This window comes from Pseudoalteromonas sp. SR41-7, assembly GCF_014163935.1.
Taxonomy (GTDB): Bacteria; Pseudomonadota; Gammaproteobacteria; order Enterobacterales; family Alteromonadaceae; genus Pseudoalteromonas; species Pseudoalteromonas distincta.
The window spans coordinates 1-55,378 of the sequence record NZ_JACJEF010000021.1 but is presented as its reverse complement, the minus strand read 5'-3'; the positions used below and the strand labels follow the sequence as shown (position 1 = coordinate 55,378).

General features: G+C 39.9%; 51 protein-coding genes. 22 read left to right on the top strand and 29 right to left on the bottom strand.

Features of this window, described 5'->3' with window-relative positions; translation table 11 throughout:
• Positions 1-393 precede the first annotated feature (393 nt).
• Positions 394-2,178 (bottom strand): choice-of-anchor I family protein, encoded by a 1,785-nt coding sequence (locus H5092_RS19495; RefSeq protein ID WP_182734737.1) that lies wholly within the window; start codon positions 2,176-2,178, stop codon positions 394-396.
• Positions 2,179-2,261: 83 nt separating this feature from the next.
• The gene (locus H5092_RS19490; protein WP_182734725.1) at positions 2,262-3,491 is read right to left on the bottom strand and encodes an acyltransferase family protein; all 1,230 of its coding nucleotides are present in this window, start codon (positions 3,489-3,491) and stop codon (positions 2,262-2,264) included.
• A 144-nt stretch (positions 3,492-3,635) separates the two neighbouring features.
• Between H5092_RS19490 and H5092_RS19485 the strand changes: the two genes are divergently transcribed.
• Entirely contained in the window at positions 3,636-4,478 is an 843-nt protein-coding gene (locus H5092_RS19485) for a LytTR family DNA-binding domain-containing protein (RefSeq protein ID WP_182696217.1), read from the top strand.
• A 28-nt stretch (positions 4,479-4,506) separates the two neighbouring features.
• Here the strand turns inward: H5092_RS19485 and glmU are convergent, their stop codons facing one another.
• From glmU to rpmH, 20 genes are all read right to left on the bottom strand, one after another.
• The gene (gene glmU, locus H5092_RS19480) at positions 4,507-5,865 is read right to left on the bottom strand and encodes a bifunctional UDP-N-acetylglucosamine diphosphorylase/glucosamine-1-phosphate N-acetyltransferase GlmU (protein WP_182734721.1); all 1,359 of its coding nucleotides are present in this window, start codon (positions 5,863-5,865) and stop codon (positions 4,507-4,509) included.
• Positions 5,866-6,169: 304 nt separating this feature from the next.
• Entirely contained in the window at positions 6,170-6,592 is a 423-nt protein-coding gene (locus tag H5092_RS19475; RefSeq protein ID WP_004335277.1) for a F0F1 ATP synthase subunit epsilon, read from the bottom strand.
• A 13-nt stretch (positions 6,593-6,605) separates the two neighbouring features.
• The gene (atpD, locus tag H5092_RS19470; protein WP_004335274.1) at positions 6,606-7,991 is read right to left on the bottom strand and encodes a F0F1 ATP synthase subunit beta; all 1,386 of its coding nucleotides are present in this window, start codon (positions 7,989-7,991) and stop codon (positions 6,606-6,608) included.
• 33 nt (positions 7,992-8,024) lie between these two features.
• Positions 8,025-8,885, bottom strand: a complete 861-nt coding sequence (gene atpG, locus H5092_RS19465) for a F0F1 ATP synthase subunit gamma (protein ID WP_024597176.1) — start codon at positions 8,883-8,885, stop codon at positions 8,025-8,027.
• 60 nt (positions 8,886-8,945) lie between these two features.
• A complete protein-coding gene (gene atpA, locus H5092_RS19460) occupies positions 8,946-10,487 on the bottom strand; it encodes a F0F1 ATP synthase subunit alpha (RefSeq protein WP_004335270.1) in 1,542 nt (513 codons plus the stop codon).
• Positions 10,488-10,501: 14 nt separating this feature from the next.
• Positions 10,502-11,035, bottom strand: a complete 534-nt coding sequence (gene atpH / locus H5092_RS19455) for a F0F1 ATP synthase subunit delta (protein WP_004335267.1) — start codon at positions 11,033-11,035, stop codon at positions 10,502-10,504.
• A gap of 16 nt (positions 11,036-11,051) precedes the next feature.
• Complete coding sequence (gene atpF, locus H5092_RS19450) at positions 11,052-11,522, bottom strand: F0F1 ATP synthase subunit B (RefSeq protein ID WP_004335264.1); 471 nt, start codon at positions 11,520-11,522, stop codon at positions 11,052-11,054.
• Positions 11,523-11,563: 41 nt separating this feature from the next.
• Positions 11,564-11,806, bottom strand: coding sequence for a F0F1 ATP synthase subunit C (gene atpE / locus H5092_RS19445; protein WP_007585980.1), 243 nt, complete (start codon positions 11,804-11,806; stop codon positions 11,564-11,566).
• A gap of 61 nt (positions 11,807-11,867) precedes the next feature.
• Positions 11,868-12,725: a F0F1 ATP synthase subunit A gene (gene atpB / locus H5092_RS19440; RefSeq protein ID WP_024597178.1), complete on the bottom strand. Its 858-nt coding sequence runs from the start codon at positions 12,723-12,725 to the stop codon at positions 11,868-11,870.
• A gap of 14 nt (positions 12,726-12,739) precedes the next feature.
• A complete protein-coding gene (locus H5092_RS19435) occupies positions 12,740-13,120 on the bottom strand; it encodes an ATP synthase subunit I (protein WP_004335240.1) in 381 nt (126 codons plus the stop codon).
• Positions 13,121-13,262: 142 nt separating this feature from the next.
• A complete protein-coding gene (locus H5092_RS19430; protein WP_039488567.1) occupies positions 13,263-14,189 on the bottom strand; it encodes a ParB/RepB/Spo0J family partition protein in 927 nt (308 codons plus the stop codon).
• 20 nt (positions 14,190-14,209) lie between these two features.
• A complete protein-coding gene (locus H5092_RS19425; RefSeq protein ID WP_004335235.1) occupies positions 14,210-14,995 on the bottom strand; it encodes a ParA family protein in 786 nt (261 codons plus the stop codon).
• Between the two features lie 14 nt (positions 14,996-15,009).
• The gene (gene rsmG / locus H5092_RS19420) at positions 15,010-15,630 is read right to left on the bottom strand and encodes a 16S rRNA (guanine(527)-N(7))-methyltransferase RsmG (RefSeq protein ID WP_004335232.1); all 621 of its coding nucleotides are present in this window, start codon (positions 15,628-15,630) and stop codon (positions 15,010-15,012) included.
• A 15-nt stretch (positions 15,631-15,645) separates the two neighbouring features.
• Positions 15,646-17,535 carry a tRNA uridine-5-carboxymethylaminomethyl(34) synthesis enzyme MnmG gene (gene mnmG / locus H5092_RS19415; RefSeq protein ID WP_004335230.1) on the bottom strand — a complete coding sequence of 630 codons (1,890 nt, stop codon included), beginning with the start codon at positions 17,533-17,535 and terminating at the stop codon, positions 15,646-15,648.
• Between the two features lie 428 nt (positions 17,536-17,963).
• Positions 17,964-18,413: an FMN-binding protein MioC gene (gene mioC, locus H5092_RS19410; RefSeq protein ID WP_182734719.1), complete on the bottom strand. Its 450-nt coding sequence runs from the start codon at positions 18,411-18,413 to the stop codon at positions 17,964-17,966.
• Positions 18,414-19,474: 1,061 nt separating this feature from the next.
• Positions 19,475-20,839, bottom strand: coding sequence for a tRNA uridine-5-carboxymethylaminomethyl(34) synthesis GTPase MnmE (gene mnmE / locus H5092_RS19405; protein ID WP_007584209.1), 1,365 nt, complete (start codon positions 20,837-20,839; stop codon positions 19,475-19,477).
• A 134-nt stretch (positions 20,840-20,973) separates the two neighbouring features.
• Positions 20,974-22,611, bottom strand: a complete 1,638-nt coding sequence (gene yidC, locus H5092_RS19400) for a membrane protein insertase YidC (protein WP_024597181.1) — start codon at positions 22,609-22,611, stop codon at positions 20,974-20,976.
• An 8-nt stretch (positions 22,612-22,619) separates the two neighbouring features.
• A complete protein-coding gene (gene yidD / locus H5092_RS19395) occupies positions 22,620-22,895 on the bottom strand; it encodes a membrane protein insertion efficiency factor YidD (RefSeq protein WP_004335219.1) in 276 nt (91 codons plus the stop codon).
• 129 nt (positions 22,896-23,024) lie between these two features.
• A complete protein-coding gene (gene rnpA / locus H5092_RS19390; RefSeq protein ID WP_004335217.1) occupies positions 23,025-23,447 on the bottom strand; it encodes a ribonuclease P protein component in 423 nt (140 codons plus the stop codon).
• Positions 23,448-23,454: 7 nt separating this feature from the next.
• Positions 23,455-23,589 (bottom strand): 50S ribosomal protein L34, encoded by a 135-nt coding sequence (gene rpmH, locus H5092_RS19385; protein ID WP_004335215.1) that lies wholly within the window; start codon positions 23,587-23,589, stop codon positions 23,455-23,457.
• Between the two features lie 518 nt (positions 23,590-24,107).
• Between rpmH and dnaA the strand changes: the two genes are divergently transcribed.
• From dnaA to H5092_RS19350, 7 genes are all read left to right on the top strand, one after another.
• Positions 24,108-25,490: a chromosomal replication initiator protein DnaA gene (gene dnaA, locus H5092_RS19380; RefSeq protein WP_182734717.1), complete on the top strand. Its 1,383-nt coding sequence runs from the start codon at positions 24,108-24,110 to the stop codon at positions 25,488-25,490.
• A gap of 13 nt (positions 25,491-25,503) precedes the next feature.
• Positions 25,504-26,607 (top strand): DNA polymerase III subunit beta, encoded by a 1,104-nt coding sequence (gene dnaN / locus H5092_RS19375; protein WP_004335206.1) that lies wholly within the window; start codon positions 25,504-25,506, stop codon positions 26,605-26,607.
• Positions 26,608-26,622: 15 nt separating this feature from the next.
• Positions 26,623-27,717 carry a DNA replication/repair protein RecF gene (gene recF, locus H5092_RS19370; protein ID WP_024597182.1) on the top strand — a complete coding sequence of 365 codons (1,095 nt, stop codon included), beginning with the start codon at positions 26,623-26,625 and terminating at the stop codon, positions 27,715-27,717.
• A gap of 12 nt (positions 27,718-27,729) precedes the next feature.
• A complete protein-coding gene (gyrB, locus tag H5092_RS19365; protein ID WP_024597183.1) occupies positions 27,730-30,156 on the top strand; it encodes a DNA topoisomerase (ATP-hydrolyzing) subunit B in 2,427 nt (808 codons plus the stop codon).
• 140 nt (positions 30,157-30,296) lie between these two features.
• Entirely contained in the window at positions 30,297-31,199 is a 903-nt protein-coding gene (glyQ, locus tag H5092_RS19360; protein WP_182734705.1) for a glycine--tRNA ligase subunit alpha, read from the top strand.
• 1 nt (position 31,200) lies between these two features.
• Positions 31,201-33,270: a glycine--tRNA ligase subunit beta gene (gene glyS / locus H5092_RS19355; protein ID WP_182734692.1), complete on the top strand. Its 2,070-nt coding sequence runs from the start codon at positions 31,201-31,203 to the stop codon at positions 33,268-33,270.
• A 74-nt stretch (positions 33,271-33,344) separates the two neighbouring features.
• Positions 33,345-33,794, top strand: coding sequence for a hypothetical protein (locus tag H5092_RS19350; RefSeq protein WP_182734681.1), 450 nt, complete (start codon positions 33,345-33,347; stop codon positions 33,792-33,794).
• A 197-nt stretch (positions 33,795-33,991) separates the two neighbouring features.
• Here H5092_RS19350 and tusA read toward each other — a convergent pair whose 3' ends face one another.
• The 3 genes from tusA to fadB form a co-directional block, all read right to left on the bottom strand.
• Positions 33,992-34,231 (bottom strand): sulfurtransferase TusA, encoded by a 240-nt coding sequence (gene tusA, locus H5092_RS19345; RefSeq protein ID WP_004335190.1) that lies wholly within the window; start codon positions 34,229-34,231, stop codon positions 33,992-33,994.
• A 292-nt stretch (positions 34,232-34,523) separates the two neighbouring features.
• Positions 34,524-35,693 (bottom strand): acetyl-CoA C-acyltransferase FadA, encoded by a 1,170-nt coding sequence (gene fadA / locus H5092_RS19340; protein ID WP_182734677.1) that lies wholly within the window; start codon positions 35,691-35,693, stop codon positions 34,524-34,526.
• Positions 35,694-35,697: 4 nt separating this feature from the next.
• Positions 35,698-37,857 (bottom strand): fatty acid oxidation complex subunit alpha FadB, encoded by a 2,160-nt coding sequence (gene fadB / locus H5092_RS19335; protein ID WP_182734666.1) that lies wholly within the window; start codon positions 37,855-37,857, stop codon positions 35,698-35,700.
• 192 nt (positions 37,858-38,049) lie between these two features.
• Between fadB and H5092_RS19330 the strand changes: the two genes are divergently transcribed.
• The 8 genes from H5092_RS19330 to H5092_RS19295 all read left to right on the top strand — a co-directional run bounded on the left by H5092_RS19330 (position 38,050) and on the right by H5092_RS19295 (position 45,833).
• The gene (locus H5092_RS19330; RefSeq protein WP_182734654.1) at positions 38,050-39,936 is read left to right on the top strand and encodes a transglycosylase SLT domain-containing protein; all 1,887 of its coding nucleotides are present in this window, start codon (positions 38,050-38,052) and stop codon (positions 39,934-39,936) included.
• A 310-nt stretch (positions 39,937-40,246) separates the two neighbouring features.
• The gene (gene pepQ / locus H5092_RS19325; protein ID WP_024597188.1) at positions 40,247-41,569 is read left to right on the top strand and encodes a Xaa-Pro dipeptidase; all 1,323 of its coding nucleotides are present in this window, start codon (positions 40,247-40,249) and stop codon (positions 41,567-41,569) included.
• A gap of 86 nt (positions 41,570-41,655) precedes the next feature.
• Positions 41,656-42,270, top strand: coding sequence for a YigZ family protein (locus H5092_RS19320; protein ID WP_182734642.1), 615 nt, complete (start codon positions 41,656-41,658; stop codon positions 42,268-42,270).
• A gap of 96 nt (positions 42,271-42,366) precedes the next feature.
• The gene (locus tag H5092_RS19315; protein ID WP_004335179.1) at positions 42,367-43,818 is read left to right on the top strand and encodes a TrkH family potassium uptake protein; all 1,452 of its coding nucleotides are present in this window, start codon (positions 42,367-42,369) and stop codon (positions 43,816-43,818) included.
• A gap of 45 nt (positions 43,819-43,863) precedes the next feature.
• Positions 43,864-44,523 (top strand): flagellar brake protein, encoded by a 660-nt coding sequence (locus H5092_RS19310; protein WP_024597190.1) that lies wholly within the window; start codon positions 43,864-43,866, stop codon positions 44,521-44,523.
• A gap of 465 nt (positions 44,524-44,988) precedes the next feature.
• On the top strand, positions 44,989-45,201 hold the full coding sequence (locus H5092_RS19305; protein ID WP_004335175.1) for an EF-hand domain-containing protein: 213 nt from the start codon (positions 44,989-44,991) through the stop codon (positions 45,199-45,201).
• Between the two features lie 140 nt (positions 45,202-45,341).
• Entirely contained in the window at positions 45,342-45,554 is a 213-nt protein-coding gene (locus tag H5092_RS19300; RefSeq protein ID WP_004335174.1) for a calmodulin, read from the top strand.
• Positions 45,555-45,617: 63 nt separating this feature from the next.
• Positions 45,618-45,833, top strand: coding sequence for an EF-hand domain-containing protein (locus H5092_RS19295; RefSeq protein ID WP_182694279.1), 216 nt, complete (start codon positions 45,618-45,620; stop codon positions 45,831-45,833).
• 81 nt (positions 45,834-45,914) lie between these two features.
• On the opposite strand, the gene trkA is transcribed toward H5092_RS19295, so the two are convergent.
• From trkA to def, 4 genes are all read right to left on the bottom strand, one after another.
• Positions 45,915-47,291 (bottom strand): Trk system potassium transporter TrkA, encoded by a 1,377-nt coding sequence (trkA, locus tag H5092_RS19290; protein WP_154904167.1) that lies wholly within the window; start codon positions 47,289-47,291, stop codon positions 45,915-45,917.
• Positions 47,292-47,377: 86 nt separating this feature from the next.
• The gene (gene rsmB, locus H5092_RS19285; protein ID WP_182734631.1) at positions 47,378-48,673 is read right to left on the bottom strand and encodes a 16S rRNA (cytosine(967)-C(5))-methyltransferase RsmB; all 1,296 of its coding nucleotides are present in this window, start codon (positions 48,671-48,673) and stop codon (positions 47,378-47,380) included.
• Positions 48,666-49,619, bottom strand: coding sequence for a methionyl-tRNA formyltransferase (fmt, locus tag H5092_RS19280; RefSeq protein WP_182734627.1), 954 nt, complete (start codon positions 49,617-49,619; stop codon positions 48,666-48,668). Before fmt ends, rsmB begins: the two co-directional genes overlap by 8 nt.
• 21 nt (positions 49,620-49,640) lie before the next feature.
• Positions 49,641-50,147 carry a peptide deformylase gene (gene def, locus H5092_RS19275; RefSeq protein WP_004335162.1) on the bottom strand — a complete coding sequence of 169 codons (507 nt, stop codon included), beginning with the start codon at positions 50,145-50,147 and terminating at the stop codon, positions 49,641-49,643.
• A gap of 118 nt (positions 50,148-50,265) precedes the next feature.
• Between def and H5092_RS19270 the strand changes: the two genes are divergently transcribed.
• The 6 genes from H5092_RS19270 (at position 50,266) to hemF (ending at position 55,213) form a co-directional block, all read left to right on the top strand.
• A complete protein-coding gene (locus H5092_RS19270) occupies positions 50,266-51,384 on the top strand; it encodes a LysM peptidoglycan-binding domain-containing protein (RefSeq protein ID WP_182734625.1) in 1,119 nt (372 codons plus the stop codon).
• Positions 51,385-51,415: 31 nt separating this feature from the next.
• Positions 51,416-52,507, top strand: a complete 1,092-nt coding sequence (dprA, locus tag H5092_RS19265; RefSeq protein WP_182734621.1) for a DNA-processing protein DprA — start codon at positions 51,416-51,418, stop codon at positions 52,505-52,507.
• Between the two features lies 1 nt (position 52,508).
• Positions 52,509-52,982 carry a DUF494 family protein gene (locus tag H5092_RS19260; RefSeq protein ID WP_182734617.1) on the top strand — a complete coding sequence of 158 codons (474 nt, stop codon included), beginning with the start codon at positions 52,509-52,511 and terminating at the stop codon, positions 52,980-52,982.
• 114 nt (positions 52,983-53,096) lie between these two features.
• Positions 53,097-53,672 (top strand): type I DNA topoisomerase, encoded by a 576-nt coding sequence (locus H5092_RS19255; RefSeq protein WP_004335155.1) that lies wholly within the window; start codon positions 53,097-53,099, stop codon positions 53,670-53,672.
• 25 nt (positions 53,673-53,697) lie between these two features.
• Complete coding sequence (locus tag H5092_RS19250) at positions 53,698-54,261, top strand: L-threonylcarbamoyladenylate synthase (RefSeq protein WP_004335153.1); 564 nt, start codon at positions 53,698-53,700, stop codon at positions 54,259-54,261.
• Between the two features lies 1 nt (position 54,262).
• On the top strand, positions 54,263-55,213 hold the full coding sequence (hemF, locus tag H5092_RS19245) for an oxygen-dependent coproporphyrinogen oxidase (protein WP_024594982.1): 951 nt from the start codon (positions 54,263-54,265) through the stop codon (positions 55,211-55,213).
• Positions 55,214-55,378 lie beyond the last annotated feature (165 nt).

Here is a 55,378-nt window from a genome sequence, read left to right as displayed (position 1 = left end):
AAAGAACGTTTGAGTCGCTTTAGCGTCTCAAGGGATGCGAATAATACACCCTTTATTTTTCGAGTCAACACTTTGTTTTAAACTTTCTTTTTAGAAGATTTAAAACCGAAGTTTTATTTAACTCTGTGAGTAGTTCGTGCCTCGCTATGCTTCGGCGTTTCCCGTCTCAGTGGGGTCGCATTATAGGGAGATTCGAGCGGGGGTCAATGTTTTATTTCAGCTTTTTGACAATTAAATGAATTTAGTATGAAAGCTATACAAATAAAGGGCTACAGGATACTTTTAGTTTAAAAAACACGCACAATATAAGTATCTATTGATGAGGTATTAGTAAGGTTTAAACTAAGCTGTATGTTAAACAAACAACACACAGCTTTATTTTAAATTAAAGGTTTATTTAGATGCTATTTCCCATACGGCAATGGAGCCTGATATTTCATTTCCAACGATTAATAGTGGGTTTCCTGTAGCACTTTGCTCAGCTGGAACGAATTCCATTCCTTCAGGCGCTAAATCGCCTGTAATATTAGCGTCTTTAATTAAGCCTCTATTATAGAAGTAGTCTTCAAACTGCACATTATATGGATTGGTAATATCATAAACCATAATCCCACCCATACGCTCGAGCCCTATAAAAGCAAATGTACGATCGTCAATTTTACCAATAGTCAGCGCTTCTGGCTCTGCGCCTTTATCATCTGAACGTGAGTCACCTTTGTTTTCATCTTCATTGTTGTTAAATGCTTCACCATGAACCGATGCAGTAATACGACCTATATCATCGCCTGAATCAAACACCACCAGCCCATTGCTGTCCAAAATGGTAAACGAACGTGCACCATAAGCATAAAGCGATTCGTATTGACCATCATTATTAGTATCGCCTTTTATTGTTGTTACTTTTAAGCGACCAATATCGTTATCGTCGTTATTTAAGTAATCAAAATTAGCTGCAAGCGTTAAGTCTTCAACGCGGCTCTCATCTATATAAGCTAAGCAGCCGTCGTCTTTATCGTAATCAAGTCCCCCCTTTGCTATACAGTCTGCTTCATCCGTTGTATCAAAAAAGTATTCTCTTGCGTCACCTTCGTTGGCAGTGACTATAAAGTTAGCGCCTTTCCAACTAAAGCTTGAGATAGTATCGGGCTGGTACATACCATAGAGCCCTGGGTATGATTTAAAATTAACGCCGCCATCTTTATCTGAGGCATCAAGTTGTAAGCTTGACCAATCTTTAAAGCCTAAGCCCTTTAGCTCAAGGCTGTTGTCTTGTAGGTTAACTATTGCAAGTGCATTGTTTTCTTGAATAGATACATAAGCGTATTTGTTATCTTTAGAAATGCTAACGTACTCGGGCTCTAAATCCATAGCTACTGTGGTATTTATCAGATTACCGTTAATAGTACGACCATTTGGGTTTGCAAAAACTACCCCTTGCGCTTCTAGTTCGGTTTGTTTGTTGTTATAGGCTTTAAAATCAATATTTATTGCTGTATCGGCTATTACATTATTTGTTATATCGATAATACTAATAGAACCTTCAGGGTCTACGCTGTAGTCGCCGCTTGGTTCACCTTCGTTAGCAACCACTGCCTTTGCGCCATTATGGGTGAACGTCACCATGTCTGGTAAAAATCCGACCGTTACGTTTTTAATAAATACAGGTGAGTCGCCGCTTATATCGTAAAAAGCAATTTGACCTGCATCACCCGTGCTTTTAGCAGCCATTGCGACCGCTAGTAAATTATTATTTTCATCAATAGCAATGCTGTTTGCATCGCCTTGGGTATGCTCGTTTAAAGACAACGTAATAACGGACGTTAAATTTGTGGCGCTGATAACCCCTTCGTTATCTTTAACGAGTGCGGCAGTATCAAAGGTATCGGCGGGTAAAATATTAATAACAGCGTCATCGCCTGAACTGTTAATAGCGTAAATCCATTTTTTAGATGCTTGGTAAGCAACTATTTCAGCGGCACCTTCTGGACTTTGTGCATTTAATACTCCTCTTCCTACGAGGCTAATATTTAATACTGAATTAGCATTTACACCATTTATCCCATTTGCGCCTTGTTCTCCCTGTAATCCTTGAGAGCCGTTTTGGCCATCGTCACCATCAAGTGAGCAACCAGTAAGAACAGATATAAGTGACAGCGCAATAATTGATTTTTTAAACATGTGATTTTCCTTAGTATTGTATTTGCTAAATATCAACACACAGGCATGACAAGATTATGGCAATTTTAATACAGCCCCTTAGCCTAAGTAATTAGCTTATACGCTAGCGGAGTTATTAAAATTAAAGCAGCCGTATAGCCAAGTATTTTTACAGTCGGGGAATAATCTCGTTTAATTGCAACCCCTAGCAAAGGTCTAAGTACATCAATACGTGTAATACCCCATGTAATAACACCGCAAAAAGACCAAGTCCCTATAATAATGATGAATGGTTCAGCACCAGGCCCTAAACTTAAAGGCTGTAGTAAAAAACACAAAATAATCAAAATGCTTTGATGCAATAAATAAAAGGGAAACACCCATACATTGAGCTGTTTTAAATAGTAAGTATTAAAATTTAAGAATCGGTGAGCGAGCGCAAGTACAAAAAATACACCTACAACACGTTGAATATTGTAGCTAGCGCTTAAAATAAAATGAGGAAGAGTAAACACCTTCTGATAACTTAATATTATAAGTACAAACAAAACCGCAAAACTCAAAGCTAGTAATACTAATTTTTTATTTAAGCAGTTCCAAAAGTAAGTGTTTTTGGCAAGTATGTATCCTGTGAGTAGCAGTATTAAGCCGTTAGTCTCTCTAATTGAATCGCCAGTTAAGTAATGGCTTGTAAATAGTACGGCAATAGTGAGCAAGGTAATTAAAAGCCCAAATGACATATCCCCTTTAACAAAGGTTTTTAAAGGCGTAATAAAAGGCAAGCGTGCAAAAAGAGTTAAAACAATAATGATCAGCATAAATTGCCACAACGAGCGCAAATACCATAAGTGATTTACATCCACATTCGGCCACACTCCAGACTGATAATTAATAAAAAGCGTATTGTTAGTCTCTATAAAAGCTAAATAAAATTGCCAATAGCTAATATCAATAACACCTTGCTGTGACATTTCTGCAAACAGCTGTAAAGGCACTATTAACCATAACCCCACCAGCAAGGGTAACAGTAAAAAAATAGAGCGGTATAAGGTGAAATGTAACCAAGACTTAAAGCTGCGTACTTTATCAATCATAAAACGCAGTGCTACGCCCGATATAAACCAAATGAGCAACATGCGCCAAGGTGAAAACACCAACATTAAATATTCAACATACTGTGATGTATAATTACTTTTAAAATGAAATCCCCAGTTTTCACTATACAACATGCCAATGTGATAAAAAATTAGCGACGCAAATGCGATTATCCTAAGCCAATCAAGATAATATTTACGCGAATTAACTAATGAAGGTTGTTGTACTTGAGTGCTCATGCTTTTACTACTTTATGTATGTTATGCGTTATTCATACCTAAAGCTCTCGCTAAAACTATCTATAAGTGCTTATATTACAAGCAATAGTGATAAAAGGTGGTATACAGGGATAAGCGTGCCACGTCAGCAATAAGCATATATTTATGAACCTACAGCACTTTCAACGTTTTCAAAGCATTTACGCATCAGTATTACTGTGTGCTTACGTATTAATTAATAATACAGTAAACGCTACAACCCAAATAATGGAAGCCCAAAGAGAGGGAGCTTTAACTTTTTTAATGTGGGAGCCATTTATTTGGGAGTATTCAAGTGCCTTGAGTACTTTGCTTATATTCCCTATTTTAATTTGGTTTTTAAGACACTTATCTTTTAATTGGCAAAATATTACGGCCTCATTAGGTATGTACTTTGCTGCCTCTATTATATTTAGCGTGTTACACGTTGGTATTATGGTAGGGGTTCGTAAATTCATATATTTGTTGAATGATGGGTCTTACAACTTTGGACTTAGCTGGTTTGAGCTTATTTATGAATACCAGAAAGACGCTATAAGCTTTGTGTTTTTCATCGTACTTATCAAAGTATATCAATATGTGGTGCAGCAGTTACTAGGTGAAGCCTCTTCAATTGAAGAAAGTGAGCAGCAAACAACATCGACCATAAACCGCCTATTAGTTAAAAAGCTCGGAAAAGAATTCATTATAAAAATAGAGGATGTTGATTGGCTTGAATCGTCGGGTAATTATGTAAACCTACATATAGGCTCACGTATATATCCGTTAAGGGCAACGCTTACAGCATTAAGTAAACAACTTGAAGTGCAGGGGTTTTGTAGAATTCACCGCAGCCATGGCGTAAAACTCGATAAAGTGGAGTCTATTACACCACTATCCAGTGGCGACAGTGAAATAAAATTAACTACAGGTAAAGTACTAAACCTATCTAGACGCTATAAAGAGCAATTTAAACTTCAACTAAAATAAAAAAGGCTACCTAAGTAGCCTCTAATTGTTATTTTTTAACTGGGCGTTTCCAACCCGTTAAATTACGCTGTTTAGAGCGTGCTATTGCTAATTGGTCATCTTCAACGGTACTGGTGATCACAGAGCCTGCACCAATTGTTGCAGTTGCGCCTATATTTACTGGGGCAACGAGTGATGAATTAGAGCCAATAAAAGCATTATCGCCAATAATAGTTTTTGATTTATTAACACCATCGTAGTTGCAGGTAATAGTACCAGCGCCAATATTCACTTTTTCGCCAATTTCAGCATCACCTAAATAACTTAAGTGGTTGGCTTTTGAGCCTTTGCCTAAACGTGTTTTTTTCATCTCAACAAAGTTACCAATGTGTGAGTCTTCTTCCATTACAGCGCCTGGGCGAAGGCGAGCATAAGGGCCCAGCGTACATTTAGCAGCTACGCTTGCATCTTCAATTAAGGTATTCGCCTTTATTACCACGTTATCGCCTATGGTACAGTTTTTAAGTACACAGTTAGGGCCAATTTGTACATTGTTACCAAGGGTCACATTACCTTCAAAGATAACGTTTATATCAACTAATACGTCTTCGCCTGTTTTAACATTGCCACGCACATCTATACGGGCAGGGTCGGCGAGTGTTGCGCCATTTAACATTAACTCTTCTGCTTGCCATGCTTGGTAAGCGCGCTCTAAGCCTGCAAGTTGTATACGGTTATTTGCGCCTTCAACTTCCATTGCATGATCTGGTTGCGCTGAAGTGATCTCTACGCCTTCACTGTGAGCCATTGCAACGATATCTGTTAAGTAGTACTCGCCTTGTGCATTATTGTTAGATAAGTTACCTAACCAAGTTTTTAATAGCTTACCGTTAACAGCCATAATGCCTGTATTTACTTCGTTAATAAGTAACTGCTCTGAGCTTGCATCTTTTTGCTCAACAATACCGACTAACTTACCACCAACACGAAGCATGCGACCATAGCCATTTGGGTTTACCAAATTTACCGTTAATACCGCTAAACCATTTTTAGGTGTTGCAGCTAATAAACGCTCTAGAGTTGATTGTTTTGTTAGCGGTACATCGCCGTATAAAATTAATACTGTGTCTTCATCGTTAATATGAGAGTTGGCTTGCGCTACTGCGTGGCCAGTACCGAGTTGTTCTGCTTGAAGTACCCAATTTACATCGTTATCGGCAAGTTGTTGTTGTAATAGATCGCCGCCGTGTCCGTAAACTAAGTTTGTAGTCGTTGCACCTAATGCCATCGCATTATCAATAACGTGCTGTACCATTGGTTTACCTGCAACATTGTGCAAAACTTTAGGTAGAGCAGAGCGCATACGAGTACCTTTACCCGCAGCAAGAATAACAGTTGTTAGAGCCATTAAAACAATTTCCTTTTTCCGTTGTTTTAGCTAAATAAGTATTATGTTTGTGCAGAAGATTACGTAAATCACTTCTTGTGCAGATACTCAGTAGGTTAGTTTATTCGTACTGAATCTTGACTGAAAAACACACTTAATTGGATGACGTTATTGTAGCGAGGATTGGTGAAGGATATAAGTGATAAAGCACAGATAATAGTCTGATAGACCTGTTATTTAACAATTATAAATAAGCGATACACCATGTTTAAATTACAGACACAAAAAAGCCCACATAAAGTGGGCTTTTCAAAACCGGATAGGCTTACTTGTGACGTAATTGCTGAATTACGCGTAACTGAGCAACTGCTTCTGCCAGTCGCGTAGCCGCTTGTTGATAATCAAACTCAACAGCTGACGAATTCGCCATATGTTCTTCAGCTTCACGTTTAGCTTTTTGTACAGAATCTTCATCTAAATCTTCACCACGAACCGCAGTATCTGCAAGAATCGTGATGTGATTTGGTTGAACTTCTAATGTACCGCCAGCAACATATAACACATCTTCGTGACCATATTGCTTAACTAAACGTACCATACCAGGTTTAAGGGCAGTTAGTAGTGGAGCATGACCTAGGTTTACACCCAGCTCGCCTTCACTACCAGATACTTGAATCGATTCAACAAGACCAGAGAACAAGCTCTGCTCTGCGCTTACTACGTCAAGATGTACAGTCATAGCTGTCATACTACCCTCCTAGTTACATGCCTTTGGCTTTTTCTTGAGCTTCTTCGATAGAGCCAACCATGTAAAACGCTTGCTCTGGAAGCTCATCAAACTCGCCGTTTAAAATGCCTTTGAAGCCAGCAATTGTATCTTTCAGTGATACGTATTTACCAGACGCGCCTGTAAACACCTCTGCCACGAAGAATGGCTGAGATAGGAAACGTTGGATTTTACGTGCACGAGATACAAGTTGCTTATCTTCGTCAGAAAGCTCGTCCATACCTAGGATTGCAATGATGTCTTTAAGTTCTTTGTAACGCTGAAGAACTGTTTGAACGCCACGTGCTGTATCGTAGTGCTCTTGACCAATTACTTGTGGGTCAAGTTGACGCGAAGATGAATCAAGTGGATCTACCGCTGGGTAGATACCAAGTGATGCGATATCACGTGAAAGTACTACTGTTGCGTCTAAGTGAGCAAAGGTAGTTGCTGGAGATGGATCCGTTAAATCATCCGCTGGTACGTATACCGCTTGGATTGATGTAATTGAACCAGTCTTAGTTGAAGCGATACGCTCTTGAAGCACACCCATTTCTTCAGCAAGTGTAGGCTGGTAACCTACCGCTGACGGCATACGACCAAGAAGTGCAGATACTTCAGTACCAGCAAGTGTATAACGGTAGATATTATCTACGAAGAAAAGTACATCGCGACCTTCATCACGGAACTTTTCAGCCATAGTAAGGCCTGTTAACGCTACGCGTAAACGGTTACCTGGAGGCTCGTTCATCTGACCGTATACAAGCGATACTTTATCAAGTACGTTTGAATCGTTCATCTCATGGTAGAAATCGTTACCCTCACGTGTACGCTCACCAACACCTGCGAATACTGAGTAGCCGCTGTGCTCGATTGCGATGTTACGGATAAGTTCCATCATGTTTACAGTTTTACCAACACCGGCACCACCGAATAAACCAACTTTACCACCTTTAGCAAACGGACATACAAGGTCGATAACCTTGATACCAGTTTCTAAAAGCTCAACTGAACTTGATTGCTCTTCGTATGAAGGCGCTGCACGGTGAATAGACATACGGTCTTCTTCGCCGATTGGACCCGCTTCATCGATTGGCTCACCAAGTACGTTCATGATACGACCAAGTGTTGCTTTACCAACTGGAACTTGAATCGATTCACCTGTATTCATAACTAAAGCACTACGACGTAAACCATCAGTAGTACCCATAGCGATAGTACGCACTACACCGCCACCTAGCTGTTGTTGAACTTCTAAAGTCAAACCAGCTAAATCGCCATCTGTTACTCTTAGTGCGTGGTATACCGCTGGCACGCTATCTTGTGGAAATTCAATATCCACAACGGCGCCGATAATTTGGACGACCTTACCTAAACTCATGTCTATTCCTCTCGTTAATCTTTACCCGAAGCATTAAACTGCTGCTGAGCCAGAACAAATCTCACTAATTTCTTGTGTGATTGCTGCTTGGCGAGCCTTGTTATAAACAAGCTGTAGCTCGTCCATAAGGTCACCTGCGTTATCAGTTGCAGCTTTCATTGCAACCATACGAGCAGCCTGTTCTGAGGCAGCATTTTCTACCACACCTTGGTATGCTTGAGACTCAATAAAGCGTACTAACAAAGACTCTAAAATAGCCTCTGGGTTTGGCTCGTATAAGTAATCCCATGTGTGAGCAGATACTTCTTCTTCAGCTTTTGGCAAAGGGAGTAACTGATCTATAATTGGCTCTTGCTTCATGGTATTAACGAATTTGTTATATACCAAGAATAAACGGTCTATTTTGCCTTCAGAAAATGCATCAAGCATAATTTTTACAGGACCAATAACGTCTTGTACTGAAGGTTTATCTCCTAGGCCCGCTTTTTTAGCGAGTAGTTGACCACCAAAACGTTGAAAGAAGCCTGCTGCCTTACTACCTAAAGTAGCAAATTCAGCATCAACACCTTTCTCTTTCCACGCTTTAACATCAAGTGCAACTTTCTTAAACTCGTTTGAGTTCAAACCGCCACACAGACCACGGTCTGTAGAGATAACAATATAACCAACTCGTTTCACTTCACGTTCTTTTAAGAACGGGTGAGTAAAATCAAGATTTGCTTGAGCAACACGACCAATTACTTCACGTAATTTATTAGCGTATGGACGGCTTGAAGCAACGCGTTCTTGCGCCCTTTTCATTTTAGACGCAGCAACCATTTCCATTGCGCTAGTGATCTTTTGAGTATTTTTAATACTCCCGATCTTGCTTTTAATCTCTTTTCCGCTGGCCATGACTCTCTCTCCGAATCAAGGTGTGCTTTAGTTTCCTAAAGCGCACCATTAATAACTAAATTACCAAGTTTGCGTAGACTTGAACTTCGTAAGAAGTTCTTTAAGCTGCGCTTCGATCTCGGCATTCAAGTTACCAGTTTCATTGATTTGAGCCACAAGCTCTGCGTATGTGCTAGTTGCATAAGAAAGTAAAGCTGCTTCAAAGTCACCGATTTTCGCGATTTCGATGTCTTGAAGGAAGCCTTTTTCAGCAGCAAATAACGACAAAGACATTTCAGCAACAGACATTGGCGCGTACTGTTTCTGCTTCATTAGCTCTGTTACACGCTCACCATGCTCAAGTTGAGCACGAGTTGCATCATCAAGGTCAGACGCGAACTGCGAGAACGCAGCTAATTCACGGTACTGAGCTAGGGCTAGACGAATACCGCCACCTAGTTTCTTAACGATTTTAGTTTGTGCAGCACCACCAACACGCGATACCGAGATACCAGCATTTACTGCCGGACGGATACCTGAGTTGAATAAGTCAGTTTCTAAGAAGATCTGACCATCGGTGATAGAGATAACGTTAGTCGGTACGAACGCAGAAACGTCGCCGCCTTGAGTTTCAATGATTGGCAATGCCGTCAATGAACCAGTTTTACCTTTCACTTCACCATTAGTGAACTTTTCAACGTAATCTGCGTTTACACGCGATGCACGCTCTAAAAGACGAGAGTGAAGGTAGAATACGTCACCTGGGTATGCTTCACGGCCTGGTGGACGCTTAAGTAGTAATGAAATTTGACGGTAAGCAACTGCTTGCTTAGACAAATCATCATATACGATTAATGCGTTTTCACCACGGTCACGGAAGTATTCACCCATAGTACAGCCCGCGAACGGTGCTAAGTACTGAAGTGCCGCAGATTCAGAAGCAGATGCAACAACTACGATAGTATTTGCTAGTGCACCATGCTCTTCTAATTTACGAACTACGTTTGCAATAGTAGATGCTTTTTGACCAATCGCAACGTACACACACTTAACGCCTGTGTCTTTTTGATTGATGATTGCATCGATTGCTAGTGCAGTTTTACCTGTTTGACGGTCACCTATGATAAGTTCACGTTGACCACGACCAACTGGAATCATCGCATCGATAGATTTATAACCAGTTTGAACTGGCTCATCTACTGATTTACGCTCGATTACACCTGGTGCAATTTTTTCTACAGGTTCAAACCCGTCGTTATCTAAAGCGCCTTTACCATCGATTGGAGCACCTAGTGTGTTTACAACACGACCAAGTAGACCAGGACCAACAGGAACTTCTAAAATACGACCAGTTGTATATACTTTTACGCCTTCAGTAAGGTCAGCGTACGGACCCATTACTACTGCACCAATTGAGTCGCGCTCAAGGTTTAGTGCGATAGCATAACGGCTGCCAGGAAGCTCAATCATTTCACCTTGCATACAGTCAGCAAGACCGTGGATGCGGATGATACCGTCAGTAACAGATACAATAGTACCTTCGTTACGAGCTTCACTTACAACTTCGAACTTCTCAATACGTTGTTTGATCAGATCTGAAATTTCAGTGGAATTAAGTTGCATGCTCTTTTTCCCAATTACGATTGTAGTGTTGTAGCTAAGCGGCTTAATTTACCGCGAATAGTACCGTCGATTACAGTGTCGCCAGACCTAATAATAAGTCCACCAACCACTGACGCGTCTTCACTACAATTCAGCTTAACTTTGCGTGCGAAACGTTTTTCAAGTGCCGCTACCAATGACTCTTGTTGCGCAGCAACAAGAGGAGTTGCAGAAATCACATCTACTTCGATTTCTTTATCGTATTCTGCTTTAAATTCAGCAAATAACTCAGCAACGTCAGGTAGAGCTGTCAAACGTCCATTTTCAGCCATCACCTTAACTAGGTTCTGACCTTGTTCGTTGAGCTGCTCAGCACAAAGTTGAATAAATAATTCAGCTTGTGCAGTAGCTGTAGGCATACCTGCTAAAGCAGATGATGCTTGTTCATTGCTGGCTACGTGGCCTGCAAAGAACAACATATCATTCCAGCTTTCTAGAGTGCCTTTCTCAACGGCAAGTTCAAAAGCCGCTTTAGCGTATGGGCGAGCGATAGTAGTCAAATTAGACATGCTCATACCCTCCTAATTACAGCTCAGCGACAAGTTTTTCAACGATGTCACTATGTGCGGCTTGATTAATTTCACGCTCTAAAATACGTTCTGCACCAATCACTGCCAGAGTTGCTACTTGCTTACGTAGCTCTTCTGTTATGCGATTACGTTCAGACTCAACTTCAGAGTGCCCTTGAGCAATGATACTTTCACGCTCTTGCTGACCACGAAGTGTTTCTTCGTCAACAATTAGCACTGCACGCTTTTTAGCTTGATCAATGATATCAGCCGCTTGAGCTTTTGCATCTTTAAGCTGTTCAGCAGCTTTCTTTTGCGCAAGTTCTAAGTCTTTTTCGGCTCTATCAGAGGCAGCTAAACCATCTTCGATTTTTTTCTGGCGAGCTTCAATTGCACCGTTTAGTGGTGGCCATACGTATTTCATACAAAATAATACGAACACCGTAAACGCAATCAATTCACCGATAAGAGTGGCGTTTAAATTCACAACCGCTCCTCCTTAAATAGTAAGCTGTTCAAAAAATAAAATTAAAGTACGAACAACAATACCATAGCGATACCAACACCAATCATTGCTACAGCATCGATTAGACCAGCAAGAATAAACATCTTAACTTGTAGCGAAGGTGCAAGCTCAGGTTGACGCGCACATGCTTCAAGGAATTTACCGCCCATGTTACCAAAACCGATTGCAGTGCCGATCGCACCAAAACCGATTAGTAAAGCTACTGCGATGTATTTTAAGCCTGTTAATAATTCTAAAGCTTCCATTTATTTCTCCAAAGTTTCAATTGTAAAGTTAAAAGTAAAAGTAAAATTGTAAATCTAAAAATTAGTGATTATCTGAACTTGCCATGCTTAGGTATACAATCGTAAGCATCATAAATACGAATGCTTGCAATACAATTACTAAGATGTGGAATACAGCCCAAACAAAATGCAATGGTAATTGCATAAATCCGATAGCGCCGATCAAGATGAAAATCAATTCACCTGCATATAAGTTACCAAACAGACGTAGCGCTAATGAAAACGGTTTAGAAACCAGCGCAATCAGTTCAAGTAATAAGTTAAACGGGATTAAAAGGATTTGTAGTGCAGTATTATTTGAACTAAACGGGTGAAGTGTTAGTTCTTTAATAAAACCACCGATTCCTTTTATTTTAATTGAGTAGCCTATCATTAAAATAAATACACCCAGCGCTAGCGCTGCAGTCATATTAATGTCAGTCGTTGGTACAATTTTCATGTACACATCGTGTGAATCCATACCAAACGCAGTCTCACCAACAAAACCAGCTAATGCAGGTAAAAAGTCAACCGGTATTAAATCCATTAAGTTCATTAAAAATATCCAAACGAATATTGTTAATGCTAATGGTGCAATAAGCTTGCTTTTACCATGGAAAGTATCACGTACGTTGTCACCAACAAACTCTACTACCATTTCAATGAAACATTGAAATTTTCCAGGTACACCTAGTGTTGATTTTTTAGCGGCACTACGAAAGATCCATAAAAATATAAGACCTAAACCGATAGACCATGCGAGGGTATCTATATGCCATGTCCAGAAACCACTATCCGTACATGCTTTATTGAAGGCGAGACCTGTATCGGTCGAACACATCTTAGCATTGGTCAAATGGTGCTGGATATGGCCAGATAGAGTAACTTCTTCTGCTGCCATGTTATATCCCAAAGTTAATGTTTAAAAAAAACGGGTGCGAACAATCCAGTAAAGAGCGCCAGTATATAAGTACTAAAAAAGGGTAATAAAATTACCGGAAAATGCTTCAGTACTAGCGCAAACAATACAATTGTTAGCATAAATTTTAATCCGTTGCCGCGTTTCAACGAGGCATACGCTTGATTTGCTCGACTTGCACCCATATGTCGGAATGCATAAAGACCAAATACAAAGTGCGGAAGTACTGCGACAACTCCACCAGCGAGTGATGAAAGCGCTGCATTGACTCCCGAACTAAAACAAATAATTACAGCAGCAACTAATGCTACAACACCCTGAAGGCAAATTAACTTTAATACGGCAAGTCGATATGGACTCGCTAACTTATCAGTCACGTTTAGTTAACCTTTATTGCGTTCTAATTGTTAGGGTGTGAAAACTGGCGAAATTATACTTAATCCTGCCAGTTTTGCAACTTGAGTAGACGCTTTGTAACACGAAATAGCTACAAATGTCCCTTTTTAGACATGTAGAAAACTAATGGTGGGTATTGTCTTGATTAATGCGATTTAAAATGCCGTCAAGTTCGTCCAAATTAGTATAAGAAATAACAAGCTTACCTTTGCCTTTTTTGTTGTAATTTATTTCTACTTTGGCACCTAGGTTTTCAGCTAGTTGTTGCTCTAACTGTTTAACATCTGGATCTTTTTCAGCTATTTCTTTAGCTGGCACGGGTTCTAAAATTGAACGAACTAACTTCTCGGTTTCACGAACGGTTAGTGCTTTAGCAACAGCTAAACGAGCAGCATCTGATTGTGCTTCTCCCTCAAGGGCTAATAAACAACGAGCGTGCCCCATTTCAATGTCGCCATGTTCTAACAGAATTTTTACATCACTGTTTAAATTATTTAAACGAAGTAAGTTAGTCACTGTAGTGCGTGATTTGCCAACCGCATCTGCTACTTGTTGATGTGTTAGTTCAAACTCATTGAGTAAGCGATTTAACGCAACCGCTTCTTCCATGGCATTTAAGTCTTCACGTTGAATATTTTCTATTAGCGCAATAGCTACTGCAGCTTCATCTGGTACGTCTTTAATAATACAAGGTACTGTTTCAAGCTTAGCTATTTGCGCTGCACGCCAACGACGCTCACCGGCGATAATTTCAAAACTATTTTGTGCAATAGGGCGCACGACTATAGGTTGAATAATACCTTGTGAGCGAATAGAACTAGCAAGCTCTTCTAGTGCCTCTTCGGACATATCTTTACGAGGTTGATATTTACCAGAGTGTAAAAACTCGATTGGGAGTTTTTGTAATTCACTGTTATTTGGCCCAGCCGCATTTTTTACAGCTTCAGTCACGTTTGATGTGTCTTGTTCCTTGCTTGCGCTCGGTGTAGGCTTTGACGAACTTAAAAGTGCATCGAGTCCTCGGCCTAAACCTCGTTTTTTAGCAGACATGTTATTTTTTTACCTCAAAGTTAGGCGACAACGGACGCTGTTTTTTCTTTTCTACGTAACATTTCACCAGCGAGTGCTAAATATGCTTTAGCGCCACTTGATGCCCGGTCATAATACATAGCAGGTGTACCAAAACTAGGTGCCTCTGCTAAACGAACATTACGCGGGATCACCGTACGGTATACTTTGTCGCCAAAATGTTGTTTTAATTGTTCTGATACGTCATTCGCTAAACGGTTACGCGGATCGTACATAGTACGAAGTATGCCTTCAATTTGTAAGCTAGGGTTTACTAACTTAGCAAGCTGCGTAATCGTATCCATTAATGCGGTTAACCCTTCAAGTGCATAATACTCACACTGCATTGGCACTAAAATAGAATCAGCTGCGGCCATTGCGTTAACAGTTAACATATTTAAAGAGGGTGGACAGTCGATAAAAATAAATTCGTACTGATCCTGAATTTTTTCAAGTGCGTTACGTAAGCGCACTTCACGGGCAAATAATTCCATAAGTTTAACTTCTGCAGCGGTTACATCACCGTTTGCAGCAATCATATGGTACTCGCCAGACGTTTCTTTGATAATAACGTCTTCTATAGGTTTATCTTCAATGAGTAAGTCGTAAATAGTTGGTACGTCGCCGTACTTATCTACGCCACTTCCCATAGTCGCATTGCCTTGCGGATCGAGATCAATTAACAGCACTTTACGTTTCGTTGCAGCCATAGACGCAGCGAGGTTTACAGCGGTTGTAGTTTTACCCACTCCACCTTTTTGATTTGCTAATGCGATGACTTTTGCCACGGTGTCTCTGATCCCTAGTCTTTAGAAAGAATAATTAAATGTCGTTGTGCATCTAACTTAGGTACTTCTAATGCAATTTTTTGCTCAAACTTAACGCCAGTAGGTAATGACTCTAGCTCTTCACTAGGGAACACACCTTTAAGCGCTATAAATTTACCCGAATGATCAATTAAGTGCGAACACCAGTCAACCATATCTTGTAATGAAGCAAATGCACGACTGAGTACGCCATCTAATTTAACACTTGGCTGATATTCTTCAACTCTTGACTGAACAGGTGTTACGTTATCAAGGCCAAGCTCATGTTTAACATGCATTAAAAAGCGAACGCGTTTACCTAGACTATCTAGTAACACAAATTGTGTGTTAGGTAATGCAATCGCTAATACAATGCCCGGAAGGCCAGGCCCTGTGCCAACATCAATATAATGATGACCGGGTAAGTGAGGTGCAACAACTAAACTATCCATAATATGCTTAATCATCATTTCTTCAGGTAAGCGTACCGAAGTTAAATTATAAGCTTTATTCCACTTATCTAATAACTCGACGTAACGAACTAGCTGTTGCTGTTGTTTTTCCGTTAGCGCAATATCAGTTTGCGCTAACAATGTAGTTAATTGTTGCTGTAACACTATGTACCCTTATCATTACGCAGATTTGCGTAATAAGCCTTGCTTCTTCAGATACACTAATAATAGCGAAATCGCCGCTGGGGTGATACCAGAAATACGCGATGCTTGGCCAATAGTGTCTGGACGTGACTCAATAAGCTTAGCAACAACCTCATTTGATAAACCTGATACAGTTTTGTAATCAAACTCTTTTGGTAAAATTGTTTGCTCATGACGAAGCTGCTTATTGATCTCATCTTGTTGACGCGCAATATAGCCTGCGTACTTAGTATGGATCTCAACTTGTTCAAGTGCTGCTACGTTTGTAAATTCAGATCCTAAACCGTCAATAGCCATAAGATCGTTATAACGAATCTCTGGACGACGAAGTAATTCTTCTAAACTTGCTTCACGAGTTAATGGTGTTTTTAGTAATGCATTTACTTGATCAACAACAACGTGATCTTTATGAATCCACGTATCTTTAATGCGTTGTTTTTCTTTCTCAATTACTTCCATTTTTTCGTTAAATGCCTGCCAACGTTCGTCATTAACTAAACCCAGCTCACGGCCTTTTTCAGTTAAGCGAATATCTGCATTATCTTCACGAAGAAGTAAACGGTATTCGGCACGGCTAGTAAACATGCGGTAAGGTTCTTTCGTACCTAGTGTTGCTAAGTCGTCAATTAATACACCGACGTAAGCTTCATCGCGACGTGGTGTCCAAGAATCTTTACCTTGCACTTTTAACGCAGCATTCATACCTGCAATTAAGCCTTGTGCACCCGCTTCTTCATAACCGGTAGTGCCGTTAATTTGACCCGCGAAAAATAAGCCTTCGATAAATTTTGTTTCTAAAGACTGTTTTAAGTCGCGTGGATCAAAGTAGTCATATTCTATTGCATAGCCTGGTCGACAAATATGTGCATTTTCAAAACCAGAAATAGATTGCACAATCTCAAGTTGTACATCAAACGGTAAACTAGTAGAAATACCATTTGGATATAATTCGTATGATGTTAAGCCTTCAGGTTCAACAAATATTTGGTGCTTATCTTTATCCGCAAAACGTACAATTTTATCTTCAATTGATGGGCAGTAACGTGGACCAATACCTTCAATAACACCTGAGTACATAGGTGAGCGATGTAGGTTTTTACGAATAACATCATGTGTTTTTTCGTTTGTGTAAGTGATGTAACACGGTATTTGTTGTGGGTGATCTGATTGTTTACCCATAAATGAAAATACAGGAGTTGGCATATCACCAGGCTGTGCTTCCATTTTTGTAAAATCAACAGTACGTGCATCAATACGTGGCGGAGTACCTGTTTTTAAGCGATCCACTCTAAAAGGGTGTTCGCGTAAACGTTCAGCCAATGCAATTGATGGTGGATCACCAGCACGACCGCCTTTGTAATTTTCTAAACCAATGTGTATTTGGCCACCTAAAAAAGTACCCACGGTTAAAACAACACTTGGAGCACTAAAACGTAAACCCATTTGAGTTACTACGCCAGTAACACGATCATTTTCAACAATAAGATCATCACATGATTGTTGAAAAATCTTAAGGTTATCTTGATTTTGTAATGTTGTTTGAATAGCTGCTTTGTACAAAGCGCGATCTGCTTGTGCTCGAGTTGCACGAACAGCAGGTCCTTTTGAAGAGTTTAGTGTGCGAAATTGGATCCCGCCTTTGTCAATGGCCTGTGCCATTGCACCGCCAAGCGCATCAATTTCTTTTACCAAATGACCTTTGCCAATCCCACCAATCGCTGGGTTACAAGACATTTGACCAAGGGTATCCATATTGTGAGTCAGTAGCAGGGTATTCATCCCCATACGGGCAGCTGCTAATGCGGCTTCAGTGCCAGCATGTCCACCACCTACTACGATAACGTCAAAATTTTCGTGAAAAATCATTAATGGGATCCTACTTAAATCAAACCGGTAAACTTCAAAAGGGAGCGTATTCTACCTAGAAATTGGCAGAAGATAAATGATTAAACAAAGAGCAAGATCTAAGTATGTGATCTCTAATAATATAAAGGATCTTTTAAAGAGATCTTTTATTACTATAACTACTACTGATCAGCTTTTCTGTTGATAAGGTTTAGATCTTCATTTAAAACATGAAATTAGATCAGATCTAAAGGTGTTAATATGATCGGATCATCCCGCAAATAAGCTCTGATCAAAAAGGCACCTTATGCACAGGGCTGAATCAGTTGGATCTTATCCCATGGATAAGCATGCTTTAAAAAGCAGTTTATTCAATCTTTATCCACAAAATCTATTAAATTATTAGTAAATTGTGGGTAACTTTATATATAACTTTTTACTTGATCTATCTATTTTAAGCCTGTTTTGGTTATCCAAGAGTCTAACCATGCTAATGCTGTGTCTTCTGGTAGTGCTTCATCGAGAATATTAAGCTCTAAGCGTTCTGCTACTTTTATAGCGCCTTTTTGAGATAATAAGGCATCTATATTACGTCCAGCTTGGTTGTAAGTGTCATAACTGGTATCACCTAAAGCGATTACTGAGTATTTTAATTCCGATAAATCATTAGCTTGAGTCACATCTTCAACAAAGCTAATAAAGTTTTCAGGATAATCACCTGCACCATAAGTAGATGTGCAAATTAACCAAATAGTATTTTGCTGATCAATATCGCTAAATTCAGGCTGATCATGTAGTTCTGTAGCAATACCAAGGTTATTAAGCGCGTCGCTTAGTTGCTCTGCAACATACTCGGCTGATCCCATTTGGCTGCCAACAATAAGATTTACTGAACTCATGAATATTAGTGATCACATTGGTTTTAATTGCTGCCTATGATAACTGAGTGTGAGTAACAGTAAAGTTAAGAGTGCTTTTTTGTATAACTATTTTTGTGCTAATTTTACTCTTATTTGAAAACGCCTCCTTAAGTTGTTGATATTATAGTAATTAACAAAATATCTTTAAATGTAATCTTCTGATCAAGTTGTTGATAACAGTGGGGAAAGCTCTGTTTAAACACACCTTTTAGGTTGTTTAATAATCGCTAAGTTATTGATATTACTATTTAGTGAAAGACTTAATTATAAATCTAGGCATAAAAAGCACAAGGTGATCATAATGTGGATATAAAGGTTGTTGATAACCTTAAATTTAGATCGAAAATAATTTTATTAAATGATCTAATTGGGCTGATCTAACGAAATTAATTAAAAATAAGCTTATAAACAGATAATTTTTAATAGAACATTAGGTTTTTCTCTGCGAGGTGGCTCAATTTACTATTTATTTGGCTAAAAATTAGGTTTTGTGGATAAGTGATCTCAATATATTTAATTTAATGCGTATTTATAGCTGCTTTTTTTATGTATTTTGCTGGTGGATTAGTAGATCAAAAGTTTGATGCACTCAAATCTCGAGTCATTTTTATTAAAAAGCCGCAGTGATCGTCTGTCCATATGTTGTATAAAGTTGATTATTTAGAGTGTTTATCGTCACGTTTTAGCTCTTAAATTGAGCAAATAACATTAGTTTTTATGAGCTAGGTAATTATAAAAAAGCTATTTATAACTAACTTTTGTGTGGAGGATAACGATTTTAAAACGTATTTTTGTTTGAAATATGTATCGGTTTTGACCTTAAAATGGGTGTTACTTGCGCTATTAATACCTTACTTAAAGGCTCTTTTCACTGTCTAATCTACATGATCTGGCTGGTAATAATTATCGCTTTGGGTATGATTTTATTGGCAGAACTGGCTGGGATTGACGGTACAAATACATATTTTATAGTGAATATTTTACATAAAAAAAGAGCACCTAAGTGCTCTTATAATAAACATATATCTGTAATAAGGTGCTTATTTACCAATACAAAATGAGCTAAATATCTTGCCAAGTAAGTCGTCTGAGGTAAATTCACCGGTTATTTCGTTTAAATACTGCTGTGTTAAACGCAGTTCTTCAGCCAATATTTCACCAGCAATGTGCATTTCTAATTGTGTTTTACCTGTTTCTAAATGATACGCAGCACTCTCTAGTGCATCCAAATGACGACGGCGCGCCATAAAGCCACCCTCTGTTGCGCCTTGAAAGCCTATACAGGCTTTTAAATGCTCGCGAACAAGTTCAATACCGTCAGCATTTTTAGCACTTAAGCTGATGACCGGGTATTGTTGCTCTTGCTCCATTCCGACTATATCACCCGATAAATCAGCTTTATTTCTGATGACCGTAACCCCCATACCTTCTGGTAATTTGGCCATAAATTCAGGCCAAATTTTATGCGGGTCAGTATCTATAGTGTCAGTGCCATCAAGCATAAATAAAACGCGATCGGCTTGGTTTATTTCATCCCACGCCCGTTCAATACCTATTTGTTCTACGCGGTCAGGGCTCTCTCGTAGGCCTGCGGTATCTATAATATGCAGTGGCATACCATCTATATGTATATGCTCTCGTAGTACGTCGCGAGTGGTACCGGCTATTTCTGTTACGATTGCAGCTTCACGACCGGCTAGGGCGTTTAGTAGGCTTGATTTACCGGCATTTGGGCGACCAGCAATAACAACACGCATACCTTCGCGCATGATGCTGCCTTGCTTGGCTTGGTTGGTTACAGTGTTAAGCTGAGTAATAATAGCGTCTAAGTCGCCTGACACTTTACCGTCTGATAAAAAATCAATTTCTTCATCAGGAAAATCTATTGCCGCTTCTACATACATACGTAAGTGAATTACTTTTTCTACAAGCGTTTCTATGTGTTTAGAAAATTCACCTTGGAGAGACTGTAGGGCGCTTTTGGCAGCTTGTTCGCTTGTAGCATTAATTAAGTCGGCGATGGCCTCTGCTTGTGTTAAATCAAGCTTGTCATTCATAAATGCGCGTTCAGAAAACTCACCAGGCTTTGCTAAACGAACGCCCTCTATTTTACTAATTTCTTTAAGTAGCATATCAAGTACTACAGGACCGCCGTGGCCTTGTAATTCAAGTACGTCTTCACCAGTAAATGAGTTAGGACCTGCAAAGTAAATGGCAATACCTTGGTCAAGTTGCTCGCCAGCTAGGCTTTTAAATGGCACGTAATCGGCGTAGCGAACTTTAGGAATTTTACCTACTACTTTTTCGGCGACACTTTTAGCAAGGCTGCCTGAAACGCGAATAATACCAACACCACCACGTCCTGGGGCAGTTGCTTGTGCTGCAATTGTATCTTGATTGATCATGCTATTAATTTGCCAACGATAAGTAACTTTATGGCGGTATTGTAACCTATGAAATAAACACTCGCGAATACTCTGGTGAAAAACAGGCAATAAAAAAGGCGACCGAAGTCGCCTTTATATAAGTAGGAGCTTAGTTAGCCTCTTACTTTAATTCCTTTCTTTTCCATGCCACGGTAGATGATTAACATCTGGACAATAGAAATAAGGTTAGACACTAACCAGTAAAGAACTAAACCCGATGGGAACCATAAGAAGAATACAGAGAAGATAACCGGCATAAAGGTCATCATTTTTTGCTGCATTGGATCAGTTACCGTCATAGGCTGAAGTTTTTGCGTCACAAACATACTCGCACCAAATAAGATTGGTAATACGTAGTACGGGTCTTGTGCAGAAAGGTCTGTTAACCAAAAAATAAATTCAGCATGGCGAAGTTCAGTTGACTCTAAGAATACGTAGAACAAGGCTAAGAAAATTGGCATTTGTAGCAAAATAGGGAAACAGCCACCCATTGGGTTAACTTTTTCTTTTTTGTACATTTCCATAGTTGCTTGGCCGAACTTTTGACGGTCGTCACCAAACTTTTCTTTAAGAGCTGCCATTTTAGGCTGTAGCGCACGCATTTTTGCCATTGAAGTGTATTGCGCTTTAGTAAGTGGGTACATTAACGATTTAACGATAATAGTGATGGCAATAATTGCTACACCCCAGTTACCTAAAATGCTATGTAGCCATTTTAGCAATACAAATAAAGGTTGCGAAATAAACCATAACCAACCGTAATCTACAGTTAAGTCTAAGTCTGGGTGAATCGCTTCAAGAATATCTGACTCTTTCGGACCCATATAATAAGTAGCAGTTAGTGTTTGCTCACTACCAGCTTGAATATTTACAGCGGGATCTTTAGCACCAATAATAGCGGCATTACTTTTTGTAATTAAGCTATAAATTGTATTTGTTTGATCCTGCATTGGAACCCAAGCACTTACAAAGTAATGTTGTATAAATGCAACATAACCACCTTGCGTGTTTTTGTTTAGGTTTTTATCAGCCATATCTGAAAAACTATACTTTTCGTATGGTTCTTCGTCAGTACCGTATGCAGCACCTAAATAGTTTTGATCAACCATGCTACCTTTTTCTTGTACGGTACGCTTAATTTGCGTGTATAGCTGTACTTGAAGAGGTGCGCTGGTAGTGTTGTTAATTTTGTATTCTAAGCCTACGTCATACTGACCTTTTTTGAATACGTATGTTTTAGTAAAACTAACACCATTACTATCAGTAAACTGAAGTGGAACGCGAAGCTCATCACCCGTTAAGGTATATGATTTTTGTTCGGTACTATAAGTAGGGCGACCGTTAGCTGATGCGTCAGGGCCATTTAAGCCAATTAAGCCACTTTGTGAAAAGTATTGTTTGCCACTATCAAGCTGACCAAGAAGCATATAAGGTGTTTCACTTCCTTTTGTTTCTTCGTATTGAAGAAGGTCTGTTTCAACAATGTCACCGCCTTTGGTGTCAATTTTAACTTTAAAAACGTCAGTTGTGATTTCAATAACTGAACGTTTAGCTAAAGTTGCTGAAGCGGGTAAACCTGAATCTGACGATGAAGGAATATAATCATCCGACTCTGGTGAATTTGCTTGTAGTGTTTGTGTTGTGGCACTTGGATCGGCTTTAGGCTTGTTGTAATCATTATCCCATTCTTGGAACAATAAAAACGACACTAGCATTAGGCCAATTAATAAAAACGTGCGTTGCGATTCCATAACAGCTCTTATTTCTCGTGTTGGTGGTTAATATGGGTTAATTTTTCAGGTACGGGGTCGTCTCCACCTGAATGTAAAGGATGGCATTTTAATATGCGTTTTAAAGCTAACCAACTACCTTTTATAAATCCATGCAAATTAATTGCTTGAATTGCATAATGTGAGCAGCTTGGATTAAAACGACAATGCGGACCTAACAGCGGGCTAATCCACTTTTGATAACCGCGGATAAATAACACTAAACAAATCTTAGGAAAAGCAACAAGTGGTTTAATTAACCTCATGATGTTTATGCCCCTACTTAAGTTTAGTGAGATAGATATCATGTATTTAAAGACTCAATTAGAAATTTTAAATGCATGATTAAAAGGTGAGCTAAAGATACATTAATTAACCCTGCAATTCTATTGCAATTAGGTTTGTTTATTAGATTTAGCTGATTTGTTTGGGCGTTTCTTAAAAGGTGGCGGTTTAGGTGCACCTGGTTTACAGCGTTCGTTAATTTTTCGCCATAATTTAGTAAGTTGTTTGGTTAATTCTTCATTAGACTGTTCATCAATACCACTTTTCACCATAAGCACAATATCAATATTATCGATGCTGTGTTGATTTAAACGAAAACTTTCGCGAGCGAGACGTTTAATACGGTTTCGTTGGCATGCCTTTTTTACGCGTTTTTTAGCAACAGTAAGACCTAACCGAGGTTTTTCTTGGTCATTTGGTTTAGCTAATAGAGTAAAGAAAGGAGTTGCAGCCCGAGCGGGTTCATTAAATATGCGAGAGTAATGCGAGGGAGTTAACAGACGTAACTCCCTGCCAAAGCTAAAGTCTTCCACTTATAAATTAAGCAGAAAGAACTTTGCGGCCTTTAGCGCGGCGACGTGCTAATACTTTACGGCCATTTACAGTTGCCATGCGAGCACGGAAGCCGTGTGCACGTTTGCGTTTTAAAACGCTAGGTTGAAAAGTTCTTTTCATAACAATCTCATCCGATCGGTTAAAGTTAAAACATCCTATACAGGTCGCGATCCTGGCATAGGTGCCATTGCGAGCGCGAGATATTATAGAGTAAGTAACGTAAAGTCAATCATAATTACGTTCGCAGTATATAGCCTACTTATGGTCCATAAAGAGATCATGTAGAGCGATCTGATAGGATCATCATAAATAAGAAGTTTTCCACAGCCCCTGTATAAAAAGTGAATAAAAGCGGGGGAAAAGAAAATTGGATCGTAAATTTGGTTCGCGATCTTGGTGTTATTTTGTTATGATCTCCTCTTCGGATCTAAAATAAAAACTGTTTTAAATCAGATTGTTAATGATTTTATACATCGATATCAACAATTTTATAAAAATCAATCTTTTACTTGTGGATAAAGTGCCTTCATAATACGCGGTCTTGGGTCGCTTATTGGACCATTTGAACGCAATAAATGTATGATTTATAATCATTAATGATGTGCGGGAATAAAAATTATATCTCTGGGAGTTTAACTGTGTATCTGTCGGTTTGGCAAAGTTGTTTATATGTATTGCAAGATGAGCTGCCTTCGCAGCAATTCAGTATGTGGGTAAGACCACTACAAGCAGAAAGTACCGAAGATACCTTGACGATTTATGCACCTAATCGCTTTGTGCTTGATTGGGTAAGAGAAAAGTACCTAAATAGAATTAACGAATTATTAGTAGAAATTTGTGGTGTTGAAGCACCAAAGCTACGTTTTGATGTAGGTAGTAAGCCTTTATTAAATTCACAAGCTGCACCGGTTATAGAAACACAATCAGCACCACAAGCTTCTACAAAACAACAGCCTCGTGAGCAAAAGCCTGTTGTTGAACCTGCACCTAAGTCAGGTTACAAATCTAACATTAAAGAAAATTATACCTTTGACAGCTTTGTTGAGGGTAAATCAAACCAATTAGCAAAAGCAGCGGCCACTCAAGTTGCCGATAATCCTGGCTCTGCTTTTAACCCTGTATTTATTTACGGTGGTACTGGTTTAGGTAAAACTCACTTATTACATGCAGTAGGTAACGGCATTATGGCAAACAAGCCAGATGCTAAAATTGTTTACATGCATTCAGAACGCTTTGTTCAAGATATGGTAAAGGCACTGCAAAATAATGCGATAGAAGAATTTAAGCGTTATTACCGCAGTGTTGACGCATTAATGATTGATGATATTCAATTTTTTGCTAATAAAGAGCGTTCACAAGAAGAGTTTTTTCATACCTTTAATGCATTGCTTGAAGGCAACCAACAAATTATTTTAACCTCTGACCGTTATCCAAAAGAGATTGAAGGGGTCGAAGACCGTCTTAAATCACGTTTTGGTTGGGGATTAACAATCGCGATTGAGCCACCAGAGCTTGAAACTCGCGTTGCTATTTTGATGAAAAAAGCACAGCAAAGTAAGATTAACTTACCACATGAAGTTGCCTTTTTTATCGCCAAAAAATTACGTTCAAATGTACGTGAACTAGAAGGCGCACTTAACCGTGTAATTGCTAATGCTAATTTTACAGGTCGTCCAATTTCGATTGATTTTGTAAAAGAAGCACTACGCGATTTACTTGCCTTGCAAGATAAGCTGGTTACGATAGATAATATTCAGCGCACCGTTGCTGAGTACTACCGAATTCGAGTGTCAGATCTATTGTCTAAGCGCCGCAGCCGCTCTATAGCAAGGCCACGCCAAGTTGCCATGGCATTATCTAAAGAATTAACTAATCACAGCTTACCTGAGATTGGTGACGCATTTGGTGGACGCGATCATACGACCGTATTACACGCATGTCGTAAGATAAAATCACTACGTGACGAAAGCCACGAAATTAAAGAAGATTACCAAAACTTAATAAGAACATTGTCATCTTAGGGCTGACTTTATTATGCAAATAACAATATCAAGACAACAATTTTTAAAGCCATTGGTGCAAGTGTCGGGCGCAATAGAGCGCAAACACACGCTACCAATCTTATCTAACGTTTTGTTAGTGGTAGAAAACGGACAACTTTCAATGACGGGTACTGACCTTGAAATTGAATTAGTTTCTGGCGTATTTGTAGGTGATGATATTGCCGATACAAAACTAACGTTACCCGCTAAAAAGTTACTCGATATTTGTAAAAGTCTACCAGACGGTTCAGACATTACTTTAAGCTTGCAAGAGCACCAATTACTTTTAACCAGTGGTAAAAGCCGTTTTTCATTAACGACTTTATCAGCTGATGATTTTCCTAATTTAGAGCAGTGGGATGGTGAGGTTGAATTTCAACTAACTCGTTTAGAGCTTCGTAAGTTACTTGAAAGCACGCATTTTTCGATGGCGAATCAAGACGTACGTTATTACTTAAACGGTATGTCTTTTGAAGTAGATAATACAGACATAAAAACAGTAGCAACAGATGGTCACCGTTTAGCTATTGCACAAAAGCAATTAACGCAATCGCTTAACACTCAACGTCAATTAATTATACCTCGCAAAGGTGTGCAAGAAATTATGCGCCTTATGGTAGCTGACGACGAATTGGTAACAATTCAGTTTGGTGCTAACCATATCCGTATTATTGATATTGAGTTTACATTTACAAGTAAGCTAGTTGATGGACGCTTTCCTGATTACCGTCGTGTATTACCACGTGGTGGCGACAAAGTAATTACAGCTAACCGAGAATGGTTACGAAATGCGTTTCAACGAGTGTCTATTTTATCGAATGAAAAATTTCGTGGTGTACGCTTAAACCTATCAAACGGTTTATTAAAAATTACTGCCAATAACCCAGAGCAAGAACAAGCTGAAGAAGTTGTTGAAGTAAGTTACGAAGGCGCGGACCTAGAAATAGGATTCAACGTGTCTTACGTATTAGATGTACTAAACACATTAAAAACAGAAGACGTACTATTTACATTAGCCGACTCAAACAGCAGTGCATTAATTGAAGGTGCAGGCGATGAAGAAGCAATGTACGTTGTTATGCCTATGCGTTTATAAGACTATAAATACATAATGAGCTTAAGTCATTTGAGCCTCAAATATTTTCGTAATATTGAGGCGCTGACGCTAGAACCAGTCAACGGCGTTAATATAATTTATGGTGAAAATGGCAGCGGAAAAACCAGCCTTTTAGAGGCTATATATTACCTTTCTCATGGCAAATCCTTTCGTACTCCAAAACACAAGAGTATTATTGCGCACCAGCAAGAGCAATTTGTAATTCACGGGCGTAAAACAATACACGATTTATCAATTCCAATTGGTATTAGTAAAACGCAAACGGGTGAGACCAATCTAAAAATTCAAGGTAAGGCGAGTCGTAAGATATCAGAACTCGCTCAACTTATGCCTGTACAAATTATTACACCAGAGAGTTATTCTTTGTTTTTTGGTGGACCTAAAGAGCGGAGAAAGTTTTTAGATTTAGGTTTGTTCCACGTGGAACATGAGTTCTTTTTTTTGTGGCAATCATTTAATAAAGTACTTAAACAACGTAATGCATTATTAAAAACTAAGCCCAAGAATTATTTTGACCAAATTAAGTTTTGGGACAAAGAATTTGTTAGACTGGCTGAAGAAATAAATAAATTAAGATTGGCGTATATAAGTAGGTTTAAGCAGCAATTTTTTGATAAAATGTGTGCAGAATTAACGCTTGTACGTGATTTAGAAATGACCTTTAGCGCAGGCTGGAAAGAGACTGAATCTCTTGCAGATGCGTTAGAGCAAAACTTTGAGCGAGATGCTCGCCAAGGGTTTACAAGTAAAGGCCCTCATAAGGCCGATTTTAGTTTTAGTGTCGCTGGCAATAGTGTGGAGAATACATTCTCACGCGGTCAATTGAAGCTATTATTGTATGCGTTGAAAGTTACGCAAAATAGCTTAATTGAGTCAGAGACAGATAAGCAATCTATATTGCTAATAGATGATCTACCTTCAGAATTAGGCGAAGATACAAAAGAGAAAGTGGGACAATTACTTGCTCACTGCAGTTCTCAAATTTTTATCTCTTCAATTTTATCTGAAAGTATTTCTGCTGTGGTGGAACCCATGCAACGAGAACTACAAATGTTCCACGTGAAACATGGCAACCTAATAACAAGATAAGTGGGATTAACCATGTCTGAGAATTATGACTCGTCGAGTATTAAAGTACTTAAAGGATTAGACGCAGTAAGAAAGCGTCCTGGAATGTATATTGGGGACACCGATGATGGCACAGGCTTACACCACATGGTGTTTGAGGTCGTTGATAACTCGATCGATGAAGCCTTAGCAGGTCATTGTGATGATATTTATGTAACGATTCACTTAGACGGTTCTGTCTCAGTTCGAGATAACGGTCGTGGTATCCCAACTTCTATCCATGAAGAAGAAGGCGTATCTGCAGCCGAAGTTATTATGACGGTACTTCATGCCGGTGGTAAGTTTGATGATAACTCTTATAAAGTATCAGGTGGCTTACACGGTGTTGGTGTTTCTGTTGTAAATGCACTTTCAGAAAAACTAAAACTGACTGTTCGTCGTGAAGGTAAGCTTCATGAGCAGTTTTATACTATGGGTGTTCCAGATGCACCTTTAGCTGTAATTGGTGACTCAGAAACAACTGGTACAGAATTACGTTTTTGGCCAAGCGCTGAAACATTCACAAATTTAGATTTTCATTACGACATTTTAGCTAAGCGTTTACGCGAGCTTTCATTCCTAAACTCAGGTGTGAGCATCATCTTAAATGATGAGCGTGAAGAAAATAAATCTGACCACTTTAAATATGAAGGCGGTATTCAAGCTTTCGTAGAATACTTAAACCGTAATAAAACACCTATACATAAAGGTGTGTTCCATTTTACTCACGAACGTGAAGAAGATGGTATTAGTGTTGAAGTATCAATGCAGTGGAATGATGCATACCAAGAAAACATTTACTGTTTCACAAATAATATTCCACAACGTGATGGTGGTACTCACTTAGCCGGTTTTAGATCAGCGCTAACACGTACACTTAATAACTACATGGAAAAAGAAGGCTTTAACAAAAAAGCCAAAACAACCAGCAATGCTACCGGTGATGATGCCCGTGAAGGCTTAACGGCTGTTGTTAGTGTTAAAGTTCCTGATCCTAAGTTCTCATCACAAACTAAAGATAAGCTAGTATCAAGTGAAGTTAAATCTGCGGTTGAACAAGCAATGGCTGAAAAATTCACTGAGTTTTTACTAGAAAACCCAACTGATGCCAAAATTGTTGTAGGTAAGATTATTGATGCCTCACGTGCTCGTGAAGCGGCGCGTAAAGCCCGTGAAATGACACGACGTAAAGGTGCAATGGACTTAGCAGGCTTACCAGGTAAGCTAGCTGATTGCCAAGAAAAAGACCCAGCCCAATCTGAACTATATATAGTGGAAGGGGACTCTGCTGGCGGATCAGCCAAGCAGGGACGTAACCGTAAAAACCAAGCTATTCTTCCGCTTAAAGGTAAAATATTAAACGTAGAAAAAGCACGTTTTGATAAAATGCTATCTTCGCAAGAAGTAGCAACACTAATTACTGCATTAGGGTGTGGTATTGGTCGTGACGAATATAACCCTGAGAAATTACGTTATCACCGTATCATCATCATGACCGATGCGGACGTGGATGGTTCTCACATTCGTACGTTACTACTAACATTCTTCTATCGTCAAATGCCTGAAATTGTAGAGCGCGGTTATATTTATATTGCTCAACCACCACTTTATAAAGTGAAAAAAGGTAAGCAAGAGCGTTATATTAAAGATGATCCTGCATTAGTAGAATACTTAACGTCGCTTGCACTTAATAATGCTGCTTTATATCCAAGTGCAGATGCTTCTGCGCTAGAAGGTGAAGCGCTTGAGAAAGTCGTTCACGATTACCAAAATACAGTTAAAGTTATTGAGCGTTTAAAGCGTAAATATCCTAACACAGTAATGGAGCGCTTAATCTATCAAACAGAGTTGAAAACTGATGACCTTTCTGACGAAGCTAAAGTAATTGCTTGGACAAAAGAGTTAGTTGATGACCTGATTGCACGTGATGAAGATGCAACTATTTTCCATGCAGGCACAGAGTTTGACGCTGAGCGTAATATGTATTACCCGGTTGTGAATATTCGTCAGCACGGTGTTGATAAAGCACATGTACTTCATTATGACTTTATTGCATCACGTGACTACCAACGCATTGCTGTGACTGGTACTAACATTGCAAACATCCTAAAAGAAGGTGCTTATATTCAACGTGGTGAGAAAACAAAACCTGTTGATAACTTTGTGGATGCTTTGGAATGGTTGATCACAGAATCTAAGCGCGGGATCTACATTCAACGCTATAAAGGACTGGGTGAAATGAACCCAAGCCAGCTTTGGGAAACGACAATGGATCCTAGTGCTCGTCGTATGTTACAAGTAACGATTGAAGATGCTGTTGGCGCGGATCAATTATTTGCCACCTTAATGGGTGATCAAGTAGAGCCTCGTAGAGAGTTTATCGAAACTAACGCTCTACGCGTAGTTAATCTAGACGTGTAAAAATATCACTTGCACCGAAAAAGGAGCCTAATGGCTCCTTTTTTATTTTTTCAATTACACAAACTGCTTAAAACCTGAGTGTACACACGGTATACTAAGGGTAATTTTCACGCTACTTCTTAGATAGTAAAAAGCCAAATATGCAAAAATATGACGTAAAAACCTTTCAAGGTTTGATCCTGGCTTTACAGGATTATTGGGCGCAGCAAGGCTGTGTCATTATTCAACCACTTGATATGGAAGTGGGCGCCGGGACATTTCACCCGCAAACATTTTTAAAGTCTATTGGTCCAGAGCCAATGTCGAGCGCGTACGTTCAGCCGTGTCGTCGTCCTACGGATGGCCGCTATGGTGAAAACCCAAATCGCCTACAACATTACTACCAATTCCAGGTAGTTTTAAAGCCATCGCCAGATAACATCCAAGAGCTTTACTTAGGCTCATTAGCGGCAATGGGTATTGATACCCTTACTCACGAAGTTCGCTTTGTAGAAGATAACTGGGAATCACCTACGCTAGGCGCATGGGGCTTGGGATGGGAAATTTGGTTAAACGGCATGGAAGTAACGCAGTTTACCTACTTTCAACAAGTGGGTGGCTTAGAGTGCTCACCAGTAACAGGCGAAATTACTTACGGCCTAGAGCGTTTAGCAATGTACATTCAAGGCGTAGATAGCATTTACGACCTAGTATGGGCAGACGGTACACTAGGGCGCGTAACATACGGCGACGTGTTCCATCAAAATGAAGTAGAGCAATCTACTTATAATTTTGAACATGCAAACGTAGAAGACTTATTTGCACAGTTTGATAAGTGTGAAGCAGAAAGCCAAAAGTTAATTGAAGCTAATTTACCACTACCTGCATACGAGCAAGTAATGAAAGCATCGCACGCATTTAACTTACTAGACGCACGCCACGCAATTTCGGTAACCGAACGTCAGCGTTATATTTTACGCGTTCGTGCGTTATCAAAAGCGTGTGCACAAAGTTACTATGACAAACGTGAAGCGCTTGGTTTCCCGCTGTGTAAGGATAAGTAAAATGTCAGCACAAAATTTATTAGTAGAAATTGGCACTGAAGAGTTACCACCAAAAGCATTGCGTAAATTAGCAGAAGCCTTTGCTGCAAACTTAACTCAAGAGCTAGAAACATTAGAATTAGCACACCAAGGCGTAAGCTGGTATGCATCGCCTCGTCGTTTGGGTTTACAAGTAAAAGCGCTTGAAGCTAAGCAACAAGACAAAGAAGTTGAAAAGCGTGGCCCAGCAACAAAGGCAGCGTTTGACAGCGAAGGTAACCCAACAAAAGCAGCAATGGGTTGGGCACGTGGTTGTGGTATTGAAGTAAAAGACGCACAAACACTTGAAACCGATAAAGGCGCTTGGTTATTGCACATTGCTAAAGTAGCAGGGCAAGAAACTAAAACCCTAATGACAGATGCAATCACAAAAGCATTAAGTAAATTACCAATCCCTAAACCAATGCGTTGGGGCGCGAATAAAACACAATTTATTCGCCCTGTGCATACAGTCACTATCTTATTTGGTGATGAGCTACTTGAAGGCGAAATTCTTGGTAAGCAAATAACTAACCAGCTTCAAGGTCATCGTTTTCATCACCCAGAAAAAATTAGCATTAACCATGCAGATGACGTTTTTGACGTACTTAAATCTGCTTACGTTATTGCTGATTACGAGCAACGTAAAGCGCAAATTCGAGCACAAATAGAAGAGGCTGCAAGCGCAGTTAACGCTGTTGTTGCAATGGATGAAGATTTACTAGAAGAAGTAACATCACTTGTAGAGTGGCCAGTTACTTTAACGGCAACATTTGAAGAAGCATTTTTAGATGTACCAGCCGAAGCGTTAATTTACACCATGAAAGACGATCAAAAATATTTCCCGTTATTAGATCAAAACGGCAAACTTTTAAATAAGTTTTTGTTTGTATCTAACATCGAAAGTAAAGATCCAAGTGTGGTTATTTCTGGTAACGAAAAAGTAGTGCGCCCGCGTTTAGCCGATGCACAGTTCTTCTTTGAAACAGATAAAAAGAAAACCCTAGAAAGCCGATTAGAGTCGCTTGATAGCGTATTGTTCCAAAAGCAACTTGGTACGCTTAAAGATAAGTCTCAGCGCATTAGTGAACTTGCAGGTTATATTGCTGAGCAATTAGGTGCTGATAAAGACCTAGCACAGCGTGCAGGCTTATTAAGTAAAACTGACCTAATGACTGAAATGGTTATGGAATTTACCGACGTGCAAGGTGTAATGGGAATGCATTACGCTCGCCACGATGGTGAAGCCGAAGATGTAGCCGTAGCGCAAAACGAGCAGTACATGCCACGCTTTGCAGGGGATAACTTACCAACAAACTTAATTAGCTGCGCAGTAGCGATTGCTGATAAGTTTGACACGCTGGTGGGTATTTTTGGTATAGGCCAAGCACCTAAAGGTGACAAAGATCCATTTGCTCTTCGTCGTGCTGCTATTGGTGCACTGCGCATCATGGTAGAAAAAGAACTACCACTTGATATTTTAGACCTAGTAGCTAAATCGCAAACATTGTTTGGCGACAAGTTAACTAACTTAAATGTATCAACTGACGTATTTGAGTTTATGCTAGGGCGCTTCCGTGCTTGGTATCAAGACGAAGGTATTGAAGTAGACGTAATTCAAGCAGTGCTTGCACGTCGTCCGACTAAACCTGTTGATTTTGACCTCCGTGTTAAAGCCGTAAGCCACTTCCGTACATTAGACGCAGCAGAAGCGCTTGCAGCAGCTAATAAGCGTGTAGGTAACATTCTGGCTAAAAACGATATTACCAGCCAAGGTAGTGTTGATGAGAGCTTATTAAGCGACGACGCCGAAAAAGTATTGGCATCACAAGTAGCAAAATTTGCCACTGACCTTGCACCACTTTACGCAGATGGAAACTACCAAGAAGCATTAAGCCAATTGGCGGGTATTCGTGAAAGTGTTGATAACTTTTTTGACAACGTAATGGTTATGGCCGACGATGAAGCTGTTAAGCAAAATCGTCTTGCGCTATTAAGCCAGTTAAGCGGATTGTTTTTAGGTATTGCAGATATTTCTGTTTTACAAAAATAACACCGATTAGCAATTTTAAAAGCCAGCGTTTTGCTGGCTTTTTAGTTTTCACTGTATGCAAAGGATACCCATTGATGATTTCTATGAAACGAATTTTAACCTTAGCAATTGCTGGTTTACTTACTGCCTGTACAAGCCAAATTTCGATTAACGATGTATTGCCACAGCAAGAGCTTGACCGCACAATTTACTTACGTGGCGACTTTACACTGTGGGATGCAGAATCCCAGTATCAGTTTGCGCCAGTTGGCCCTGCGCTTTATCAAGCGCAAGTTAAATTTTCGACCCCAGGTAAAGTGTACGAATTTAAAATAGCCGATGCCGATTTTAGTGAAGGTTACAACTGTGGTTACAGCGACGCACAACCAGCAGGACAAAAGCTAACACTGGGCCAGCCAGCTATCGCAGACTGTAATACTATTTATAACTACTTTAGTTTCACACCAGCAATAAAAGGCACGTACATAGTAAGTATTGATTACAGTGACTACGATAAGCCACAAGTGACGATAACGAAGAAGTGATTTTTAGCTATTTAATAGCCCTAGTGGGTTGATGGATTTGTGACAAGGACGTTGTAGGATTTATTCAGCATTAACACCAAGGGGGTTTAGTCGTTTGGGTAGAGTGAAGCGAAACCCAACATGTGTGGCGAACAAAACTATTTTGGTGGTTATTAAATACGTTGGGTTTCGTAAAACTCAACCCGACCTACGTGAGTTTAAAGCCCTTTCTTCACCACATATCTATACGGTGCTTCTTCTGCATCTTTAGCTACCAGCGTGTGATCCATAAACGTACAAAAGCTCGGAATATCGCGAGTGGTTGACGGGTCATCAGCAGTTATTAATAACGTTTCACCGTCATTCATTTTACGAATAGCAGCACGTACCATCATTACTGGCTCTGGGCAGCGAAGGCCTATGGCATCTAATTGGTGATCGGGATTATCAAAGCTCATAATAAATTGGCCTGTTTAATTAAAGTGATTGCTGTGTACGCGAGTGCTTAGGTATAGCAATTAATAAGTTTGGCAGTTTAACGCAATTTTATGTGTAATTTAACTATTTTACTTAATGCTTTTAGCAGTTTCAAAATGCTTTATTTAATAATACGCCCGATCACATAATTACGCTGTTACATGCTTGTTTGATAAAGGGACGTTTTATAAATTGAAGCTAATAAAAAAGGCGAACTGAATAAAATCAGTTCGCCTTTTTAATCACCAAGATGGTTTTACATGTTTAAACTAATTAGTCTTGAACACGTTCAAATACAGTTGCAATGCCTTGGCCTAAACCAATACACATAGTTGCTAAACCGTATCGTACATTTTTGTCTTCCATTAAGTGAATAAGCGATGTGCTAATACGCGAACCCGAACAACCCAGTGGGTGACCAAGTGCGATTGCGCCGCCATTTAAATTCACTTTTTCGTCAACAACATCCATTAACCCTAAATCTTTCATTACAGGTAATGATTGTGCTGCAAAGGCTTCGTTAAGTTCTACTACGCCTAGGTCATCAATTGTAATACCGGCTTGTGCAAGTGCTTTTTTACTTGCTGGTACTGGGCCGTAACCCATAATTGATGGATCGCAACCAGCGACTGCCATTGCTTTAATGCGCGCACGAATTGGTAAACCAAGTTCTTTTGCTTTTTCTTCGCTCATTACTAACATTGCAGATGCGCCGTCAGAAAGTGCTGAAGAAGTACCGGCTGTTACCGTACCTGATGCAGGATTAAATACTGGGCGAAGCTTTGATAGACCTTCTACTGTTGTTTCTGGGCGAATTACTTCGTCGTCTTCAACTAAGATAAGCGAACCATCTGCATCGTGACCTTCCATTGCTAAAATTTCGCGACGGAAGCGGCCTTCAACAGTTGCAGCTTGTGCACGTTGATGTGAACGGTAAGCAAATTCATCTTGTTGCTCACGGGTAATGCCATGAAGCGTTGCAAGGTATTCTGCTGTTAAGCCCATAGAGCCAGACGCTTGTGCAATTGATGTTGCTAAGCCTGGGTGAAAGTCGTTGCCGTGAGTCATAGGTACGTGACCCATGTGCTCAACACCACCAATTAGGTAAGTGTCGCCAGCGCCTGTCATTATTGCGCGTGCTGCGTCATGCAATGCTTGCATAGAAGAGCCACATAAACGGTTAACCGTAACAGCAGGAACGCTGTGAGGAATACCGGCAAGCAATGATGCGTTACGTGCTACGTTAAAGCCTTGCTCTAATGTTTGTTGTACACAACCCCAATAAATATCGTCAATTGATGCTGGATCAACTGCAGGGTTGCGATCTAGTAAGCCTTTCATTAAATGTGCGCTTAAGTCTTCTGCACGTTTATGTTTGAATACACCACTTTTAGAGCGACCCATTGGTGTGCGGATACAATCTACAATTACTGGATTATTCATGATATTAACCTTCCACCTTATAGAAAACACGACCTTCTTCGGCCCACTTGCGAGTTTGTTCAGATACTTGGTAAATCGCACCTAGGTGAGCGTATTTGTCTGCTGCTGCAACAAAGTTAGCTAAACCAGTTTGATCTAAGTAACGGAACGCGCCGCCTCTAAATGGAGGGAAACCAACACCGTAAACTAATGCCATATCTGCTTCTTGCGGCGAGGCAACAATGCCTTCTTGCAAACACAGTAGCACTTCGTTAATCATTGGAATCATACAACGGTCGATGATTTCTTGTTTATCAAATTCTTTTGGTGCGTCTGTGATTGGGCTTAGTAGCTCAATTGCTGTCTCGTCATGAGACTTTTTAAGACGACCGCGACGATCTGTTTCGTATTTGTAAAAACCGGCTTTGTTCTTTTGTCCAAAACGTTTTTCGTTGGCAAAAATAGTCACAGGGTCTTTATCAGCACGAGCCATACGCTCAGGGAAACCGTCAGCCATTACGCCAGTACAATGGAACGCTGTATCAATACCTACAACATCAAGTAGGTAAGCCGGACCCATAGGCCAGCCAAATACGTTTTCCATTACTTTATCTACTTTTGCAAAGTTAGCGCCTTCAACCACTAATTTGCTAAAACCTGCAAAGTAAGGGAATAAAACACGGTTTACAAAAAAGCCTGGGCAATCGTTAACAACAATTGGCGATTTACCTAATTTAAGCGCGTAATCAACTACTGCATTAATTGTTTTATCTGAGGTTTTTGCACCACGGATAATTTCTACTAATGGCATTTTTGGCACAGGGTTGAAAAAGTGCATACCACAGAAGTTTTCTGGCTTATCTAGCGCTTGTGCTAGTAAATCAATACAAATAGTCGATGTATTTGAAGTAAGTACAGTGCCTTCTGGCATGTTCTTTTCAAGATCAGCGAGTACTGCTTGCTTAACTTTAGGGTTTTCTACAACGGCTTCAACAATGATGTTGGCACTTTGTAGGTCTGACTCGTTAAGTGTTGGTTTAATTTTGCTAAGTGTTGCCAACATTTTTTCCATTGGCATGTGGCCACGCTTAACTTTTGCACCTAACAATTTAGATGCTTCACCCATACCTAAATCAAGCGCATCTTGTTGGATGTCTTTCATTATAATAGGTGTGCCTTTATAAGCAGACTGGTATGCAATACCGCCACCCATAATACCAGCACCTAATACAGCGGCTTGTTTAATTTCTACATCGCTGTGCTTAGCAAATTTACGTGCTTTACCTTTAATGTATTGATCAGCTAGGAATATACCAGTTTGTGCAGCTGCTTCTGGTGTACGTGCTAATTTAGCAAAGTTAGCGTTTTCGATTGCCATTGCTTCATCGCGAGTACAGTTTGCCGCTGCTTTAATAGTACGTACAGCCATAACCGGTGCAGGATAGTGGCCTTTGGTTTTACCCATTACCATACCTTCTGCCATAGCAAAGCTCATGCCTTGCTCAACACGGTTTAATTTAAGTGGCTGTAGTTTTACGTTGCGTTTTGCTTGCCAATCTAGCTTGCCAGCAATCGCCAGTTCAAGTGTTGATACACTTGACTCTAGAAGTTTGTCAGCACTAACTACCGCGTCAAACGCACCTACTTTAAGGGCATCTGCTGCGCGGTTTTCTGCGCCTGAGGTAATCCACATCATCGCGTTATCGGCGCCAATGATACGTGGTAAGCGCACTGTGCCACCAAACCCTGGCATTATGCCAAGTTTAACTTCTGGTAGGCCCATTTTAGCTGTTTCGCTTGCCACACGATAATCAGTAGCAAGTGCCCACTCACAACCACCGCCAAGTGCCATACCGTTTATAGCGCTTAGAGTTGGGAATGGTAAATCTTCAATTGCATCAAAAACGTCGGTTGCGTTTTTGATCCACACTACTAATTCTTCTTCAGGTTTAGTAAATGTAGGTAAAAATTCGAAGATATCGGCACCAATAATAAAGTGGTCTTTATCACTGGTAAAAATCATGCCTTTGATATCAGTATTGGCGGCTAATTCTTTTAATGCTGCTGCGCAATCTGAAAGAGTTTTTTGAGATAGTGTGTTTACAGAACCTGCAACACAAAACTTAAACTCGGCGATGCTTTCCTTTAGGAAGCTAACTTCAAAGGAATCGCTTTTATATAACATTATTATTCTCCCTAGTTGACGAACTAAGACTGGTACGATGAGTTTGCATTTCAATCAGTGTGCTTGCTTTAAATTAAAAATGCAACGAAAAATTTAACTCGGTTACAATCGACTGGTTAAAATATAGCTGGTTTGGTGCTAAGGTGGTTGAAAAGTTTTTATTCACAACTTTAATTTTTATTAAAGGACATTATGAAAAAATATTTACTAAGTGTTGCGGCAGCTGCATTCATTTTTCCTCTTCATTCTGCCGAGGCAAGTAACGATAACGATGCATTTTTAGATGCCGAAAAAAAAGTAAGGTACGGCAGTTACCAAGACTTTAAACAAGCGGTTAGTAACCTAAATCATCCGTTAAAACCTTATGTTGAAAAAACGTATTGGCAACGCCATCCGAGCATTAAACATCAGGCAGAAATAGAAGAATATTTAAATATATACCAGCATACGCCGCTTGAGTGGCCGGTCCGTAAAGCGTGGTTAGAGTATTTAAAAGATAACAACGAAAAGGCGGCGTATATCCGCAACTATCGTGAAACGTCTAATACGGAGCTTACTTGTACTTATTTAGATTTTCAGCTTGATTTAGGTGCGCCCGAAAAGGCAATTCTAAATCAGGTGACCGACTTATGGGCTGTAGGTAAATCGCAACCTAATGGTTGTGATAGTTTATTTTCTACGTGGCGTAAAAAAGGCTACATGAAAGAAGAAACGGTTTGGAAGCGTGTAACACTTGCTGCACAAGGCGGAACGCAAAGCTTATTACCTTACTTAAAAACTTTATTACCAAGTAAGGAGCGTTACTTAGCTGACTTATATTTAAAAGTGCGAAAAGATCCAAGCGCAGCCGCTGGATTATATAGATATAAAAACAAGTCGGCTAAAGAAGGGCAAATAGCTATTTATGGTGTTAAGCGTTTGGTTTGGCGCGATAAAGAGCTAGCTTTAAAAGCATGGGAAAAGCTAGAAAAAATATTTAAGTACAGCGATGAAGAAAAAGCGGATGTGTATTACACTTTTGCATTGTCACTTGCCTCTAGCGGGCATAAACAAGCGAGCTTTTGGCTAAATAAAGTGCCAAAAGAGCGACTAGACAGCAAGCTTATTCAGTGGCAACTGGGCAATATGCTCAAAACCCAAGATTGGGAAGGGATTGCTGCATTTTTTACAGGTAAAGAAAATTTAAGTCTTGGTCAGCAATATTGGTTAGCTTATAGCTATGCACAACGTGGCGAGCAACAAAAAGCAGACGCCATTTGGAAAAAAGTAGCGGCTAATCGTGATTATTACGGCTTTTTAGCCGCAGCACGTTTGGGGTTGCCCGTTGATTTAAATAATCAGCCTTTAGCAGTCGATAAGGTACTTGTAGATAAAGTGAGTAATGCACCAGGCTTTAAGCGTGCAAAAGCACTTTATGATATTGAGCGCTTTACATCGGCGCGCCGTGAATGGAATTACTTAACGGATACCTCTAGCGATGAAGAAAAGCTGGCAGCATCACAGTTATCTACCGATTTAGGTTGGCACGACAGTACTATTTTTACTTTAGCAAAAATTAAAGCATGGGATAATGTAGAGCAACGTTTTCCGTTTGCGTTTCAAGATGTTTTTGAGCGCTACAGTAAACGTAGCAAGATAGATGTTGCTTGGAGTATTGCTATTGCAAGGCGCGAAAGCTCTTTTGCGCCAGATGCACGCTCGCATGCTAATGCGCGTGGTTTAATGCAGTTATTACCTAGTACTGCTGAGTATGTAAATAAAGGCAGTGTGACAAGTAGTCGTTTATATCAACCTAAAACAAATATTAGGTTGGGTACGAGTTACTTACAATACTTAAAAAAGAAAAACCATGGCAATGAAGTGCTGGCTACGGCTTCTTATAATGCGGGTTATCACCGTATAAAGCGTTGGTTACCTGATGACGCTATTCCGGCTGAGTTATGGGTAGAGCTTATTCCGTATCGCGAAACCCGCGATTACGTAAAAAATGTATTTGCGTACAGGCAGGTTTACCATACAAGAATGGGCCGAGAAGGTAATGCATTAGCGCCGCTTCTCGAAATGAAAATGGGCGGTTGAATATATGATACCAATCGACCAATAACTTAACACGATAGGTATAGGTATTAATAAGGGGGATGTTTACATGTTAAATATCCCCCTTTTTTGAGCGCTGAGGGTCATACCAATTTTATTAAAAACATGATCATTCTAGCGTATTAAATAACTCAATAACTGCGTTAAAAATTATTTATATAGAACAACTATGTATCATAATTTTAGCCTTGTTATTAAGCTATTTTCTTATCGCTATAATAGATCATTAATTTAATGCAATTGGTATAAGTGATAGACTCATAGCAAGTTAAATTTAACAGATGGATTAACAATGGATAAATTAGCCGTTTTATACGCCGAACATATTGCAACACTGCAACAGCGTACTCGTACAATTTGTAATAGCGAAGGGTTAGAAGGATTAGTAATTCATTCAGGCCAAGCTAAGCGCCAGTTTTTAGATGATATGTATTATCCATTTAAAGTTAATCCACAGTTTAAAGCATGGTTACCGGTTATTGATAATCCTCATTGCTGGATTGTGGTAAATGGCAGCGACAAGCCAAAACTCATATTTTATCGCCCGGTAGATTTTTGGCATAAAGTACCAGACGAGCCTCGCGACTTTTGGGCAGAGTACTTTGATATAGAGCTACTACTTCAGCCTGATCAAGTAGAAAAGTTATTACCATACGATAAAGCTAAATATGCTTACATGGGTGAATACATTGAAGTAGCGCAAGCACTTGGTTTTAGTATTATGAACCCTGAGCCTGTACTTAACTATTTTCATTACCACCGCGCTTATAAAACCCAGTACGAACTTGAATGTTTACGCAACGCTAACCGCATTGCAGTAGATGGGCATAAAGCTGCACGCGATACATTCTTTAATGGTGGTAGCGAGTTCGACATTCAGCAAGCGTACTTAATGGCGACACGTCAAAGCGAAAATGAAATGCCGTACGGCAACATTGTTGCGCTTAACGAAAACTGCGCTATTTTGCACTACACGCACTTTGATCCAAAAGTGCCGCACACCCACAACTCATTTTTAATTGATGCCGGTGCAAACTTTAATGGTTACGCTGCTGATATTACTCGTACGTATGATTTTAAAAAGCAGGGTGAGTTTGCTGAGCTTGTACAAGCGATGACTGTTCAACAAATCGAGTTAGGTAAAGGTTTAAAGCCGGGTATGCTTTATGGTGATTTACACGTTGAATGCCATAACCGTATCGCACAAATACTCAGTGACTTTAAAATTGTTAACCTACCCGCGGAGGAAATTGTTGAGCGTAAAATTACATCTACTTTCTTCCCGCATGGACTAGGACATCACCTAGGTTTACAAGTGCATGATATGGGCGGTTTTATGAGTGACGAAAAGGGCACACATCAACCATCGCCTGAAGGGCATCCGTTCTTGCGTTGTACTCGCCTGATCGAAAAAAACCAAGTGTTTACTATTGAGCCAGGTTTATACTTTATTGATTCACTGCTTGGTGATTTAGCGCAAACCGATAATAAGCAGTTTATTAACTGGGAAAAGGTAGAGTCATTTAAACCATTTGGCGGCATTCGTATTGAAGATAACATTATTGTTCACGAAGATAGCCTAGAGAATATGACGCGTAATTTAGAACTCGATTAATTTCTATAAAGACGAGTTAGCGAATAAACGTTAAAATATGCATATGAACGGGGCCTTTAGGCCCCATTTTTAATTGAGCTTTTAATATGTCTGAATATAAATATCCTGCTGCTGACGTTTTTCATCAAGAAGAAATAAAAAAAAGTACGTTTATAGTCCACATTGCACACACCCCCGATTTAAATTCAGCAAAAACATTTATTAAAAGCATTGAAGAAAAGTATAGCGATGCACGTCATAACTGCTGGGCACATGTGGCAGGCAACCCCGGTGGCAGCCATGTTTATGGTTTTTCGGATGATGGTGAACCTAATGGCACTGCAGGAAAGCCTATGCTAAATGTGCTGGTGGGTTCGGGCCTTGGCGAAATTACTGCCGTGGTGACACGTTATTTTGGCGGCATAAAATTAGGCACCGGCGGACTAGTACGTGCTTATGGTGGCTCATTAAATAATGCACTAGTAAAATTGCAAACGGTGCTTAAAGTTCCCTGCGTTGAAATTACTGGGAGTAGTGAGTACAGCATGCAAGGCGCGATTGAGCAGTTATTAAAAACAAAGTATCAAGTGCTTAATATTGATAAGCAATTTACTGCTAATATTGAGTGGGTGATTACAATCGATAGCCGTGAAGCCAAGCAAGCAGTCAAAGATATTTTTGATTTAAGTCACGGCGCAGTTGAGTTAACTATTAAAGAGTAATAACCTACACAAATTGCATATAATGCATACTGACCCTATTTAATTTGGTTGATACTACTCAGCCTGAATTTACTAATAATAAAAGCGACAAGCTAAATGCAATTTCGTACCATCATAAAAATTCTTGGCCAACTTGTTGCGCTGTTTAGTATTACCATGGTGCCTCCGGCACTGGTGTCTTTAATATACAAAGACGGTGGTGGTGTTCCTTTTGTTTTAGCATTTATCTTTAGTGTTGTTATTGGCATGATGGCTTATTACCCAAACCGCCATGAAAACGGTGATTTAAAAGCACGTGAAGGCTTTTTAATTGTTGTTTTGTTTTGGCTGGTACTTGGGGCGTTTGCGTCCTTGCCGCTTATCTTTTTACAAGAACCTAACTTATCGCTCGCCGATGCGGTATTTGAAGCATTTTCTGGCTTAACAACCACCGGCGCTACGGTGCTTACCGGTATTGAGTATTTACCCAAGTCGGTATTGTTTTATCGCCAGCAACTCCAGTGGTTTGGCGGTATGGGTATAATCGTACTCGCTGTTGCTATACTCCCAATGCTAGGTGTTGGTGGTATGCAGTTGTACCGCGCTGAAATACCAGGGCCTGTAAAAGATTCTAAAATGACCCCGCGAATTGCCGATACTGCAAAGCACCTTTGGTATATTTATGTGTCGTTGACTATTACTTGTATGCTGGCTTATTGGGCTGCGGGAATGGAGTGGTTTGATGCTATATGCCATGCATTCTCAACGGTGGCGATAGGTGGTTTTTCTACTTACGACGCCTCCATGGGGCACTTTGACAGCCCTGTAATTAACTTTATTTGTGTGTTCTTTTTAATTATTGCCGCTGTTAACTTCTCCCTGCATTACGCCGCAGTGGCGAGCCGAAATATACAAGTTTATATTAGAGACCCAGAGTTTAAGGTGTTTTTGTGTATTCAATTAGCGCTGGTGGTTATTTGTTTTACCGTACTTTCCTCTAACGAAATATTTGCTAATGGCGATGAAACCCTCGATCAGGCGTTATTTCAAGCTGTTTCAATGAGTACAACAGCAGGCTTTGCTACTGATAACTTTTCAACATGGCCTTTGTTTTTACCTATTTTACTTATATTTTCGAGCTTTATTGGTGGCTGTGCAGGCTCTACCGGTGGTGGTATGAAAGTAGTGCGCGTATTTTTACTTTATTTGCAGGGCGTGCGTGAGCTCAATCGTTTAGTGCACCCACGGGCTATATATTCAATCAAGCTGGGTCGTAAGGCGTTGCCAGACAAAGTAGTAGAAGCCGTGTGGGGATTTTTCTCTGCATATGCGCTTGTATTTATTATTATCATGTTAGCGCTTATGGGCACGGGTATGGATAACATAACTGCGTTCTCAGCCACTGCGGCTTGTTTAAATAACTTAGGGCCTGGCTTAGGAGATGTAGCGTCGCATTATGGTGCTATAACCGATGGTGCTAAATGGTTGCTTACTATTGCAATGGTGTTTGGTCGCCTAGAAATATTTACTTTATTAGTGTTATTTACGCCTACTTTTTGGCGTGGATAAACGAGCGGCTTAAGTTTTAAATTACAAAATATTGGAAAAAGGGATATGCCAACAAATTTAGAAAAGCTAAAGCATATAGGTGTAGGCAGTTTAGTTGACCTAGAAATATTAACACCTACAAGCAGTAAGCGTGTTAAAACTGAATTAGTTGGTTTACTCGATAAACAGTTTATTATTTTAAATTATCCCAATGCTAAGCGTTTACCTGCAGCGAGTGACTATTTACGTGATGGTGTAATGGTTGTTGTAAGAGCACTGATTGAAGGCAGTGGCGGGCAAGTTATTGCGTTTCGCCAGCAAATTATGTCAGTAGCCTCTCATCCCGCTAAACTCGTCTTTATTAATTTTCCTAAGCAAGTGCAGCTATTTGCGCTACGCTCGCAAACACGCATACCTACCTTGTTACCTGCAAAGCTAAAACTAAGTGACGATAGAGTGCTTGAAGGCCTTATTAAGGACATTTCACTCACTGGTGTAATGTTTGATATTAGAGGCGATCAGCAAGCTGAAGGTATTAAAGATATGCAATGCACTGTCGTACTCAATAGTAGTGATAAAGATTTTGAAGGTGAAATTTGCAGTGTTAAAGAGCATGTCGCAGGTGTGCACTGCGGAATTAAGCTACTAGCAAGCGAGGATGAAATGAAAACCTTTATGAAAGAGCATTTTATAGACCCATCTGCGCTTGAGCCCACCGTTGACTAAATCGTTTTTCGCTTATTTGCAACAAAATGTCGTTTTACGTGAGTATTTATAAAGTGTTTTTTTGTTTTTATATAATTAAAAATATTATTCAGATAAAACAATGTTTTACGTATTTTTTGTTATGGCTTGTTTTTTGTTGTTATAGCTACTTCGTTAAAATTAACCTTAATTATTTTTTAAAATCCCTCCTTTTATAGCTCTACATTTTAAAATGTATCTTTTTATATAAACATAACTAGTTGTTTTTAATGACTTTAGTTTTTCACCTCTAAAGCGTGTTGCGAAAAGGCAACAGTAATGACTCTGAAAATTCCTACTTATTGTACGTATTCTTTTTAACTTCTTGAAATTTAATGGCTTTTCAATGTTGGCATTTAAGTTGTAATAGTCAGGGTGTACTGAACGAAATCGTGATTCAAAGTGAAACACTTAATCGCACACACATAAATTTGAAGGATACATATTATGAAAAGCATTAATAAAACTTTAGCACTTATCGCTATTGCATCTTCTTCAGCCGCTTTTGCAGCAACAGATTTTGACACACTTGATGTAGACGGCAGTGGCACAATTAGCCAAGCAGAAGCATCAGTAGACGCAAAATTAATGAGCATGTTTTCTGAGCTTGATACTGACCAAAATGGTGAGTTATCAAAAGAAGAATTTTCAGAAGCTTAATTAAAAAGTATTTATCCTGAGTTGCCAAAGACAACCTAAGTAGGCAAGGGAGCTTACGAAAGAGGATAACAAGGAAGTGAAAAATTACGTTTTAAGTTAAACGAAGCAATTTTTTTGATAGAACATTGAAGGATTAAGTTATGAAACATTTAAATAAAGCATTAGCACTTATAGTACTAGCATCTTCTTCAGCTGCATTTGCAGCATCAGATTTTGACAGCCTTGATATCGATGGTAGCGGCACAATTAGCCCAAGCGAAGCGGCAGTCGATACCGATTTAATGGCTGAATTTATTGAGCTAGACACAGATGGTAGCGGCGAGCTTTCTAAAGAAGAGTTCGCTAATTACTAATTAAACATTTTTCACAGTCAGGGATCTTTGAAAAGGACTTCCCATATTACTAGGAATATTATTATGAAAACATTCAATACAACACTTGCAGTTATCGTTTTAGCATCTTCATCAGCAGCATATGCTGCAGTAGATTTTGCCTCTTTTGATGCAGATGGCGACGGTGCGATTTCAATGGAAGAAGCGAAGGTTAACCCTCAACTTGTGAAGATTTTTGATGATTTAGATACTGATGGAAATGGTGAAATCTCTAAAGAAGAGTTTTCAAAGGTACAGTAATCAATATTCGAAGATACTCCACTAAAGCCGCCTTAGTCAGCGGCTTTTTTGTATTTTAAATTAACTAATTAGCGTAACTAGTTAAAGGAATATAGCACTTACTTGGAATAGTTTTTCTACAACGGTAATATGTTTTTTGTCGATTAAAAACATAATGACATGATCGCCCGACATAATAATTGTATCATCGTGAGCTATCAGTACATCGTCATTACGTACTATTGCGCCAATAGTTGTACCCGCTGGAAGTTTTATGTCGGCAATCGCGCGACCAACAACTTTAGATGTGCTTTCATCACCATGAGCAACCGCTTCTATGGCTTCTGCCGCACCTTTACGCAGTGAATACACATTAACAATATCACCACGGCGTACGTGCGTTAATAACGCTGATATTGTTGCTTGTTGTGGCGATATGGCAATGTCTATTTCGCCGCCTTGTACCAAATCAACGTAAGCACCACGCTGGATAAGCACCATGGTTTTCTGTGCGCCCATACGTTTTGCAAGCATGGCTGACATAATGTTTGCTTCATCGTCGTTGGTTACGGCAATAAACACATCTACTTGTTCAATATGCTCTTCTGAGAGCAGTTCTTGATCAGATGCGTCACCACAAAAAACGACCGTGTTATCGAGCATTTCTGAGAGTTGCTCAGCACGTTCTTTACTGCGTTCAATTAGTTTAACGGTGTGGTTTTTTTCAAGTGAGCGGGCAAGGCCTGCCCCAATGTTACCGCCACCAGCTATCATAATTTTTTTGTACGAACGCTCAAGTTTTTGTAGCTCGTTCATTACTGCGCGTATATGTTTTGTAGCGGCAATAAAGAATACTTCGTCATCGGCTTCAATAACGGTGGTACCCAATGGTTTTATTGCTTTACCTTGACGATAAATAGCGGCAACACGAGTTTCTACATTAGGAATATGTTCTTTAAGTGCAGATAACGCATAACCTACAAGTAAACCGCCATAGTAAGCTTTTACGGCTACTAACGAGAGCATGCCATCAGCAAACTGCAATACTTGCAGAGCACCAGGGTAGTCAATTAAACGGCGAATATACTTAGTGACCAGTGCTTCGGGAGCAATGTAATGATCGATTGGTAAATCATCGTTTTGAAAAAGTTTTTCGCGGTATTTTAAGTATTGCTCTGAGCGAATACGAGCAATTTTAGTAGGCGTTTTAAAAATACTGTATGCCACTTGGCATGCAACCATGTTCACTTCATCTGAACTGGTTACCGCTATAATCATATCGGCATCTTCAGCACCTGCGCGGCGTAATACATCAGGATGCGCGCTGTGGCCCATAACCCCTTGTAAGTCGTACTTATCTTGAAGTTCACGTAATCGGTTACCGTCTATATCAACAACGGTAATTTCGTTTTGTTCGCCAACTAAGTTTTCAGCAAGCGTAGCACCAACTTGCCCGGCACCGAGTATAATTATTTTCATTATTTACCCGTGGTATTGATCATAATTTAATTAAAAAAATAGCCATTTAATGTTTCATAAATGGCTAACTATTTAGTGTACGGCTATTAGGCTTTTTTAACTAGCTTAGCGTAATAAAATCCATCACTTTCACCGGGCAGTAACTGCAAACCTGGCGTTGTTACGGTATCGTTTTCGTGTAGAGGTATATGTTCTACATCATCGTTATTAGCTAAAAACTTAGCAACTTGCTGTTGGTTTTCTTGTGGAAGAACCGAACACGTAGCATATACCAATGTGCCACCTGGTTTTAACAGTGGCCAAATGCTATCAAGAATATCGCTTTGTAACTTGGCTAAGTCTTCGATATCTGATGCGCGACGTAACCATTTTATGTCAGGGTGACGGCGAATTACGCCAGTGGCCGAACAAGGCACATCAAGTAAAATACGATCAAATAATTTTTCATCCCACCAGGTATGTGGTTGCGATGCATCGCCACATTGTAGGTCTGCACCTAAGCCAATACGAGTTAAGTTTTGCTTAACACGTTCAAGGCGAGTTGAGTCGCTATCAAGTGCAAGTACATCAGCATCAGCAAGCTCTAAAATATGACATGTTTTACCGCCAGGGGCTGCGCAGGCATCCAAAATATAGTCGTCTGCTTTAGGTTCTAAAAAGCGGGCTGCCAACTGTGCTGCAGCATCTTGTACTGAACATGCACCTGTATCAAACTCAGGTAACGAAAATACATCACGTGGTTTGGCAAGCTTAATCCCATCAATAAAATCAGGGTTTAAGGTGTGTTCAATATCGTTAGCGCTGAGCATGTCACTGTATTCTTGCGTGCTAAATTGGGCTTGATTGACACGAAGCCACATTGGCGCTTGTTGCTGGTTTTCTTCAAGTAGTGCTTCCCAGCTATCTGGGTAGGCTGTTTGCACCTGTTTAATAAACCAATTTGGATGGCTGTATAAACATACCGGAATAAGCTTCGCTTTTTCTTCAAGTTCAGCTTGTTGACGCTGAAAGCTACGTAAAATGGCGTTTATCAGTCCTTTTAATCCTAAAGCGCGTAGTTGAGCCAGTGCGTTAACCGTTTCTGAAATGGCAGCATGAGGTGGTACGCGCATATGCTGCAGTTGATAAATACCTACGTATAATAAAAACTGAAATATTCTACGTTTACCTTTTAATGGCTGCTCTACTAAGTGTTGGCAGTAATTTTCAAGGCTCGGTAAGTAGCGTAAAACGCCATAACAAATTTGCTGTAGCAACGCTTTATCTTTAGGCGGCAAGCCTTGGCTTGCAAATGGAAGTTCTTGATTAAGCGATGCGCCTTTATCAACTACGTTATATAAAGTTTCAGCGGCAAGCGCTCGTACGTTTGGAACATTACTCATTGTTTTCGCCTAATATTGTGCCAGGAGTAACCCAGTCACTACGACCATTTAAAAAGTCGTTAATTGCCATTGGTTTTTTACCTTGCGGCTGTAATTGCGTAATACATAAAGCGTGTTCGCCACACGCCACTACTACGCCATTTTTGTCGCTTGATAAAATTTGCCCAGGATCACCTGATTGCAGCATAACCTGCGCTTGATGAATCTTTACTGTTTGCCCACCCATTTGGGTAAAGCACATTGGCCACGGATTAAAAGAGCGAATGTTTCGCTCGATTTGAAGCGCACTCATGGACCAGTCGATATTAGCTTCCTCTTTAGAAAGCTTTTTAGCGTAGTTAGCAAGTTCATCGTTTTGAGGTTCAGGGGTGATCTCACCATTAGCTAATTTATTAATGGTTTCAATTAACGCATCTGGACCTAGCTCAGCAAGCTTTGTATATAAGCTTGCGCTAGTTTCTGTTGTGCTAATAGGGCAGCGGCTTATATGTAGCATATCGCCGGTATCTAGCCCTTCATCCATTTGCATTATTGTTACGCCGGTTTGTTCATCACCTGCCCAAATTGCGCGTTGAATAGGTGCAGCACCGCGCCAGCGCGGTAATATAGAGCCATGCACATTTAAACAACCTAAACGTGGCGCTTCTAAAATAGCTTTAGGTAAAATTAAGCCATATGCTACAACAATCATAATGTCGGCATTTAAGCTTGTTAGCTCAGCTAGTGCTTCATCATTTTTTAATGACTGTGGCTGAAAAACCGGTAAGTTGTGCTCAAGCGCTAGCTCTTTCACTTCACTGGCTTTTAATTTTTTACCACGACCTGCAGGGCGATCTGGCTGGCTATATACACCCACTATTTGGTGTTCGCTTTGTATCAGCGCTTTTAAATGACGTGCGGCAAAGTCCGGCGTACCGGCAAATATAATGCGTAATGGTTGAGTCACTGAGTTTTCCTAAGGTGCTTATTACTGTTCTGCAAACTTGGCTTCTTTTTCAAGCTTTTTACGAATACGTTGGCGCTTTAATGGAGATAAGTAATCAATGAATAGCTTACCTTGAAGGTGATCTAGTTCATGTTGAATACAAATAGCCAATAATTCATCTGCATCTAATACAAATTCTTCACCGTTTTCGTTAAGTGCAGCGACTGTTACTGTTTCTGCGCGATCTACTTTTGCATACGAGTTAGGTACTGATAAACAGCCTTCTTCGCTAACGGTAGAGCCGTCTTTTTTAATGATTTGTGGATTAATTAATACCAGTGGCTCATTGCGCTCTTCTGATACATCAATAACAACGATTCGTTGATGAATATCTACTTGCGTGGCCGCAAGACCAATGCCATTTTCATCGTACATTGTCTCTAGCATGTCTTTTACAATTTGGCGTACTGTGTCATCAACTTGTACAACATCTTTTGCTACAGTACGTAAACGTTCATCTGGAAATCTTAAAACTTCTAACCTAGCCATAGTTACCTTTTTCACTTGTGCTTAATTTAGGGTATTGTATGCTCTTATTTTAGCCATTCGCGTTCACCTTTAACAGGTTTTGGGCAATAATAATGAAAAAACAATACAAGGAAGCTCGATGAAATCTCCACTACTTGCAATCATGCTTACGTTAAGCGCTGCGTTTCCCGCAGTTGCTGATGTACTTAAAATAAAAAAAGACGCACCAAAACAGTATGTTGTAAAAAAAGGCGATACACTTTGGGATATTTCTGGCATCTATTTAGATGAGCCTTGGCTATGGCCTGAACTTTGGCAAATGAATCCACAAATTGACAACCCACACCTAATTTACCCCGGTGATGCATTAGCGTTGATATACGATGCAGATGGAAACCCACGTTTAGTGATCAATAAAGGATATAGAAAGCTATCTCCTCAGGGTCGTATTACACCAAAAGGGCGTGATGCTATTACTACTTTGCCGCTTGAAATGATCAAACCTTATATCAGTTACGAGCAAGCAATGAACAGTGACGATATTAAAGGTAAACCTTATATTTTAGGTGCAAACGAAAATACTAAAACACAAACGCTAGGCCATATTTTATATGTTAAAGGCGACTTACAAGTACATAAAGCATATGCCATTTACCATAAAGGTGACCCCTACACTGACTTAACCGGTGAGGTGTTAGCAACGCGTGCATCTTATGTGGGTATAGCACGTGCTTTTAGAGCGGGCGATGAGAAAAATGGCGTGCCTTCATCATTACGTGTTGAGTCTGTTAAACGAGAAATTCAGCAAGGTGATTTTTTAATGCCGGCAATGGAAGGCCAAATGCTTCCTGCGTACTTTGATATACACCGTCCTTTAGAACCTGTAACAGGTAATATTATTGCTTCACCACGCGAAGTTAGAGAATTCAGCACAATGGATGTTGTGGTGCTAAACTTAGGCAGTGAACAAAATATAGAAGCGGGTCATGTATTAGATCTAGAGCGTCAATCACCAACGGTTATTGTTGGTCCTCGTGGCCCTCGTTACCCAGAAGATTCTAGTAAATATGAGAAGCTTTTATCTGATGTGAGCCAATTATTTGGTGATGAGTCTGACGAACAAAACACAACGTGGACCATGCCTAAAGAAAAAGTTGGTGAGCTAATTGTCTTTAAAGTGTATGACAAAGTAAGTTATGCATTAATAACTAAAAACCAGCACCCAATTCGCATTGGAGATATTGCAGTTATTCATTAAGAAGTAGCGAGTCGGTGCTCTAGGAGAGAGCATGGATCAGTCATCTGGCAAGCTAGCCCACTGGCTTGCCTTTTATATGTGTAAAGGGTTGGGTATAAAAACCCTTTTAGCACTATCTACAAACTATTCCCTTGGGTCGTTATTCGACTTATCTCATGACAAGCTTTTACAGCTTGGATTAACCGCTAATCAAGCTAGTAACTTACTTAATACTAATTGGCAGCAAGTCAGTCATTATGAGCAATTAATAGCGCTGAACAACATTACTGTTGTCTGTATTTTTGATGCGCTTTACCCAGAAGATCTCCGGCAGATTGCCAGTGCGCCTTTATTACTATTTTGCAGGGGAGATGTCTCGTTATTATCAACTCCACAAATTGCAATTGTTGGCAGTCGTAATGCTACACCTACCGGGCTTGAAATAGCCTCAGAATTTGCATACGAGTTAACTTTGGCGGGTATTACAGTTACTTCAGGTATGGCGCGGGGAATAGATGGTGCAGCACATAAAGGCTCTCTTGCTGGTACAGGTAAAACCATATCTGTGCTTGGTACTGGGGTTGATATTTACTACCCCAAACGCCATAAACTATTAACAGACCAAGTTTTAGAAAGCGGCCTATTGGTGAGTGAATTTTTACCAGGCACAGCAGCTCATGCACATAATTTTCCACGTCGTAATCGTATTATATCTGGGCTCGCGTTAGGTGTGCTTATTGTTGAGGCTGAAATTAAAAGCGGTTCACTAATAACAGTTCGTTATGCGTTAGAGCAAAATAAGGAGGTGTTTGCTGTACCTGGATCAATTAAGAATCCGTTAGCGCAGGCTAGCCACTTTTTAATAAAGCAAGGTGCTAAATTGGTAGAAAATGTAACCGATATTCTTGATGAAGTGAGTTTCACTTATCAAGAAGATATATATACTAAAGATCAGCCTATTCAAGTTTATTCTCAATGCGAAGTTTTAAATAGTATAGGGTTTGAAGTAACTAGCGTAGACGATATTGTGCGTCGTGCGCAGTGGCCAATAGATAAAGTACTCGCTAGGTTGCTCGACTTAGAGTTAGACGATCAGATAGAGCGAGTGTTAGACGGTTATATTAAGTTAAGCGCAGGGAAGTAATATGTTTGATATTCTTATGTATCTTTTTGAAAATTACATTCATAGTGAAGCGGATATTTTTGCAGAGCAAAATGAGCTAACCGATGAGTTATTACGTGCGGGCTTTAATAAGCCAGAAATATTCAAAGCGCTCGACTGGCTAGAGCAATTAGCCGATTTACAACACAACGATGAATCTCCCTATCTTATAGCGAATCCTCAACACGCAATGCGTATATTTACTGAAAGCGAATGCCAAAGGCTGAGTGTTGAGTGTCGCAGTTTTTTAATGTTCATTGAGCAAATAGGGGTTATTAATAGTGTGACTCGCGAAATGGTAATGGATCGCTTAGCCGCACTTGATAAATTAAACATAAGTTTAGAGGATTTAAAGTGGATTGTACTTATGATCTTGTTTAACGTTCCTGGCTCTGAAGAGGCATATGAGCAAATGGAAGATTTGATTTTTGATGAACCCAGCGAACTTCTTCATTAGAGATAATTATCTTGATTGTACTCAAATTACTTAAAAGGATAAGCACGGCATTGCTTGTATCTTTAAGTGGTTTGGGTATATTAGGCGAAAATTCACCAACCTATTAGGATCACCATGAGTAAAATCGACCATTCGCTTTTCTCGGCGAACAAGCACGCCCTCGAAAAAGAATACGAGATATGCCCACAGTGTGGTTCAGAGTTAGTGATCCGCAATAGTAAATCAGGCCCTTTTTTAGGATGCGCAAGTTATCCCAAATGCGACTTTATTAGGCCGCTGGCACATCACGACAGTAACGAAATCAAAATATTAGAAGATTCTGCATGTCCTGAGTGTAGCAAACCGCTGGTGGTTAAAAATGGCCGCTATGGTATGTTTATTGGGTGTACGGGTTATCCAGAGTGTCATTATATTGCTAACGAAAATGAAGAAAAGCAAAGCGAAGATACTTTGCCTAGTTGCCCTAAATGCAAAAAAGGTCATTTAGTCGCGCGCAGTAATAAGTTTGGTAAAGTATTTTATTCTTGTGATTGCTACCCAAGTTGTAAATACACGCTTAATAATAAACCGGTTGAACATCCGTGTCCTGAATGTGACTGGCCTATCGTCATAGAAAGAAATATGGCAAACGGCATATTATTGCAATGCCCACAAAAAAGCTGCATGCATAAGCTCACCCCAACTGAATAACGTTTAATTATATCTGGAGACTACTTTGTCAGACCTTTCAAATACGCCCACTGCAATAACATGCTTAACGCAAGGCGAAGTTATTTTATACCCAACAGAAGCTGTATATGGTTTAGGTTGTGATCCAGATAATCAACAAGCCGTTGAGGCACTATTAGCTATTAAGCAGCGCCCGGTTGAAAAAGGGCTTATTTTAATCGCTGATAACTACGGACAATTATTAAAATACGTAGATGATGCAAAAATACCAATGGATAAACGCGCTGATATTTTTTCGAGTTGGCCTGCTGCAATTACATGGGTTATGCCTGCATCTAAAAATACGCCTAAATGGCTCACAGGGCAGTTTGATACCATCGCGGTAAGAGTAACAAACCATCCAACAGTAAAGCGTTTGTGCCAAGAGTTTGGCAAGCCATTAGTATCAACCAGTGCAAACTTAACCGGTCAAGAAACGGTAATTAGTATTGAGCAAGCCAAAGCGCAATTTGCAGAACAAGTTGGCTTTTACGTTGACGAGCCGTTAGGTGGTAATACTCAACCAAGCACAATAAAAGACGCCATGACTGGCAAAATATTTAGAGGTTAATATGCAAAGCGAATTATTAAATCAAGTAAAAGCATACTTTATGGCTTTGCAAGACACTATTTGCCAAGGTTTGGAGGCTGCAGATGGCAGTGCTAAATTTATAGAAGATAACTGGCAGCGAGCAGAAGGCGGTGGTGGTCGTACACGCGTAACCACTAATGGCACTGTAATAGAGCAAGGCGGAGTTAATTACTCTCATGTATTTGGCGCTTCAATGCCTGGTTCGGCAACAGCGCACAGACCAGAGCTTGCAGGGCGCAGCTTTCATGCGTGTGGTGTGTCGTTAGTTATTCACCCTAAAAACCCTCATGTACCAACAAGTCATGCCAATGTGCGCTTTTTTATAGCCGAAAAAGAAGGCGAAGAGCCAATATGGTGGTTTGGTGGCGGGTTTGATCTCACTCCTTTTTATCCAGTATTAGAAGACGTACAACATTGGCATCAAGTTGCTCACGACATTTGTGCGCCTTTTGGCAGCGACGTTTATCCAAAATACAAAACCTGGTGCGACGAGTACTTTTATTTAAAGCACAGAGATGAGACTCGCGGAGTAGGCGGTTTATTCTTTGACGATTTAAACGAACTTGGTTTTGAAAAGAGTTTTGCGTTTATGCAATCGGTGGGTAATGGATTTTTAGATGCCTATTTACCTATTATTGAACGTCGCAAAAATGACGAATACACAGAGCAACAACGTGATTTTCAGCTTTATCGTCGCGGGCGCTACGTTGAGTTTAATTTAGTATGGGATAGGGGCACTTTATTTGGATTGCAAAGTGGCGGGCGCACTGAGTCTATATTAATGTCTATGCCACCACTTGCACGCTGGGAATATAACTATAAACCAGAGCCAAGTAGCCCAGAAGCTAACCTATATCAGTATTACTTACGCCCGCAAGAGTGGTTAACGAGTCAACCAAGTGAGCTGATAGCCAGAGAGTGGCAATTATAAAAATTAAACAATAATCAAAAAGGCGCTAATTAGCTGTCTTTTGATCACAAGTCTGACTCAAGAGATTTTGCTAAATCGTAGCCTTCCAGGATGGCTTGTAACTTAAGCCATCCTTGCCATAACACTTTCACAGATGCACGCCCTGTGCGCTTGGTATCTTTCCAG

Bases quoted from the DNA above. Each gene is read 5' to 3' on its own strand.
- H5092_RS19495 (WP_182734737.1), bottom strand. From the start codon at position 2,178: ATGTTTAAAAAATCAATTATTGCGCTGTCACTTATATCTGTTCTTACT.
- H5092_RS19490 (WP_182734725.1), bottom strand. From the start codon at position 3,491: ATGAGCACTCAAGTACAACAACCTTCATTAGTTAATTCGCGTAAATAT.
- H5092_RS19485 (WP_182696217.1), top strand. From the start codon at position 3,636: ATGAACCTACAGCACTTTCAACGTTTTCAAAGCATTTACGCATCAGTA.
- glmU (WP_182734721.1), bottom strand. From the start codon at position 5,865: ATGGCTCTAACAACTGTTATTCTTGCTGCGGGTAAAGGTACTCGTATG.
- H5092_RS19475 (WP_004335277.1), bottom strand. From the start codon at position 6,592: ATGACAGCTATGACTGTACATCTTGACGTAGTAAGCGCAGAGCAGAGC.
- atpD (WP_004335274.1), bottom strand. From the start codon at position 7,991: ATGAGTTTAGGTAAGGTCGTCCAAATTATCGGCGCCGTTGTGGATATT.
- atpG (WP_024597176.1), bottom strand. From the start codon at position 8,885: ATGGCCAGCGGAAAAGAGATTAAAAGCAAGATCGGGAGTATTAAAAAT.
- atpA (WP_004335270.1), bottom strand. From the start codon at position 10,487: ATGCAACTTAATTCCACTGAAATTTCAGATCTGATCAAACAACGTATT.
- atpH (WP_004335267.1), bottom strand. From the start codon at position 11,035: ATGTCTAATTTGACTACTATCGCTCGCCCATACGCTAAAGCGGCTTTT.
- atpE (WP_007585980.1), bottom strand. From the start codon at position 11,806: ATGGAAGCTTTAGAATTATTAACAGGCTTAAAATACATCGCAGTAGCT.
- atpB (WP_024597178.1), bottom strand. From the start codon at position 12,725: ATGGCAGCAGAAGAAGTTACTCTATCTGGCCATATCCAGCACCATTTG.
- H5092_RS19430 (WP_039488567.1), bottom strand. From the start codon at position 14,189: ATGTCTGCTAAAAAACGAGGTTTAGGCCGAGGACTCGATGCACTTTTA.
- mnmG (WP_004335230.1), bottom strand. From the start codon at position 17,535: ATGATTTTTCACGAAAATTTTGACGTTATCGTAGTAGGTGGTGGACAT.
- mioC (WP_182734719.1), bottom strand. From the start codon at position 18,413: ATGAGTTCAGTAAATCTTATTGTTGGCAGCCAAATGGGATCAGCCGAG.
- mnmE (WP_007584209.1), bottom strand. From the start codon at position 20,839: ATGATCAATCAAGATACAATTGCAGCACAAGCAACTGCCCCAGGACGT.
- yidC (WP_024597181.1), bottom strand. From the start codon at position 22,611: ATGGAATCGCAACGCACGTTTTTATTAATTGGCCTAATGCTAGTGTCG.
- yidD (WP_004335219.1), bottom strand. From the start codon at position 22,895: ATGAGGTTAATTAAACCACTTGTTGCTTTTCCTAAGATTTGTTTAGTG.
- rpmH (WP_004335215.1), bottom strand. From the start codon at position 23,589: ATGAAAAGAACTTTTCAACCTAGCGTTTTAAAACGCAAACGTGCACAC.
- dnaN (WP_004335206.1), top strand. From the start codon at position 25,504: ATGCAAATAACAATATCAAGACAACAATTTTTAAAGCCATTGGTGCAA.
- recF (WP_024597182.1), top strand. From the start codon at position 26,623: ATGAGCTTAAGTCATTTGAGCCTCAAATATTTTCGTAATATTGAGGCG.
- gyrB (WP_024597183.1), top strand. From the start codon at position 27,730: ATGTCTGAGAATTATGACTCGTCGAGTATTAAAGTACTTAAAGGATTA.
- glyQ (WP_182734705.1), top strand. From the start codon at position 30,297: ATGCAAAAATATGACGTAAAAACCTTTCAAGGTTTGATCCTGGCTTTA.
- glyS (WP_182734692.1), top strand. From the start codon at position 31,201: ATGTCAGCACAAAATTTATTAGTAGAAATTGGCACTGAAGAGTTACCA.
- H5092_RS19350 (WP_182734681.1), top strand. From the start codon at position 33,345: ATGATTTCTATGAAACGAATTTTAACCTTAGCAATTGCTGGTTTACTT.
- tusA (WP_004335190.1), bottom strand. From the start codon at position 34,231: ATGAGCTTTGATAATCCCGATCACCAATTAGATGCCATAGGCCTTCGC.
- fadA (WP_182734677.1), bottom strand. From the start codon at position 35,693: ATGAATAATCCAGTAATTGTAGATTGTATCCGCACACCAATGGGTCGC.
- fadB (WP_182734666.1), bottom strand. From the start codon at position 37,857: ATGTTATATAAAAGCGATTCCTTTGAAGTTAGCTTCCTAAAGGAAAGC.
- H5092_RS19330 (WP_182734654.1), top strand. From the start codon at position 38,050: ATGAAAAAATATTTACTAAGTGTTGCGGCAGCTGCATTCATTTTTCCT.
- pepQ (WP_024597188.1), top strand. From the start codon at position 40,247: ATGGATAAATTAGCCGTTTTATACGCCGAACATATTGCAACACTGCAA.
- H5092_RS19320 (WP_182734642.1), top strand. From the start codon at position 41,656: ATGTCTGAATATAAATATCCTGCTGCTGACGTTTTTCATCAAGAAGAA.
- H5092_RS19315 (WP_004335179.1), top strand. From the start codon at position 42,367: ATGCAATTTCGTACCATCATAAAAATTCTTGGCCAACTTGTTGCGCTG.
- H5092_RS19310 (WP_024597190.1), top strand. From the start codon at position 43,864: ATGCCAACAAATTTAGAAAAGCTAAAGCATATAGGTGTAGGCAGTTTA.
- H5092_RS19305 (WP_004335175.1), top strand. From the start codon at position 44,989: ATGAAAAGCATTAATAAAACTTTAGCACTTATCGCTATTGCATCTTCT.
- H5092_RS19300 (WP_004335174.1), top strand. From the start codon at position 45,342: ATGAAACATTTAAATAAAGCATTAGCACTTATAGTACTAGCATCTTCT.
- H5092_RS19295 (WP_182694279.1), top strand. From the start codon at position 45,618: ATGAAAACATTCAATACAACACTTGCAGTTATCGTTTTAGCATCTTCA.
- trkA (WP_154904167.1), bottom strand. From the start codon at position 47,291: ATGAAAATAATTATACTCGGTGCCGGGCAAGTTGGTGCTACGCTTGCT.
- rsmB (WP_182734631.1), bottom strand. From the start codon at position 48,673: ATGAGTAATGTTCCAAACGTACGAGCGCTTGCCGCTGAAACTTTATAT.
- def (WP_004335162.1), bottom strand. From the start codon at position 50,147: ATGGCTAGGTTAGAAGTTTTAAGATTTCCAGATGAACGTTTACGTACT.
- H5092_RS19270 (WP_182734625.1), top strand. From the start codon at position 50,266: ATGAAATCTCCACTACTTGCAATCATGCTTACGTTAAGCGCTGCGTTT.
- dprA (WP_182734621.1), top strand. From the start codon at position 51,416: ATGGATCAGTCATCTGGCAAGCTAGCCCACTGGCTTGCCTTTTATATG.
- H5092_RS19260 (WP_182734617.1), top strand. From the start codon at position 52,509: ATGTTTGATATTCTTATGTATCTTTTTGAAAATTACATTCATAGTGAA.
- H5092_RS19255 (WP_004335155.1), top strand. From the start codon at position 53,097: ATGAGTAAAATCGACCATTCGCTTTTCTCGGCGAACAAGCACGCCCTC.
- hemF (WP_024594982.1), top strand. From the start codon at position 54,263: ATGCAAAGCGAATTATTAAATCAAGTAAAAGCATACTTTATGGCTTTG.